The sequence below is a fragment of the Rhodococcus kronopolitis genome, from assembly GCF_042654025.1.
GTDB classification, from domain to species: domain Bacteria; phylum Actinomycetota; class Actinomycetes; order Mycobacteriales; family Mycobacteriaceae; genus Rhodococcus_G; species Rhodococcus_G kronopolitis.
The window spans coordinates 364,586-420,754 of the sequence record NZ_JBHSFO010000004.1; the positions used below are offsets into that span (position 1 = coordinate 364,586).

Genomic DNA, 56,169 nt, shown 5'->3' on the forward strand with positions numbered 1-56,169 from the left:
GCGTATTCGATTGCGCGCTTGGCATTGTCGGATCCGTCGTAGGCGATGAGAATCAGATCGGCGGGCATCGAGACCTCCTCGTTTCGGGGGCGATCTAGTCGCCACGCTACCCGTTGGCGGGTGCCCCGGGGCGTCGATCTGTCCTAGGCTCGAACCCGTGAAGTCCACCCGATTGCCCCGTGCCCTCGCCCTGTTCCTCGGTCTCGGGTTGCTCGCCGCGTGCGGCAGCCCGGCCACCGAGACGGCGGCGACCAGCGCGGTGACGTCGTCGGAGACGGCGGTGTCGACCACGCTGGCGCCGGGGCTGGACCCGGTCACCGGCGCCCGCGACCAGGTCGAGCCTGCGGTGTGCGGCACCGACTTCCTGGCCGGGCTCTCGGAGCGCCGCAAGCTCGCGCAGCTGCTCAACGTCGGCGTCGCCAGCACCGCGGACGCGGTGGACGTGGTGCGCAGCGAGCAGATCGGCGGCATCTTCGTCGGCAGCTGGACCGACCAGTCGATGCTGCGGGACCGGCAGGTGCCCAAGGTGCAGGCGGCCGCCGAGGTCCCGCTGATGGTGAGCATCGACGAGGAGGGCGGCCGGGTCTCCCGGGTCGCGGACCTGCTCGGCGCGGACCCCGCGCCGCGGACGGTGGCCGAGACCATGACCCCCGAGCAGACCTACCAGCTGGCCCTCACCAGGGGGCGCGGCCTGCACGACCTCGGCATCACCGTGGACTACGCGCCGGTGGTGGACGTGAGCAACCAGCCGGCGGACTCGGTGATCGGGGACCGTTCGTTCAGCGACGATCCGGCCGTGGTCACCCAGTACGCCGGCGAGTACGCCCGCGGCCTGCGGGACGCGGGCGTGTTCCCGGTGATCAAGCACTTCCCGGGCCACGGATCCGCGTCGGGCGACTCGCACACCGGCGCGGTCACCACGCCGCCGCTGGACCAGCTGCAGACCCACGACCTGGTGCCGTACCGGACGCTGGTGACCACCGGGGTCGGCGTGATGGTCGGGCACCTGGACGTGCCGGGGCTGACGGCGCCGGGCGTGCCGGCGAGCATCAGCCCGGCGGTGATGGAGCTGCTGCGGACCGGGACGGGGTACGGGGCGCCGCCCTTCGACGGCCCGATCTTCACCGACGACCTCAGCGGGATGAAGGCGATCACCGATCGGCTGAACGTCCCGCAGGCGGTCGGGGCGGCGTTGACGGCGGGTGCGGACGTGGCGCTGTGGCTGACCACCGCCGAGGTGCCTGCCGTGCTCGACCACCTGCAGCAGCTGATGGCGTCGGGGGAGCTGAGCGAGGACCAGGTCGACGCGTCGGTGCTGCGGGTCGCGGGGGCGAAGGGCGTGCTCAGCTGCTGATCGCCGGGGCGGCGTCCGCCCGAACGGCCGGTTCGGGGAGGATGGGACACGCTGCCGCACGGCAGACGCCCATTCTTACTCTAGAGTAAGATCGACTTCGGGTGCCACGTCCGACGGGCCCCCGACTCTGGAGGACTCATGGCTGGCGGAACCAAGCGGCTCCCCCGGGCGGTGCGTGAGCAGCAGATGCTCGACGCGGCCGTCGAGGTGTTCTCCGCCAACGGATTTCACGAGACGTCGATGGACGCGATCGCCGCGACCGCGCAGATCTCCAAGCCGATGCTGTACCTGTACTACGGCTCCAAGGACGAGTTGTTCGCCGCCTGCATCCACCGGGAGGGCCTGCGCTTCGTCGAGGCCATCACGCCGGCGGCGGACCCGCACCTGACCCCGCGCGAGCAGCTGCGCGCCGCGCTGGTGGGATTCCTCGGGTTCGTGGACGAGAACCGGTCGTCGTGGATGGTGCTCTACCGCCAGTCGATCGGCCAGCAGGCGTTCGCCAGTCAGGTGCGGGGGAGCCGGGAGCGGCTGATCGAGCTGACCGCGCGGCTGCTCGAGTCCAGCACCAAGGACCCCGACGAGGGCATGGACTTCGCCATCATGGCCGTCGCCCTGGTCGGCGCCGGTGAGGCGGTCGCGGATCGCGTCGCCGGCGGGGAGATCGCCGTCGGCGCGGCGGCGGACCTGCTGGAGAACCTGGCCTGGCGCGGCCTGGCGGGAAAGAAGCGCGACCACTAGGCACCTGCGGCGCTCGTGCCGCGAACCAGCCGCATGAACGTACCGTTCATTCGATGAGATCGAATGAACGGAAGCGTTCATTCGATCTCATCGAATGAATGTGCCGTTCACTCGTTCGTTCGCCCGCCCGGTGGCCGGGCGAGCGAACGAACGCGGGTCCGACGCCTACCGCAGGGTCGCGGTGAGGTGCGGGTAGCCCTTCTTGGGGTGACGCAGGGCCAGGTCCCATCCCGAACCCTCGGGCCCGGTGACCTCGTCGGCGTACACGTTCACCGTCGCCGGCAGCACCACCGGCTTGCCGAACTTCACCCGGTAGGTGACCGCGTCGGGAATCCGGCCCTCGACCGAGCCGAGCACCGCGGCGGCGCTCCACATGCCGTGCGCGATGGTCCGCGGGAACCCGAAGGCCTTGGCGCCCAAGGAGGAAACGTGGATCGGGTTGCGGTCGCCGGAGACTGCGGCGTAGCGGCTGATGGTCGACTGGTCCACCCGCAGCGTCCGCATCGGGCGCGGCGGCGCGGCCTCGGTGCGGGCCTCCCGCGGCTCCTTCGGCGCATCGGTGGGATGCATCTTCAGGAACGTGCTGACCTGACGCCACACCAGTTCTCGTCCCACCGAGATCTCACTGACGAAGTCCACCTGGGTGCCCTTGGCGTGCGGGCGCAGGTTCTCCGCGTGCACCTTCAGGTCCAGCGGCTCGGCCACCGAGATCGGCCGGAACTGCTCGATCACGTTGTCCGTGTGCACGGAACCGATTGCCGGGAAGGGGAACTCGTTGGCAACCATCAGTTTCATCACCAGTGGGAACACCAGGGTGAACGGGTAGGTGACCGGCAGCGTGTCACCGAATCGCAGGCCGCAGGCGCGGGTGTAGGCGGCCAGGTTGTCCGGGTCCACCCGCACGTCCTCGAGGGCGAGGGTCTGCTCGGGCAGCCGCCTGCTCCCGGACGGGCGCCGCAGCGGCAGCGCGCCCAGCGCCGCCCGGGCGTAGATGTCCAGGGTGCCGGGCCGCTCGCGCAGCCGCACCACCTTGGTGGCCATCAGGCGCCCAGCAGCGACTGGCCGCACACCCGGACGACCTGGCCGGTGACGGCGTTGGACGCGGGGCCGGCGAAGTACGCGACGGTCTCTGCGACGTCGACGGTCTGCCCACCCTGTAGCAGCGAGGACATCCGGCGGCCGGCCTCGCGGGTGGCGAACGGGATGGCCGCGGTCATCGCGGTCTCGATGAACCCGGGGGCGACGGCGTTGATGGTGATCTCGTGCTCGGCGAGCACCGGCGCGGATGCCTGCACCAGGCCGATGACGCCGGCCTTGGAGGTGCCGTAGTTGGTCTGCCCGCGGTTGCCGGCGATGCCCGCGATGGACGAGACGTCCACCACCCGTCCGCCCTTCTTCAGCGCGCCCTTGGCCACCAGGTACTCGGTGATCTTCTGCGGTGCCAGCAGGTTGACGTTCATGACCAGGTCCCAGCGGCTGGAGTCCATGTTGGCGAGCAGCTTGTCGCGGGTGATGCCGGCGTTGTGCACGATGATGTCGGCGCCGTCGTGCCGCTCGAGCAGGTGTGCCGCCAGTCGCTCGGCGGCGTCGGCCGCGGTGACGTCCAGTGCCAGGGCGGTGCCGCCGACCTTGTTCGCGGTCTCCGACAGCGCCTCGCCTGCCGCGGGGATGTCCGCGCACACCACGTGCGCGCCGTCGCGGGCGAGCACCTCGGCGATTGTGGCGCCGATGCCGCGGGCGGCGCCGGTGACCACGGCGACCTTGCCCTCGAGCGGGCGATCCCACGAGTCCGGGGCGACGGAGTCGGCGGCGCCGACCCGGATGACCTGGCCGGAGACGAACGCCGACTTCGCCGAGAGCAGGAAGCGCAGGGTGGACTCGAGCCCGGACAGCCCGGTGGCGGCATCGGGGGAGACGTAGACCAGCTGGGCGGTGCCACCGCGCTGGAGCTCCTTGCCGACGCTGCGGGTGAAGCCCTCGAGCGCGCGCTGGGCGATGTGGGCGTCGACGCTGCCGGTCTCCTCGGGGGTGGTGCCGAGGACGACGATGCGGGCGCACGCGGAGAGCTTGCGCATCTGCGGGGCGAAGAACTCGTAGAGCTGCTCGAGCTCGGTCACCTGGGTGATGCCGGTAGCGTCGAACACCAGTCCGCCGTTGCGGTCGTCGTGCGGCTGGCTGAACGTGTAGTCGGAGAGCAGCGCGCGCACCGGCTCGACGAGGCGGCCGTTGCCGCCGATCAGCAGCGGGCCGGCGAGGGCAGGCTCGCCCGCCCGGTACCGGCGCAGTTTCTCGGGCTGCGGGAGCCCGGTCTGCTTGGCGATGAACGCGCCCGGCGCGGACGAGAGGAACTGGGAGTAGAGGTCGGGAGCGCCCTTGCTGGCTGCCACGGTCCACCTTCTTCGTCGATCGGGCACCCGGGTCCGGGTGCAGTGTCGACATTGAACTTACTCTGGAGTAAGTTCAAAGTCGAGGCAGGACCCCACCGCCGAGCGGATCGCACATACATGGAGACCGACGTGACCCCGAGAGCCCGAACCAGCAAGCCGGCTGCCGCATCCAAGACGGCCAAGAGCGCGGCCCCCGCGCCCACCGGCAGGCAACTGCGCCGCGTCGCGATCGTCGGCGGCAACCGCATCCCCTTCGCCCGCTCCGACAAGGCGTACGCGCAGGCGTCCAACCAGGACATGTTCACCGCCACGCTGGACGGCCTGGTGAGCCGGTTCAACCTGCAGGGCGAGCAGCTCGGCATGGTGGTCGGCGGCGCGGTGCTCAAGCACAGCCGGGACTTCAACCTGATGCGCGAAAGCGTCCTGGGCAGCGCACTGAGCCCGTACACCCCGGCCTACGACCTGCAGCAGGCCTGCGGCACCGGCCTGCAGTCGATCGTCGCGGTCGGCGACGCCATCGCGGCCGGCCGGATCGACTCGGGCATCGGCGGCGGCGTGGACACCACCTCCGACGCGCCGATCGCCGTGAACGACGACCTGCGTGAGTTCCTGCTCTCGATCAACCGCGCCAAGTCCACCGGCGACCGGGTCAAGCTGCTCGGCAACGTCCGGCCGGCGATGGTCGGCCTGGAGATCCCGCGCAACGGCGAGCCCCGCACCGGGATGTCGATGGGCGACCACGCCGCGATCACCGCCAAGGAGTTCGGCGTCCGTCGCGAGGACCAGGACGAACTGGCCGCCGCGAGCCACAAGAACATGGCCGCCGCCTACGACCGCGGCTTCTTCGACGACCTGGTCACCCCGTTCCTGGGCCTGACCCGCGACGACAACCTCCGGCCCGGCTCGACGGTGGAGAAGCTCGCCACCCTCAAGCCGGTATTCGGCACCAAGCTCGGCGACGCCACCATGACCGCAGGCAACTCGACGCCGCTGACCGACGGCGCGTCGGCCGCGCTGCTCTCCACCGACGAGTGGGCGGCGGAGCGGAACCTGCCGGTGCTCGCGTACCTGGTGGACTCCGAGACCGCGGCGGTCGACTACGTGCACGGACCCGACGGCCTGCTGATGGCGCCGACCTACGCGATCCCGCGTCTGCTGGCCCGCAACGGCCTGACGCTGCAGGACTTCGACTACTACGAGATCCACGAGGCGTTCGCCTCGGTGGTGCTCGCGACCCTGCAGGCGTTCGAGTCCGATGAGTACTGCAAGGAGCGGCTCGGCCTGGACGGCGCGCTCGGCGCCATCGACCGCAGCAAGCTCAACGTGAACGGATCGTCGCTCGCGGCCGGGCACCCGTTCGCCGCGACCGGCGGCCGCATCGTCGCGTCGCTGGCGAAGATGCTGGCAGAGAAGGGGTCGGGCCGTGGCCTGATCTCGATCTGCGCGGCGGGTGGCCAGGGCGTCACCGCGATCATCGAGCGCTAGACCGAACAACCCGCCAGATCCACCAAGAGGGGGTCGCCGAGCCTTGCTCGGCGGTCGAGGTACGGCCCGGAATCATGTTGATTCCGGGCCGTACGTCGTTCTGGGGGAAGAACGCGAGCCATCGCCGTCCACGCAGTTGGGCCCGCCGAGTTGCGGGGCGGGACGAGGCGCCGCGTTCCCGCACGCATGGGCGGTGCGAGGCAGGGCCGACCGACAGTCGGCGGGTCCCAGACCCGACCTCACGGCAGCGCCGGGTGTGGGACGGGTGGGGCGCGTGTTCGGTCTCGGGAAGGTTACGGATGGCCCGCTGGTGGTGTTCGTGTCGTTATCAAGTGCGCATCAGCACCGGGACGGGGGATGTTAGCTGGGGCACTGATCTGCCGCCCTGGGCCGGGTCGCGGAGGTGGCCCGTGACTGGCGGTGCGACCGCTACGGAACGGCTACGAACGCCGCCTCCCGCGCCGTGTGTCGCCTTCCCCTCCCGCATCGGATCGAAACCAGTATTCCGAATAATGCTGTTGTAGTACAACAATTTTCATTCGAGTTCGATGATCCGAGCCGCTCGCCCGTCGGTGCGTTTCCGGCGGCCGTCAGATTGCGGGAGTGTTGCCGCATCGGGTACTTCTGGACGGTGTACGAACCGTTCTGAATGTCAACTCGACACGCCACAAACTCGAGTGTGACGCTCGTCTCGATTGGTTGAAATGTTGGCCACCTGCGACGTTACCTGGTTGTGACCTAATTGCTGCTCGACGGTGATCTGAGGGATGGGGAAGTCCTTCGAACACCCGCGGCATCCGTTCGCCAGGCCGACGCGCCTTTCGGCCGAATCTTGGAGTCCGACCTTGCACGTTTCACACTCGCGCCATTTCCGTGCGGCCATTGCCGCCGCCGCCTTGACCACCTCGGTCGTCGGTTTCGTCGGCCCCGGCGTCGCCGCGGCCGACACCGCTGACACCGTCGCCGCGGGCGTCGTCGCCGCGCCGGTCCGGTTCCACGAGGCTGGCGACCTGTTCAAGACCCTCAAGTTCGGCACGCTGCCCGGCGCCGACTCCGGGTCGGCCGACGAGGCTGCGCCCGCGTCCGCGGAGCCGGCACCGGAGGCCGTTCCGGCACCCCCCGCTGCGGTGACCCCCGACGAGCTGGCACGCATTGTGCCCGGCATGCCCGCGGAGAAGATCGCGGCGTACGTCGAACCCCTGAACGCGGCGATGGCCCGCGGCGGTATCGACAACCCCGTCCGCCAGGCCGCCTTCATCGCGCAGCTCGCCGTCGAGTCCGACGGGTTCCGGACGTTCGAGGAGTACGCGTCCGGGCGAGCCTACGAGGGCCGAGCGGACCTCGGCAACATCCAGGCGGGTGACGGGGAGCGTTACAAGGGCCGCGGCGCCATCCAGATCACCGGCCGCCACAACTACGAGCAGGTGAGTCAGTACACGGGCGTCGACTTCGTCGCGCAGCCCGAGCTTCTCCAGGCGCCGGAGAACGCCTTCACCACCGCCGCCTGGTACTGGACCTCGCGGAACCTCAACCAGGTCGCCGACACCGCCGGCATCGTCCGGGTGTCCGAGCTCGTCAACGGCGGCCACCACGCCCTCGAGCGGCGGGTGCAGGACTTCCAGCGCGGACTGGACGTTCTGCTCCACCCGTGACGCCCACGGCGGTCGCCGCCGTCGAGCGCTGACGCGACTCACCACACAGGGCCCTTCTGTTCGGTACCCACCGAACAGAAGGGCCCTGTTCTGTTTGCTCCGGGCCGGTGCGTCCGCACCAGTCCCGCGTGGTCACCCGCGCTGAGGCGGCGGACGGAGTCGACGGTGACGACCGTGGGCCGTTTCCGGGCCGCTCTCGGTGGCCGCCGCCGAATATGGCGCGCCCGGCCGTCACGTCGGTGTGCGCGGTCCGCCCGATAGCGACCGAGTTGCCAGCCGGACTGGGCATTGCTGCCCCGGAGTGACGCGTTGGACACGGACACGCCGTGGTGATGCGGGCATCAGGCCCCCGGTGTGCGGATCGCGCCGTAGCGTCATACCCAATCGCCGTCGGTTTGCTCGGGGGATGGTCGAGTGCGGACGGTCGCTGCGAGTGTGCGGCGCTGCCCGGCGACGGCCACGGTCCGACGGTTGCCGCAAGGAGCCTGCATGTAATGCCTGGTAGGGGCACGAATTGCGGCATCGGAAACCGGATCGGAAATCTCTTGTGATGGATGTGTAACGCCTTGTGATCCGACCCCGATACCCAAGTAGTCCCGCGTTGCAGCCAGACCCCCGACCCGGCTGCAATGCGGGACTACCTATATCTGCGGGCCGTCGTCGCCCCTCCTCCGTGCCCCCCTTCGGCCGATTCCCGGCCCACGTATCGGCAGTGCACGTTTTGTCCCGTCTACCCTTGAGTTTCGGAAATGACCTGGCTTCGGCGGGGTGAAGCAATCAGTGGGAGGGCCGTGATGATCGGCGCCAACGGCGACATCGGTGGAGATTCGGGCAAACGGGCGGAAACCGGCCCCGAATCGGAGGCGCGGGACACCGCGCCCGACGTCGACGAGGGGAAGACGGAACGGATCTCGCTCGAGCGCGATATCGCCCCCGAGACCACGGCTGACGAGGTTGCCACGTCCGCGGCCGACGCCGAGGCAGCGCACGACACGGAGGCTGTGAACGCCGCCGACGCCGTGAACGAGGTCGCCACCCCCGCGGGGTCCGCGGTCGATGTGAATCCGTCCGCGGATGCACCGTCCGCGGGTGCTGACCCCGACTTGCCCGATGACTCCGCGGCGCCGGTGGACGCATTCACGGTGCCCGCCGTTGATCAGGGGGAGGTGCAGACCGAGGTGCTGTCCGTGGTGCGGGTCGAGCCGACGGCGGCCCAGTCGTCGGAAGAGCCGCCGACCACCGTCGTCGCCCTGCCGCGGTCGATCACTCCGTCCTCGCAGCCGCAGCCGCAGCCGCAGCCGCAGCCGCAGCCGCAGCCGCAGCCGCAGCGGGCTGCGCCGCAGCCGCACCAGGCTCAGGCTCAGGCGGCCCAGCAGGCCCAGCAGGCCCAGCAGGCCCAGCAGCAGGCTGCGCCGCAGCTCCACCAGGTTCAGGCCCAGGTTCACCTGCCCCAGCACGCTCAGCCCCAGTCGCCGCCCTCGGAGCCCCGGGGACTCAACTCCGACCCCGTGCCCTCCGACCGCACGGGCGGTCCCGGTCGGGCCACCGGCGTGAAGGTCGCGATCGGTGCGGCCGCCGCGCTCGCCGTCGGAGTCCTCGCGTACGGGATCGACTACGCGACGTCCGCGGACGCTGTGCCGCGCGGTGTCTCCGTGGCGGGTGTCGACGTCGGCGGGCTGGCCCCGGAGGAGGCCGAGGAGCGCCTTCGCGCGGAGCTCGGCCCGCGGGTCTCGCAGCCTGTCGCGGTGACCGCCGGCGAGGTGACCACCGAGATCGTTCCGGAACAGGCCGGACTCGGAGTCGACTGGTCCGCCACCCTGGATCGGGCGGGGGCCCAGCCGCTGAACCCGGTGACCAGGCTGACCTCGTTCTTCTCCCATCGCGAGATCGGGACGGTCCCGACGCGGGACGACGTCCTGCTCACCGCCGCCGTCGAGGGACTGCGGCCGCAGACGGACCTCGCGCCGGTCGAGGGCGGTGTCGTGTTCGCCGGCGCAACCCCGACGGCGGTGTCGCCGCGCGTCGGCCAGAGCCTCGACGGTGCGGGCGCCGTCGAGGCCCTGGCCGCGGACTGGGCGGCCGTCGGGGGCGTCGAGCTGCCGGTCAACCTGGCGCCGGTCTCGGTAACGCAGGCCGGAGTGGACCGCGCGCTGCAGGACGTCGCGATCCCGGCCACGGTCGGGGACATCACCGTGACCGGGAAGGACGGCGAGTCGGCGGTGCTGCGACCCGACGACGTCGGCGCGGTGCTCTCGTTCGTGCCGGACGGCAACGGCGGGCTGGCCCCGAAGTTCGACACCGGAGCCGCGATCGGGCTGCTGGCCCCGCAGTTGGCGTCCACGGAGGTCAAGCCGCGGGACGCGAGCTTCACCTTCGCCGGCAGTTCGCCGACGGTGGTGCCGTCGGTCAGCGGCAACATGGTCGAGTGGCCCAAGACTCTCGCGCAGCTGCCGGAGCTACTGGCCGATCACGGAAACCGCACCGTTGCAGCGGTTTACGAGACCAAGGAGCCGGCGCTCACCACCGCTGCCGCAGAGGGTCTCGGCGTCCGTGAGGTGATCGGCGAGTACACCAGCGGCGGCTTCGAGTACGCGTCCGGCGTGAACATCGGGCTCGCCGCCGAGGAGATCAACGGCGCACTGGTGAAGCCGGGGGAGACCTTCTCGCTCAACGGTCACACCGGCCCCCGCGGCGCGGCCCAGGGCTACGTCGAGTCCGGGATCATCAACAACGGCAGGCCAGACAAGGCGGTGGGCGGCGGCATCAGCCAGCTCGCGACCACGCTGTACAACGCGTCGTACTTCGCGGGCATGAAGGACGCCGGACACACCGAGCACAGCTACTACATCTCGCGTTACCCGGCCGCCCGTGAAGCCACCGTGTTCGACGGCGCGATCGACCTCAAGTTCACCAACACCGCCCCGACGGGCGTGGTGATCGAGGCGGTGGGCACGGATTCCGATGTGACGGTGCGCTTCTGGGGAACCAAGTCGGTGGACGTGGAGTCGATCTCCGGAGATCGGTACGCCGAAACCTCGCCGAACACGGTGAACCTGCCCAGCGGTTCCGGTTGTATTCCGTCCAGCGGCGCAAAGGGGTTCACCACCAGCGACACCCGGGTGATCACCGATCGCCGGACCGGTGAGGAGATCTCGCGGCACACCCGGACGGTCAAGTACGACCCGGTGCCGATCGTCAACTGCAAGTAGGGTCAGCCGGCGACCGCCGCCACGGCCGCGGTCGCCGAACCTCCAGGGCGACAAGAGGCCAGGCGCAGACAACACTGCCGCGCACCGGAGAACCGGTGCGCGGCAGTGTTTTCGGTGTTGCCGGGTGTCTCCACCCGGCGGACTCGGAAGCTCCTAGAAGGCGGCCTCGTCGAGTTCCATGATGTCGTTGTCGACGGCCGCGACGATCGCGCGGCTCGCGGTCAGCTCCGGCAGCACGTTCTTCGCGAAGAAGGACGCGATGGCGACCTTGCCCTCGTAGAAGGGCTTGTCCTTCTCCGATGCGCCGCCGTCGAGGGCCGCGAGGGCGATCTCGGACTGGACCAGCAGACGCCAGCCGATCAGCAGGTCGCCGACGGCCATCAGGAAGCGCACGGAGCCGAGGCCGACCTTGTACAGCTCGGTCGGCTGCTCCTGCGCGCCCATCAGGAACCCGGTGAGGGTGGCGGCCATGGTCTGGACGTCCTCGAGGGCGGTGGCCAGCAGGGCGCGGTCGCCCTTGAGGCGGTCGTCGCCGGTCTCGCTGTCGATGAACTGCTTGACCTGCCCGGCCACGTGGGCCAGGGCGACGCCGCGGTCGCGGGCGATCTTGCGGAAGAAGAAGTCCTGCGCCTGGATGGCGGTGGTGCCCTCGTACAGCGAGTCGATCTTCGAGTCGCGGATGTACTGCTCGATCGGGTAGTCCTGCAGGAAGCCGGAGCCGCCGTAGGTCTGCAGGCTGTCGGTCAGGTACTGGTAGGCCCGCTCGGAGCCGACACCCTTGACGATCGGGAGCAGCAGGTCGTTGACGCGGAACGCGGTGTCCTTGTCGGCGCCGGAGACCAGCTTGGCGACCTCTTCGTCCTGGTGCGCCGCGGTGTAGAGGTACACCGCGCGCAGTCCCTCCGCGTACGCCTTCTGCATCGCGAGGCTGCGACGGACGTCCGGGTGGTGGGTGATGGTCACGCGGGGCGCGGCCTTGTCGGTCATCTGCGTCAGGTCGGCACCCTGCACGCGCGCCTTGGCGTAGTCGAGCGCGTTGAGGTAGCCGGTGGACAGGGTGGAGATGGCCTTGGTGCCGACCATCATTCGGGCGTGCTCGATGACGTCGAACATCTGGGCAATGCCGTTGTGGACCTCGCCGACCAGCCAGCCCTGGGCCGGCACGCCGTGGCCGCCGAAGGTCAGCTCACACGTGGTGGACGCCTTCAGGCCCATCTTGTGCTCGACGTTGGTGACGAAGACGCCGTTGCGCTCGCCGAGCTCGTTCTTCTCGAAGTCGAAGTGGATCTTCGGGACGAAGAACAGGCTCAGGCCCTTGGTGCCCGGTCCGGCGCCCTCGGGGCGGGCCAGCACCAGGTGGAAGATGTTCTCGAACATGTCGTCCGAGGTGGCGGACGTGATGAAGCGCTTGACGCCCTCGATGTGCCAGGAGCCGTCGTCCTGCTGGATCGCCTTGGTGCGCCCGGCGCCCACGTCGGAGCCGGCGTCCGGCTCGGTGAGGACCATGGTGGCGCCCCAGCCGCGCTCGACGCAGGTGGCGGCCCACTGCTTCTGCTCGTCGGTGCCGTTGGTGTAGAGCACGTTCGCGAAGGACGGGCCGGCCTGGTACATGAAGGCGGCGGGCTGCGCGCCCAGCATCATCTCGGCGATGGCCCACACCAGGGCGCGGGGGACCGGCACGCCGCCGATCTCCTCGTCGAGGCCCATGCGGTACCACTCGGCGTCCCACATGGCCTTGAAGGACTTCTTGAAGGGCTCGGGCAGGGTCGCCTCGTGCGTCTCGGTGTCGAACACCGGCGGGTTGCGGTCGGCGAAGGCGAACGACTCTGCCAGCGGACCCTCGGCGAGGCGCGCGACCTCGGACAGCATGTCCTTGATGGTCGCGGCGTCCAGGTCGCCCCAGGTGCCTGCGCTCAGTGCGTTCTCGAGACCCAGCACCTCGAAGAGGTTGAACTCCAGGTCACGGACGTTGCTCTTGTAATGGCCCATGTCTTCTTACTCTCCCGGTGAGGTGCGGTCTCGCTGTGTCGGTACCGCCCAAGTATAGCTACTCGTCGGTAACTTAGGCGATGTTACTCGCGATTCAGTTAGCTGCCAAGAGGTGGATTCGTCGCGATCACCACCAGGTCCTCTGTGACGCCCGATTCGGTGCCACGACCCTGTGGCGTGATCGTGACCCGGAGCCCGGTCCCTTCCAGATCCTCGGCGAGTTCATTTGGGCGGCAGAGTGTTTCGAGCTCGACGGGGAACTCCGAATGCTCGGTGGCGGCGTGTCCGAGGATCAGCAGGGTGCCGCCCAGGGTCAGCGCGCCCGCCGCTCGGCGCAACAGCGCCCGCCGCTCCGACCTGGGCAGATGCAGGTAGGACAGGAGTACGAGGTCATAGTCCGACGGCAGTTCGACCTGCGTCACATCGGCACGCACCCAGTCGACGCGATCGCGGACCGACCTGGGCGAATGCGCGGCCGCGCGGTGGCCCTTGGTCAGCGCGACGGTGGAGAAGTCCACCGCCGTCACGCGCCACCCCCGGTTGGCCAGCCACAGCGCGTTCCGGCCCTCTCCGCAGCCGAGGTCGAGCGCACGACCGGCGGTCAGGGCGGTCGCCACTGCCACCACGGTCGGATCGGCCGCCGCGCCCCAGGTGAGTTCGTCGCCCGCGTACCTGGCGTCCCAGTCGTGTGCATCCATGCGCGTGACCGTAGTGGTGGGGTCGGCCCCCTCGGTCAGCGGTTGAGCTGGGTGTGCATCAGCAGCACGTTGTAGTTCGAGTGCACGGTGGTGAGGAAGTAGAGGTCCGGTCCCGACGACCAGGGATGGATGTAGGCGCCGTAGGCGGTCGGCAGCTCGCGGGCGTCGAGCAGCACCTCGGGTGGGCTCCACGGGCCGCTGGGGCTGGGTGAGCGGCGCATGACCACCGAGTTGAAGTCGTCGGTGGTGAGCATGACGAACTGTCCGAGGAACTCGTTGTACGCGACGGAGAGCTCCCCGACGCCGCCCTGCACGATCGGCGCCGCGGCGTTGACGTCGCCCTTCTTCCACGCGGTGCCGTTCCAGTACTCGTAGGCGCCGAGGTCGCGGATCGCCTTCTCCGGCACCCGCGCGACGTAGACCAGCCCGCCGCGGCCCGGCGGGGTGCCGTACTCGTAGACGAATCCGCCGTCCTTGACGAAGGCGTTCATCTGGAAGTTCCGGTTGCCTCCGGTGCTGGGACGGTTGGTCTCGGTGGCCTGCGTCCAGTTCTCGCCGTTGTCGGTGGAGAAGGACAGGCCGGAGTAGTTCGTCTCCCACTGTCCCGGCGTGCCCCAGTTCTTGACCGACATCAGAGACATGTACTGCACCCCGTCGACGGCGACGCCGGCCGTCGGGATGCGGCTGATCTCAATGAACGGGATCTTCGGACTGGGCACCAACTCCTTCGCCTGGCCCAGGAGGTCGCGCGGCGTGCTGCCGAAGGTCATGCCGTCGGCGAGGTTGCGGTCGTCGCTCCGGTACAACGTGTTGCTGCGCCAGGACCACAGGCTGCCGGCGAGCAGATTTGGCACGCCGAGGCCTGCGGTGTCGCCGAACGCGGTGAGGACCTCGCCGCGGCCGTTGTCCCACATGATGCCGAGATCGGTGCCGAGGACGTTGGTGTCCTGGGTCCGGTTGGGGCTGAGCAGCCCGGTGGCCTGGGCCACCGCGGTGGTGCGTCCGTGCAGCGTGGGCAGGCCGTTTGTGCCGTTCAGGCCAGGAATTGGATTCACCGTGTTTGGGTCGGCGGCGGCGGGTGCGGCGAGCACCAGCAGCGTCGCCATGCCAAGAATCGAAGCTTGTACAAGTGCCCTGGTGCGCGCAGTCCTCACGAGAAATCCCTCCGGCTTCCGTGTGTGGGGTCAGCCGGTGTACGGCTCGGTGAAACGCCGCCGACACCGACGTACATGTTAGTGACGCAGCACACATTTGTCCGTGTGAGTTGCGGGGCTGGTGTGAATCGGGAGGTTTCGCCACCGCCGCCGACGGCTAAACTGAAACAGGTTCTTGTCCGAGTTCGTGTCGGGGCGAGGGCGTCGCACAGTACGGTGTCGTGAGAAGTTCGCCGGTTCGACCGGGTGCCCGATGCGGCATTTTTGAAACAAGAGGAGACATGGTTATGGGCGCAGTTATCGCGAACTCGACGGAGCTTCGGCATTCCGCGTTGCTCGGTTTGGGTGCGTACCGCCCGAAACGTGTCGTGACCAACGACGAGATCTGTGAGCACATCGACTCGACCGACGAGTGGATCCAGTCGCGGTCGGGCATCAAGACCCGGCGGTTCGCCGGCGAGGACGAGTCGGTGCTGGCGATGTCCATCGAGTCGGGACGCCGCGCGCTCGAGGCCGCGGGCGTCAGCCCCGAGCAGATCGGCGCGGTCGTCGTCGCGACCTCGACCTACCCCGTGCAGACGCCGTCCTGCTCCGCGCTGGTCGCGGACGCGCTGGGCACCGGCGGGGCGGGCGCGATCGACGTGCACGCCGGCTGCGCGGGCTTCTGCTACGCGCTGGGCCTGGCCTCCGACCTGGTGCGCGCGGGGACCGAAGAGTACGTCCTGGTGATCGGTGTGGAGCGGATGAGCGACTCGACCGAGCCCACCGACCGCTCGGTGCGCTTCATCTTCGGCGACGGCGCGGGCGCCGTGGTCGTCGGCCGCGGCGAGGAGACCGGAATCGGACCCGTCGTGTGGGGTTCGGACGGCGCGCAGGGCACCGCGATCCGCCAGGAGCCGGACTGGGTCGACTTCGCCACCAACCCGACCCAGAAGCGGCCGTGGATCAAGATGGAGGGCACCTCGGTGTTCCGCTGGGCCGCCTTCGAGATGGGCAAGATCGCCCTGCAGACCCTCGACAAGTCCGGGGTCGCCATGGAGGACCTGGACGCGTTCATCCCGCACCAGGCCAACGCCCGCATCACCGACGTGATCGCTCGCAGCATCCACCTGCCGGAGACCGTCGCGGTGTCCAACGACATCGCCGAGACGGGCAACACCTCCGCCGCGTCCATCCCGCTGGCGATGGAGGAGATGCTCCGCACCGGCAAGTCCAAGGAAGGCGACACGGCGCTGCTGGTGGCGTTCGGCGCGGGCCTGGCCTACGCCGGCCAGGTCGTGAAGATGCCGCGGCTCGCCGAGGCCTGATCCTCGCTTGTTGTCCCTGAGGGCGTTCCCCACGATCGTGTGGGGGACGCCCTCAGTCGTTTCCGTGCCGGACGCGACGGCGTGGGCGCGCTGGGTGGGGGCGGGTCCTTCCCGTGACAGAGAAAAGAGCAGCGGGCGCGTCCTGGAGACGCGCCCGCTGCCCGGGACTAACGATGGTGCGATGTGATCAGGACGATCCGAAGAGGCCGTCCGCCGAGCCGGTACCGCCGGTGCCGGGGGTCTCCACTGCGGTCACGTTGACCACCGAGGCGTCCGACGACGAGCCGAGGAAGCCGGCCGCGCCGCTGTACACGGCGGTGACGCCGTGCGCGCCGACGGCGGTGAAGCTGTGGGTCAGCGTGGCCGTCCCGCCGGTCACCTGGACCGGGGCGCCGATCGCGGTGGTGCCGTCGAAGAACTGGACGGTGCCGCCGGCCTGGCCGGGAGCCACGGTGGCGGTGAGCGTCGCCGCCTCACCCGGGGCCGCGGTGGCCGGGGCCTCGAGCGTGGTGGTGGTGCGGGACTCGTTGGGTGCCGGGACCGAGACCTCGATGTTGCGGGCCGCGGCGGCGGACGCCGTGAATCCCTTGGTGCCGTTGAACTTCGCGGTGATCGCGTGCGTGCCCGCGGTCTCGAACTCGTGCGCCAGCGTGGCGACGGAACCGGCCACGGCGACGGGGGCGCCGATCGCGGTGGTGCCGTCGAAGAACTGGACGGTGCCACCGGCCGGGGCCGGGTCGACGGTGGCGGCCAGGCTCACGGCCACGCCGGTCTTGGCGTGGCTGGGCGTGGTCAGCACGGTGGTGGTGTCGCGGACGACCGTGCTGACGGTGACCGTGCTGGCCGCGGAGGTGGACCCGGCGATCCCGGGGGCACCGAGGTAGACGGCGGTGATGACGTGCGCGCCGTCGGTGTCGAAGACCTGCGGGAGGGTCGCGGTGCCCGCGGTGAGCGGGACCGGTGCGCCCAGGTTGACGCCGCCGTCCTTGAACTGGACGGAGCCGCCGGCGGTGGCCGGGCTGACCGTGGCGGTCAGGTCAACGGACGCGCCGTTGGCCGCGGTCGCGGGGGCCGCGAGCGTGGTCGTGGTGACGGCGTCCGGGCGGGTGACGACCTTGATCGTGGCGAGCGAGCCGGCGCCTGCGTTCAGTGCCGCACCGCCGCTGTCACGCGGCGAGCAGCGGGTCGCGGACCAGTAGGACACCCCGGCGAGCGGGTCCTTCTCGCGGATCAGCGAGGTGTAGAAGTTCTCGTCCGCCTTGTAGTTGCCTGCGTTGCCCGCGGTGCGGATCTTCGGCTCGACGACGGATCCGACGGGCCCGGCCACGGCCTTCACCTCGATCGCCGGGAGCCGGAAGGTGGTGTCCCCGCTGATGTTGACGACGATGCCGCCCTCGGCGCCGTCGTTGCTGCTCGGGCCGTTGCCGACGGTCTGGTTGCCGCCGGACAGGCGCAGCACGGGGCCCTCCGCGTTCGGGGTGCCGTCCTCGGCGACCCGCTCCACTGTCGGTGCGGTGCCGCCGAGGTTGACGGCGGTGCCGGGAACCACGGTGGCGGAGACGAACTGGGCGCCTTCGGGGATCTCGTAGTCGAACTTCAGCCGCGAGACGCTGGCGCGGTTGCGCAGGTTCTCACCCTTACCCGGCAGCGTCACCGCCTTCGGCTGCAGCCGGTAGGTGAAGGTGTCGCCGGTGATCACGGTGGCGGGGGCGTCGACCGTGACGCCGGCGGCGATGGTCTTGTCGGTGGTGTCGAGCAGGCTCTTGAACTTGCCCCAGCAGGCTGCGGTGAAGTCGGTGTTGACGGGTGCGGCGGAGGCCGGGGCGGCGAACATCAGCCCGCCGGTGGCCATCCCGGCGGCCGCGAGGGCCGCCACTGCGCGGCGCATGGGCGCGTGCGACATGAGTACTCCTGAGGTGGTGGTGCGGGTGTGGTGGGTGGTCACGAGCCGAACGGCAGCGAGGCGGAGCCGGTGCCACCGGTGCCGCCGTCGCCCGGCTCGGACGCGGTCACGGCGAAGGGTGCGGAGGTGGACTTCACGTAGCCGGCCGCACCGCTGTAGACGGCGGTGACGGAATGGCCACCCGCGGTGGTGAAGGTGTGCGGCAGGATCGCCGCGCCGTTGACCACGTTCACCGGTCCGCCGATCTTGTCGGTGCCGTCCATGAACTGGACGGTGCCGCCCGCGGATGCGGGGGAGACGGTGGCGGACAGGTCGACGGACTTGCCGACGGTGGCCGTGGGCAGGGCCGTCACCTTGGTGACGGTCGCGACGTCGGACGGCGCCGGGGCGCTGACATCGACGGTGGCCGAGGCCGACTGCGAGGCCGCGAAGCCGAGCGAGCCCTGGTAGGACGCGGTGATGTTGCGGTGTCCGGCGTCGGCGAAGGTGTGCGCCAGGGTGGCGACGCCGCCGACGACCTCGACCGGCGCGCCGATCGGGGCGTTGTCCTCGGAGAACTGGACGGTGCCGCCCTCAGGAGCGGGGGAGACGGTCGCGGACAGTGCGACCGCGGACCCGGAGGTCGCGGTGGCGGGCACGGTCAACGTGGTCGCGGTCGGGGCGGCCACGACGGTGGCGGGCGTGACGTTGACGGTCTTGGCCGCGGAGGTGGAACCGGTGAATCCGTCGGCGCCGCTGAAGACCGCGGTCAGGGTGTGTGCGCCCTCGGCGGCGAAGGTGTGGCGCAGTGCGGCGGTGCCGTTCACGATCGTGGCCGGTGCGCCGATGTTGGTGTCGCCGTCCTTGAACTGGACGGTGCCGCCCGCGGGGGCGGGTGCGACGCCGGCCGAGAGGGTGATCGCGGCGCCGACCGTGGCGTCGGCGGGAGCGGTCAGCGTGGTGGCGGTGTCCACGGCGGGCGCGACGACCTGGATGGTGGTCAACGGCTTGCCGCCGGCGTTGAGCACGCCGCCGCTGCTGTCCTTGGGCACGCACTGGGTGGGCGCCCAGACGGTGCCGACGACCGGCGCGGAGGCCTTGGCCAGCGAGGTGCTGTAGTTCTCGTCGCTGTTGTAGTTCGCGGCGTTGCCGCTCACCCGCAGCTTCGGGGTGATGGTGCCGGGGGCGACGGCGGTGACGGTGACGTCGACGGCGGGCAGCTGGAAGACGCTGTTGCCGCCGGAGTTGGCGGTGCCGTCGAGGTTCTTCTTCCACTTGGGCGCCCGGATGCCGCCCTCGCTGTCGCGGCTGCCGTTCGGGCCGTTGCCGATGACCTCGTTGTTGCCGGACAGGCGCAGGATCGGGCCGTTGGCGTCCACGTTGCCTGCGGTGTTCACGCGCAGCACGCTGGGCGCGACGTTGTCGAGGTTGGCGCCGGTGCCGGGGACCACAGCGGCGCTGACCAGGGTGCTGTTGGCCGGGATCTCGAAGTCGAACTTGATCCGCGAGAGGTTGGTGGTGGTGCCGCCGGACTGCGAGTCCGGGTAGGAGCCGGGGCCGTTCTGGATCCGGTAGGTGAACGTCTCACCCGGGGCGACGGTGGCAGGCGCGGTCACGGAGGCGGAGGCGTCGGCGACCTGGTGCTGGGGGCCGACGAACTTCGAGGGAGTGGCCTGGCAGGCGGTCTTGAAGTTGACGGTGCCCGCCTGCGCGGGTGTACCGATCAGGGCGAGGCCCGCGGTGAGGGCGACGACGCCGGCGGGGGCGACAGCACGGCGAATGATGGATCGAGGCATGGGTAACCCGGTCTTCTCAAGAGATGATGAGTAGAGATCCGGGAAAGTAGAACACGTTCTATCGCTGAATGTGATTGGGTTGGGTTAAATCAATCGACAGCTTCCGGACTTTGGGATTTTCCCTGCCGTTCGCGCGATTCGTGGCGTGCGAACGCAAACACAAAGGGCGCCCCCGTGAACGGGGGCGCCCTTCGGTGCCAGATGCGCGCGCCGCCGGAGCGGCGCGGGTTACTGGACTAAGTCGCTATTTAGACGGTGCGAACGCCGGTGGCCTGCGGGCCCTTCTGGCCCTGACCGATCTCGAACTCCACGCGCTGGCCCTCGTCGAGGGTCTTGAAGCCGCTGCCCTGGATCTCGGAGTAGTGCACGAACACGTCGGGTCCGTCACCGTCCTGCTCGATGAAGCCGAAGCCCTTTTCGCCGTTGAACCACTTGACGGTGCCTTGTGCCACTTTATTACTCCTGTTACTGCGAGCCGGTCCTCAGGTCGAGGTTCCTGGTCTCGTGTACAGAGTGCCACCTCTGGGCCGCTTCGTCTACGCCAGAGCTATGCTCGGCGGTTCTTCATGCAGGCTTTACAGTGCTCCAGCGCGAATGTGGCGTTGATCACATAACGTTATGTTGTCGCTGGTGTGGGCCCGCGGAGGGCCCTCTCGGCGGCCTTTGTGGCAGGTCGGCCACGCGTGTGTCAGTCAAGTCGGCGTGTGTTGCACGCCGCTGCTCTCGTTTGACAGGGCCGGAAATCGGTCATTTGCTGATCGGATGGCAACGGGACGACTTGACGGACGGGTGGCGCTCGTCGCCGGCGCGACCCGTGGTTGCGGGCGGGCGATCGCGGTCGAGCTGGCCCGGGCGGGGGCCTATGTCTACGCAACCGGGCGCAGCAGCCGGCACCAGGGCCGCTCCGAGATCGGCCGCCCGGAAACCATCGAGGAGACCGGCGACCTGATCGTGGCCGCGGGAGTGCGTTGCGGGAGTGCGTTGCGTGTCGACCACCTGGACATCGGCCAGGTCGAGGCCCTGGTCGACCGGATCCGGGCCGAACACGGCCGACTCGACGTCCTGGTCAACGACATCTTCGGCGGCGACCGCTACGCGGAATGGAACAAGCCGATCTGGGAGCACGACCTTGCCGGTGGACTGCGGATGTTGGAGATGGGCGTGCACACCCATCTGATCACCCTGGCCCGGGCCATGCCGCTGGTGCTCGAGACCGGCGACGGCCTCGTGGTGGAGATGACCGACGGAACTCACGAGTACAACCAGAACTACCGGCAGCTGGTCGGCCCCTACTACGACCTGGTGAAGGCCAATGTCGAACGGATCATGAAGGGTGTCACCGTCGAACTCGCCGGCACCGACACCACCTGTGTCGCGGTGACCCCCGGATGGATTCGGTCGGAGGCGATGCTCGAGATCTACAAGGTCGCCGAGGACAACTGGCGCGACGCGGTGCTCGCGGAGCCCAGCTTCGCCATCACCGAGTCGCCCGCCTTCGTCGCCCGGGGGGTCGCCGCCCTCGCCGCCGACCCCGATCGCCGCCGGTTCGCCGGGCAGGTCCTCACCTCCCACGGGCTGGCGGTCACCTACGGCCACACCGACGTGGACGGCAGCCGGCCGGACTGCTGGGGACACATGGCGGCCGGCAGTCCCGAGCCCGTCGACGACTGGCGCTGAGCGTCGTTCAGATCTCGCGCAGGATCGGCCCGCGCGGTCGGAACGGGTCCGCGGCCGACGGGGCGGGTGGGCTCGCGGCCGACGGCGGGTGCGTGCGGAGTCGGTCGAGCACCCGCGCGACCGTGGGGTCGGCCGTGAGCTCGTCGCGCAGGGCCCGCGCCGCCGCATCGGCGGAGTCGCACGCCGCGCGGTGGGTGTCGGCGATCGCCGTCGCCAGGGCGTCGACCCCGCCGGCCGGGGCGGTGTCGGTGATGCGTAGGGCGGTGAGTCGGTGTGCGGCATCGACTTCGACGGTGACGTCACCACGGGTGGACACGGCACTTCCACGGATGCGTGCGACCGCCTGCTCGATCCGCCGGGCCTTCGCCGCGAGATCGTCGAACAGGGTCTCGACCGGGTCGTCCGTCATGGCGGTGCTCCTACGGGTTGGGTCCGGTGGCCGCGGAAAGCCGGCAGCCGGTGCGTGCGCGGAGGACCGCACCGGTGAGGCTGTCGAGATGGATCGTGTCGCCGCCGTCGCTCGACAGCGAGACATCGTGTCGCCCTGGTTGTTCGACGTGGACCTGTAGTCGGGTGAGGCCGGTGGCCGCGGCGAGGTCGCGGGCGGCCCGGAGCACATGCGGCCAGTCGGCGTCGGGGATCGGTGTGCGGGAGACGAGGAACCGGGTCTCGACGGTGCGGCCGTCGGTCGTGGCGTAGGCGCCGCCGCAGCCGTGTTGTTCCCGGTCGCGACCGGGCTCCCAGCGCAGGGTGGGCGAGAGCGCCACCGCAACATCGGCGATCTGCCGGATCGCGTCGGTGACGCGTGACTCGGCCTCCGCGAGGGTGGGCCGGTCCCGCAGGCGGGCGTTGGCGTCGGCGACCGCTGCGGGCGCGTGGCGGTACGGGTCGCCCGGCCGGTCCCCGCAGCCGGCGGCCAGGACCGCCGCGGTGGCCGCGGTCGTAGCGAGCAGTGGGAGGCGATTCCGGTTCATCGGCGCACCGCCAGTTCGGGCAGTCCGGCCACGATCATCGCCATGTTGTATCCCGACATGCGGAGCTCCCCGTTGTCGCCGGGTTGTGAGTACTGGCCGTGGGAGTGCGCCCCGTCGCGAGCGACGCCGTCGGGTCCGGTCCCGGCGTGCACGGCGAGCTGTTCGAAGTCCGATCTGCCCGGGTCGGGCCCGAACAGGTGGGTCCTGCCGACCGCGGTGACAAGCCGGTCCCCGTCCGCCTCCATCACATAGGCATGGCCGTCGGCCAGTCCGAGATCGGATTCGTCGCCGGCGTTGACACCGGGTGAGCCGTAGAACACGGCGTCGTCGACGGGCTGTCCTGGGCTCGGATCCTGCAGTGCCAGTCCGGTGGTCAGGGACCCGTACGAGTGACCGAGCGCGGTCAGGTGTGGGTCGGGCCGCCGGGACGCCACCGACAATCCGTCGTAGAAGCCCGCCAGTCGCACCGCGCCCGCGGCCGCCCGGTCCGGCTGTGCGACCTCCGTCAGGCCACGGACGACGTCCACCGGGCCGCCCGGTCCGGTGGTCTGCGGCGGTTCGTACCCCAGCCAGGCGATGCACGCGACCGTCTCGCCGCGGGGTGCCACCTTCGACTCCGCCGCGGACCTGAGCTCGGTGGCCTCGTCGACCATGCCGGCGAGCGAGTCGCCGACGGTGGTGTTGAGCCCGGGGGTGGTGACGGCGATGTGGTCGGCGGTGTCGGGGTTGCCGACCGCGAACGCCGCCATGCCCCGTTCACCGGACCGCAGGTCGAGCAGCAGCAGCAGGCCGTCGGGGTTGCTCGCCACGATCGCCTCGATCCCGTCGAGGTCGGCGAGCTTGCGCTCGGTGTACCAGAGCGCGGCGTCGTCGTCGGTGAAGGCTCCGCCGAAGAGGTTGCCGTCGAGGTTCGCCCGCAGTCGGCCGCGTTCGGAGACGAGCCGTGCGCGCTCGTCGGCGAACCGGCGCACGTTCGCCGCGTGTCGCGCGTAGGCGGGCAGCCCGTCGCGGTCGCCGACCCAGTCGGGGCGCTCCGAGACGAGCTTGCGTTGCTGCCCCGGAGTCAGCGAATCCCAGAACTTCCGGTTGTCGGCGGCGGTGCCGTGCGCGGGCGGCACCTGCAGGGCCGCGGGTCGGGCAGGCGTTGCCCGCCCGCCGCGCAGGTCGGCGAGCCGCGCGGTGGCGGCGTCCAGGGCCGCGCCGGCGTGGGCGTCGAGCTCGACGGCCGTCGTCAGCGCGGGGACCAGCCGGGCCTCGAAGGCCCTGGCGCGCTCGGACAGCTGCGCCTGGAAGAGCAGGTCGGCCACCGGGTGGCCGCTGACGAACGTCGGCGCCCGCACCCGGCCGTCGTCGGCCACGTGGAACCCGGCTGCGTGTGCCGCGTCGGCGATTGTCAGCGCTGCCGACCTCGCCGGTCCGAGCGCCGCCGCGGCGCCGGCGAACGCGGCGGCCTGGGCGGTCGCCGCGGCCGAGACACGTTGGGCGGATTCCAGTTCCGACGCGACGCGCGCCGCGGCTGCCGTGGCGGCTGAGCCCCGCCAGCTCCCCATGGCGGTGTCCATCCGCGATTCGACCGCGGCCACCGCGGCGGCGAAGGCGCGGCTCGACTCGGCGACCGCGCGTCCGGCGGCGGCGAGGGCGTCCGGGCGCCAGGTGCGCACGTGCGCGAGCGTGGTCACCTAGCGCTCCTCGGCCCCGAGTTGCCGCCGGAAGCGCCGTTCGGCGGCGGCGTAGTCGTCGGCGTTCTCCTTCGCGACGACCGACATCTCCCGCAGGCGATCGGCGGCGCCACGGAGGGCGGTCCACAGTGGAAGACGCGCTCGGTCCGCCGCGCCGCCGACGGCGGACCCCGTCATGGCGTCGGCCGCGGCGGCGACCGGACCGGATGCGTCGGCACACTCGATTTCGTCGGCCTCGGCGCTCAGTGCCGCCGCCAGTGCACGCAGCGCATCGGGATCGACCTCGAGCTGACCTGCCATGGCACCCACCCCATTTCCCGGATCCGGTGTCCTCCGGGATCGGAGCGCGATCGGCACTCCGGACGCGGGAGGTTCACTCGGTCAGACGCGGCCGCCGGCCGTCCGGTTCCGCAGACGGAGGGGCCCTCGCGCGTTCGGGGCCGCCGGAGTTGGGTCGAGCTCCCTGGCCGCGACCCTCGCCTCAGGGTGCTCGCTCAGCCGAAGCCCAGCCACGATCCGGGGGTGAATGCCTCGTAGTGGACCGCGGATTCGGCGATGCCGGCCTCGACGGCGAGATCTCGGGCAGTCCTCATGAACGGCACCGGTCCGCACACGTACACCTCGCCGGTGCGCTGGAAGGACTGCACGTTCAGCGCGGCCTGACTGTCGGCGGTGTAGACGGTCTTGGCGGAGCCGTTGGGCAATTGGGAGACGAGGTCCGCCATCTCGTTGCGGTGCGCGTGCGAGGACGGGGCGGAGTCGACGTGCACGACGCGCACCTGCCGGTCACTGTTCGTCTTCACGAGGTACTGGAGGATGCTCAGGTTGGGGACGATGCCGGACCCGGACGACACCAGCGTGATCGGGGCGTCACCGTCGCGCAGTGTGAGGCTTCCGGACGGCTGCGAGACGATCAGGTTGTCACCGGCGACGACGTCGGCCAGGGCGACCGAGACGATCCCGTTCGGCACCGCCTTGACGGTGATCCGCCAGGATCCGTCGGGCCTGCCGGCGGCGAGACTGTACTGGCGGATCTGGCGAGTCTGGTCCTCGAAGACGGCCGCGACGGAGATGTACTGGCCTGGCCGAAAGTCGGGCAGCGGCGCGCCGTCCATCAGGCCGAGGGTCAGTGCGACGACCCCGGGTGCGACGTTCTCGGTTTCGAGCACGCTGACCGAGGTCCAGACGTGGCCGGGCGCGACGCCCGCCTGCTCGTAGAGCGCCGCCTCCTGCGCGGCCAACGACTTCGCCATCAGCCAGTAGACCTCGTCCCACGCCGCCGCCACCTCCGGCGTGACGGCATCGCCGAGGACTTCGGCGATCGCCGCGAACAGCGGGGTGTGGACGACGTCGTAGTCGACCGGCTTCACACCCAACGACGCGTGCTTGGCGGCGATGCGCGCCATCACCTGGTCGATCGGAGGGGCGTCCTTCGTGATGAGCATCGTGGCGAACGCGGCTACCGCTCCGGCGAGCGCCTTCTGCTGATCCTTGTTCTCCTGGTTCGTCCGGTTGAACAGATCCCGCTCCAGCGCCGGAACCGCCGCGAAGAGGTTCAGGTAGAAGCGCTCCGAGATCTCACCGATGTGCGGGGCGATGACGGGCAGCGTTGCCTCGATCACCGGGACGGATTCTTCGGAAAGCATGACGAACTCCTTTGGTCTCGACAGGTTCTCGCTGGATGCTGACCACGCTGTGGGCCCGACTGTTCGATGGTGGCGCCGGCTGCACACCGTTGACGTTGTTGTCGCACAGCAGGTGTGCAGCCGGCGGGTCCTACTTCAGGTCAGACGCCGAGCCACGTGTCGGGACCGAACACCTCGTAGTGGATTCGGGAGCCGTCGACGCCCTTCGCCACGGCGATCTTCTTGGCGGCATCGAGGAACGGGATCGGGCCGCACAGGTACACGTCCGCCCCGGCCGGGATTTCGATTGCGCTGCCGCTGATCTGGCCCTCCGCGATGTGTTCGTCGGAGAAGCCTTCGAGGTCCTCGTACCAGAATCGGCCGTCGGCCGAGAGCGCCTTGATCAGCTGCTCGGTCTCCTCGCGATGTGCGTGCGCGGAGGGGGCGGTGTCGGCGTGGTACACCGTCACGCTCCTGGTGTCGCCCTTGGCTGCGAGGTCGTGGAGGAAGCTCACGAACGGGGTGTTGCCGATCCCCGCCGACACCAGCACGACGGGTCCGTCGCCCTGCGGCAGGACAACGTCGCCGAACGGGGGCGACACGACAAGGGTGTCGCCGCTGTCGATCCTCCGGTGTAGGTAGTTCGAGACCTCACCCTCCGGGTCGCCCGACTCCCGCTTCACCGTGATGCGGTAGGTGCTCGGCGTCACCTGGGTGACGCTGTACTGGCGGATCTGCCGTGCTCCGTCGGCGAGGGTGACCGCGACCGAGATGTACTGACCGGCCTTGAACGGGGGGAGGGTCTCGCCGTCGAGGGCTCCCAGCGTGAAGGACGCGACGGTGGCGGTCTCGCGCTGCTTGTCGAGCACCGTGACGGTTTTCCAGATGTTCTCGGCCTGGACGCCGGCCTCGGCGTACAGGTCCTTCTCCGCGTCGATGAGCGCGTCGGCGAGCAGCCAGTAGACCGCGTCCCATGCGCCGGCCACGTCCTCCGTGACGGCGTCGCCCAGGACCTCCACGATCGCCGCGAAGAGGTGCGTGTGGACGACCTCGTAGTGCGCGGGCAGGACGCCGAGCGAGGCGTGCTTGTTGGCGATCCGGCCGATCGTCTCTCGGGGATCGGTGTCGGTGTCGGCGATCAGCAGCGTCGCGAACTGGGCAACCGCTCCGGCGAGCGCGCGCTGCTGCTCACCCCGCGCCTGGTTGCTGCGGTTGAACACGTCCCGTTCCAGGACGGGCGCCGCGGCGAACAGCTTCCGGTAGAACCGCTCGGTGATGGGGCCGAGGTTCTCGCCGACAACCGGAAGGGTTGCACGGATGACGTCGGCATTCTTGTCGGACAGCAATGATTCGGTAATGACTTTCTCCTATGGTCTCGAACTGGCTCGGTCGGGTGTCTGCCTGCAGACAAGCAACTTTCGATGGAGATGACGGCTCGCGGAAGGTATCGCAGCGGGACGTCGGCTTCGGTGCTCAGTCAGACGCTAGCGGGTGGAGTTCCGATACGGCGCCGCTCGCGGGAAGGCCTGCATTCCACCAGTTTCCGGCGAGGCGGCGTGTCGATGTCGCGGTCATTTCCGAGTCGGGGGCACGCTCGCACGTACGCTGCGAGGGGACCGCAGTCATGCGATCGTGCCAACTGCCCGGCGAGTTGCCGCAGGCGTTGGTCGTTCATGCCACCAGAGAGAAGGGGCACCGCGAGATGACCGATGCCAGTGAGGTTCCCGATTTCGCACCGGCCGTCAACGGCGCCGTCGAGGCGGCGATACCGGTGGTGCACGGCATGGGGGTGCGTGCGGTGGAGGCCCGGCGGGGTTACGCGTCGAGCATGGTTCCGGTGGCGGGCAACGGAAACCACTTCGGCGTCATGTACGCCGGCGTGCTGTTCACCGTCGCCGAGATGCTCGGCGGCGCGATCGCCGTTGCCTCCTTCGACGGTGCGGCGTTCTACCCGCTGGTCAAGGACCTGAGGATCAAGTTCACCCGCCCCGCGACGACGGACGTGCGCGCCGAGGCGACGCTCGACGAGGACACGATCGTCCGCGTCACCAGGGAGGCTGCCGAGGTCGGGAAGTCCGACTTCGCCCTCGATGCGACGGTCACCGACGCCGACGGTGTGGTCGTGGCGGTGACGACCGGGCTCTACCAGTTGCGCGCCCACCGGAAGTAGCCGGATCGGGTCCGCGGGCTCAGTCCGGTGCGGGCTCGCCCGACGTGTGCAGGTGGGCGCGCTCGCCGTCGCGGTCGAAGATGGTGAGGATCTCCACGGGGCCGTCGTGCGCACAGATGGCGTGCGGGACCATCGTCGAGAACTCGGCGGCCTCTCCCGGTTCGATCAGCAAGGTCCGTTCGCCCAGGTGCAGTCGCACCGTGCCGGACAGCACGGTGAACCACTCGCGGCCTGGGTGCACGCCGAGGCGTCCCTCGCCGGCGGCTCGTTCGGCGGTGATGCGCATCTTCGCCACGGTCACCCCGTTCATCGCGCCTTCGCGGGAGAGCAGCCAGACCGTCTGGCCCCGCATGTGCTCCGGCTGCGGCCGGATCACCACGTCCTGGTCGTCGGCCGACTCGACCAGCTGATCGAGCGTGGTGCCGAGGGCGCGCGCGATGGGGACGAGCTGGTCGAGCGCGATCCGGCGGTGCCCGGTCTCGATGCGGCTCAGCGTGGAGGGGCTCAGGAAGCAGCGGGTGGCGAGCGCGTCGAGCGACCAGCCCCGGGCCAGGCGCAGGCCGCGGATGCGCTGGCGGATCAGGGCGTCGACATCAGGTTCTTGCGTCATAGGCAAGATGGTATGCCTGATGCGCATACAGCGCTTACGGTGGAGGCATGACACAGCACGACCAGAACGACCACCGCCGGAGCCACGGACACGGCCACGAGCACGGGCATGGTCACGGGCATCGCAACGACGCTGACCTTGCGGACCTCCTCGACCTGGATGCGGAGGTGCACGGCTCGTACCTCGGCGACCTGACCGAGTGGCTGGGACGCCACGCCCCCGTCGCGCCCAGGGCGATCGTCGACGTCGGCACCGGCACCGGCACCGGCAGCCTCGCGCTGGCGAGGCAGTTCCCCACGTCCGAGGTGATCGCGATCGACCGGTCGCCGGTGATGCTCGACCGAGTCCTGGCGGCCGCCCGCGGGCAGGGCGTGGCCGAGCGGATGCGCGTCGTGCAGGCCGACCTCGACCTCGGCTGGCCCGCCGACGTCGGCGGGGTGGACCTGGCCTGGGCGGCGTCGTCGCTGCACGAGGTCGCCGACCCTGACCGGGTGCTGCGCGAGATCCACGATGCGCTCACCCCGGGCGGGCTGCTGGTTGTCGTCGAGATGGACAGCCTCCCGCGCTTCCTGCCGGACGACCCGGGGATGGGCCGGCCCGGGCTGGAGTCGCGCTGCCACGAGCTGCTGGCCAAGGCGGACTGGAACGCGCACCCGGACTGGCGGCCCCACCTCGGCCGGGCCGGCTTCGAGGTCGTCGAGCAGCGCGGCTTCGCGGTCGACGCGGACCCGGCGCCACCGCGCACGGGCCTCTACGCGCGCGCCCACTTCACCCGCATCCGGGCGTTCCTCGACGGTCAGCTGGCCGCCGACGACCTCGCCGCGCTCGACCGCCTGCTGGACGACGAGGACCCCGCCTCGCTCCTGCGCCGCGGCGACCTGACGGTCCGGGGCAGTCGGACCGCCTGGGCGGCGCGCCGACCCTGAGTCGGACCCGCGGCGCCGTCAGGGGAGCGGTTGACCGCCGCGCTGGGCCAGCAGGACGCTCATCAGCCCGGCCTCCTGGCGCTGCGTCGCCGCCATGTCGCGGGCCGCCCGCTTCACCGGCCCGCCGGTGAGCATCGCGTCGGCGGTCTGCGCCATCGCGACGCCGCCCAAGTGGTGGCGGTACATCAATTGGAGGAACAGCACCTCGGCGTCCCGCCCGCGGGCGGCGGTGAGGGCGTCGAGCTCGGCCATCGTCGCCATGCCCGGCATGAGCCCGCCCGGTGCGTTCGGTAGGTCCGGCGCGGTAGAGGGCGCTTGATGGTGGTGTGCGCCGGCGGCATCCGCCGTCATCCAGGACATCGGCTGCCGGATGGTGGGCGGCGCGTCGGCGAGGCGCAGCCAGCCGAGCAGCATGCCGATCTCCACGGACTGGGTGTCGTGGATCTGTCGGGCCATCCTGACGATGCCCGGGTCGGCGCCCGGGTCGAGGCGTTGCGCCATCTGCATGGCCTGCTGGTGGTGGGCCGCCATGTCCTGGACGAATCCGGTCTCGGTGGCGCTGAGCACCGGCTCGACGGCTGGCGGGTCCACCGGGGCGACCAGCGGTCGCAGTGCCGCGCCGATCACCAGCAGCAGCACCGCCAGCGACCCGAACGCGACCCCGCGCACGAGGGCGGACCTGGTCATGACCCGAGGGTGGACTGCTGGTTCTCGGGCGGTGTGTAGACGTCCTCGTCGAGGTGCAGGGCCAGGAAACCGTTGTCGGAGCAGGTGACCCAGAGGTCGTTGCCGCGCCATTCCGGCGGTGACATGCACCAGTCGGTGGACAGGTCGCCACCGACGACCATGCCGGTGCGCGTGCTCTCCGCCTGGGCGGGATCGAACTCCCCGCGGTCCTTGGCTCCCTGCACGGCGAGCGCGCTGAGGGCGGGATATCCGAGCACGGACGCCAGCGCGTGCGGCGAGTTCCAGCGTTCCAGGTTGCGGCCCTTCATCGCTGGCGGATTGAAGTAGCCGATCTCCTTCGCCGCGAACGGATCCCGGACGTCGAACACCCGGATGCCGGACGAGGCCCAGCCGCAGGCGAGGGCCGTGGGATTCGCCGGTCGGTCGGCCGTGCAGTAGTGCGAGTCGTAGGCGAACGCCGATCCGCCCGCCGCCGACGCCATCTGGCTGTCGATGTTCTCCGGGAGGTTGATCTCGAGCTTGATGCCGCCCACGATCGTCGGGTTGGCGTCGTCGGCGACGTCGATCAGCTTGACTCCGCCGGATGCCGCCTCGTCGGGGGTGAAGATGTAGGGGTGGCCGTCGTAGGTCACCGGCACGCTGTGCTGGGTGGCGAATCCGTCGGTCCACGTCATCTGGGACAGCACCGGCACCTGCGGGTTCGGGTCGCGTCGCTGGACCGCGCTGGTGTCCATGACTTGGAGTCCGCCGGCGTTGTCCGCCAGGTACATCCGGTTGCCGTCGGGGCTGATGCCGAATCCGTGCGAGGACGGGCCGGACATGCCCTGCCAGATCACCCGCGGGTTCGCCGGGTCGGTCAGGTCGACCGCGCTGACGATTCCCGGGGCGGTGCCCGAGGACCAGTAGGTCCGGCCGTCGGGCGAGAACCCGCCCTCGTGGGAGGTGATGGGCAGCGGCATCTGCAGGTTGGTGCCGGTACCCGGGTTGAGCAGTCGCGGGTGCGCGCAGTCGGAGATGTCGTACACCGAGAGCAGGCCGAATCCGGTGAGTGCGGGAACCCCGGTGCCCACCAGGAGCTTCCGTCCGGAGTGGACCTTCAGGCTCTCCCAGGTGCCGGCGAGCATGGCCGGCTCGGTCAGGTTCACCGTGGGCACCGGGTTGGCGGGGTCGGAGACGTCGAGAACCTGCACGCCCGGCGCCGGCCCGAGCAGGTCGCCCGGGAAGATGGTGCCCAGGTAGGCGCAGTGGTCGAAGCTGGCCGAGACGATGCCGGCGCCGCGGCCGGCGAACCCGCCTACCCGGGAGATGTTGCAGTCGTAGCCCTCGGTGCTGCGCCCGCTGTCCCGGTCGCCCGCGGGCACGTCGCCCTGCATCCCCGTCTCCGGTCGGGAGCCCGGTCCGCAGTCCGCGGGCGCCGCCACGTTCCGGCCGACCTCGTGCGACTCGATCACCATTCCGGAGGTGTCGGGTCGGGGTGCGGAGGCGTCACTGACGACGGGCAGCAACATTGCCATGGCTGCCGCGCCGGCGATGGCGCGAACGGTGGTCAAGGACTTCACGTTTCAACCCCTTCGAACCGGACACCTCTGTCCGGATGGAGATGAAGTGTGCGTCACCGCGGGTGGCGGCGTCAACAGGTGGGCCCGAGTCCGGTGCTCGCCGCGCCGCGTCGGCCTCGGCGGTCGGCCCCTCGCCGGGCGTCACTAGGCTGGCGGGCGTGAACTCTGTGCGTCGGGTCAACCGAGGACCCAAGGCGGCCGCGGAGAATCGCGCCGCCCTCCTGGCGGCCGCACGAGAAGTGTTCGCCGAGCACGGGTTCGACGCGCCGATGAGCCTGATCGCCCGCACCGCCGGGGTCGGCCAGGGCAGCCTCTACCGGCACTTCTCGAGTAGGGACAGCGTCATCCTCGCGGTGTTCGAGGACAACATTGCGGTGGTCGAGGAACTTGCCATCCGGCCCGAGTCCACGCTCGACGATGTCCTCGATGCGCTCGTCGAGCAGGTCACTGTCTCGACCGCGTTCATCGCGATGGTGCGTCCGATCGGCACCGACGATCCCCGCATCCTGGAGGTCAGCACGCGGCTGACCGAATTGCTGGAGAGCAAACTCGACAGTGCGCGCCGCGACGGGGCGTTCCACGCGGATGTGGACGCGGGCGACGTCGTCCTCGCGCTGGCAATGTTCGCGGCCATCCTGATCGAGGTGGACGAGCCGACCCGCCGCGAGGTCGCGGCGCGGGCCTGGTGGATGCTCCGGCGTGGGCTGCGGCCGTAGGTCCGCCGCGGCCCGTTCGTCGAAGTACCCGGCCGAAGCGGTCGGCCGCCGGGCGTGTCCCGCCCGGACCGGGCTTCGGAACCGAAGAAAATCGACGGGGGTGTCGATCCACGACCTTCCCCGTTCGACCTATGGATGAGAGGGTCCGAGAGGGACCCGCACCACCGAGGGAGACAACGATGAAGTTCATGCTGATCATGCGAGCGACGGACGAGGCCTTCGCGGGCCTGGTGAACACCGACCTCGACGAGATGCTCGAGTCCGTCGGCCGGTTCAACGACGAGCTGATCCGGGCAGGCGTGCTGGTCGCCGCCGAGGGGCTCGACGACGCCGCCGGTGGCGTGGTCGTCGACTACAGCTCCGATCCGCCGGTGGTCACCGACGGCCCGTACGGCGAGACCAAGGAGCTGTTCGGCGGCTTCTACATCCTCGATGTGGCCTCGATGGAGGAGGCGATCGAGTGGGCCAAGCGGGTTCCGGCGTCGGGGCCCGGTTTCAAGACCGAGATCCGTCGGGTCCCGTCCATCGACGAGTTCCCGCAGGACAACGAGTGGATCCAGAAGGAGCGGGCGTGGCGCGAAGCCACCGGCCAGCTCTGACCGGCCCGCGACGCGATGGCCGATCCCACCGGCCGTGAGGCCGTCGCCGCGATCTGGCGGATCGAGTCCGCGCGGATCGTCGGCGCGCTCACGCGGTACACCGGCGACTTCGCGCTGGCCGAGGATCTCGCGCAGGAGGCGCTGGCCGAGGCGTTGGTGACCTGGCCGCGGGACGGCGTGCCCCGCAACCCCGCGGGGTGGCTGCTCGCCGTCGGCCGTCGCCGCGCCATCGACGCGTTTCGCCGGCGCTCCGCCCTCGACGAGCGGTACGCCGCCCTCGCCCGCGAACTGGGCGAGGGCGGCGTTGCCGCGGGCAGCGCGGTCGCCGACCCCGACCACGCCGAGGACGTGCTCTGGGATCCGGACCAGATCGACGACGACGTGCTTGCGCTGATGTTCGTCTCCTGCCACCCAGTGCTGTCGAGGGAGGCGAGGGTCGCGCTGACTCTGCGGGTGGTCGGGGGCCTGACCAGCGACGAGATCGCCCGCGGCTTCCTCGTGCCGACCGCCACCGTGCAGGCCCGGATCACCCGGGCGAAGAAGACCCTCGCGGCGGCCCGGGTGCCGTTCGCGGTGCCGGCGGCCGACGAGCGGATCGAGCGGCTGGGCTCGGTGCTCAGCGTGATCTACCTGGTCTTCACCGAGGCGTCCTCGGCCAGTTCCGGTCCGGAGTTGATCCGGTTCGACCTCGCGCGCGAGGCCCGGCGCCTGGCGCGGGTGCTGACCCGGCTGGTGCCGAACGAGCCGGAGGCCTACGGACTGCTGGCGCTGCTCGAGCTGACCGCGGCGCGCTTCCCGGCCCGCACCGGCCCCGACGGCGAGCCGGTCCTGCTCGAGCACCAGGACCGCCGGCGGTGGGACCGCGCCGCGATCCGCCGGGGGCGGGCGGCTCTGGCCCGCGCGGAACAGCTCGGTCGGGGCCTCGGCTTCTACGGCCTGCAGGCGGCGATCGCCGAGTGCCATGCCGTTGCGTCGTCGGTCGATGCCACGGACTGGGAGCGGGTCGTGCTCCTCTACGAGGCGCTCGGCCGGCTTGCGCCGTCCCCGGTGGTGGAGCTCAACCGGGCGGTGGCGGTCTCCATGGCGCGGGGTCCCGCGGCGGCGCTGCGGATCGTGGACGAGCTTGCGGCCGCCGGGCCACTGTCGACCTCGCATCTGCTCCCGACGGTCCGCGGCGAGCTGCTTGCCCGGCTGGGACGTGCCGACGAGGCCCGCAGTGAACTGGAGCGGGCGGTTGGGTGGTGCGGCAACGAACGCGAGCGTGAAGTGCTGGCACGCAAGCTCGCCGACCTCGGCTGACCCGTCGCCGCGTTCGGCCGGGTCAGCGCTCGCGGACCAGTTCGGGATGCCGGGCGCGAAGGTACAGGCCACCGAAGGTCACGCCCTCGTCGGCGAGCCACGGCCAGGCGGACCGATCGAACTCGGCCAGGTGGGCGAGGGCGTCCGCGACGGTGACCGTCCCGTTCGCATGCGCGCGCAGTACCACGGTGGGGTCGTCCCAGTCGATCGCCGCCGCTTCCGGGTCGAGGGGACTGTGAGCGGCGATGGTCGCGGCGTCGGCCGACTCCGTGTACTCGCCGAGGACGGCCGCGCGGCGCGTGTCCTCGGCGATCTCGGCGGTGGTCTCGAGTGCGGCGACGAGCCAGTGCCGCGGATCTACGGTCGAGCGGATCAGGACGGCGACGAGCGGTGTCGGGTCGGGCCGAGTCCGCTCCGTGACTGCGCCGAGCACCACGGCCACGTCGTCGTCGACAACCGCGAGCGGGTGTGCCGTCAGGCTCAGTCGCGGCGTCCCCAGCACGTGCGGATGCGAACCCCCGGAGCCGTCGGCCGCGAGAAGTTGTCCCAGCAGCGGCCCGGTTGCCCGGCGCGCAATCGACCAGCGGTTCCCGGTGGAGATTGCCTCCAGGAGTAGTTCGACGGTGTACAGGGCACCGACCCGCCGTGGATCCGTGTTCCAGTTCATCGACCAATCATGTCGACATCGCCCGCTCCTCGGTCGGCGGACACGGCGCGTCGCGGCCCACAAGCGCAGTTGGCGAGTTTCGACGGTGTACAGATGCGTCCGGGTTCGGCTGGGCAGCAACTGATTCGGATGAACGCGGCGTCGCCGGGGATACGATTGTCTCGCTTGCTTCTTGCGGACGACGGGAAGAAGGACGACGGCCACTCTAGGTGATGCGGATTCGCAAACTGGAGCAGGCGAACCCGGGTTCGAGGAAAGGAAATCCAATGTTCACCCGCAAAGCTTTTGGCAGAACGGCGGCGATGATCGCGGCGACCGGAGCGCTCTCGCTGGCGGTTCCGGCCGCGGCGTCGGCTGCCCCTGCACCCTTCTTTCCGTCGTCGATATCGAGTTGCGCGCCCGGTGAGTGGCTCACGTTCACCGCAGACCGGGTGGCGCCCGACCAGATCAGCTACAACACCACCGCACCGCAGTCGAAGTGGAACGGCGCCGTCATCCAGTGGACCAACCTGACCACCGGGTTCCAGGGCTTCGCGTTCCTCAACACCCCGCCGGCGAGCGTGGGAATGGGTCCGGTGATGAGCATGGTGGTCGGTGTGCTGCCCTGCGCGGTGTCCTCGGGTGTGGTCATGTCCTGACGATCCGCACCACGCAGCACGGGTCGCGGGCGCAATTGCGCGGGCGACGGGTACCAACCGGGTGCGGATTCAGCCGTCGAGCCCTCCGCCGACCACGGATCCGTCCGGGCGTAACCCGCAGCCGATGAACAATTGTCCAACAATTGGTGAACCAGGGATTAGGGTCTGAGCGTCTACCCTCCTACGTCCCCGAGGTGGCTCGTGTCCTCTTCATCCCGCAATGTCTCCCGTCGCGCCCTCCTGACCGGCCTGTCCGCCCTCGCCGGCGCGAGCCTGCTGCCCGCCACCGCGAACGCCACGCCGGTGCTGCGCCAGGCGCCGGACGCCGGGGCGGGGCTGATCCGCAACCCGGAGTTCGGCAACGGCGTCATGGCCGGGGTGCCGCGCACCGACGGCGCGACGCTGTGGACCCGGATCGGCGGGTCCTCCGGCACCGGCAGCACCGGGCTGGGCAGCTCGGGATCGGGCAGTGCGGGGACCGGCAGCCTCGGCACCGGCAGCGCCGGGAGCAGCGCCCGGGGCGGCGAACTGGCGTTGATCGTGTCCAAGCGGGAGGACCTGTCCAGCCCGGTGCTCGCCGAGCGGGTGCAGGTTCGTGAAGACGCCGACGGCACAGTGCACTTCGATGTGAACGGCCTGGCCCCGGGGGAGACGTACTACTACCAGTTCCGGGGCAACGGGGGCGAGTCCGAGATGGGTCGGTTCCGGACGCTGCGGCCGGCCGACTCCAACGAGCCGGTCCGCATCGGCTGGTTCACCTGCCAGGGCTTCGAGGAGGGCTACTACGCGGCGCACCGGCACCTCGCGGAGGAGGACCTCGACTTCGTCGTGTGTCTCGGCGACTACGTGTACGAGTTCACCAAGCCGGGCGTCCGGGGCCTCGAGAACAACCCGTTCCCGCAGAACATCGAGGGCATGCGGGAGAAGTACCGCAAGTACCGCACGGACGCCGACCTGCGGCTGATGCACAGCCAGCACGCCTTCATCCCGATCTGGGACGACCACGAGTTCCGCAACAACTACAGCAAGGACGGCTGGACCTTCCCGGTCGTCGCGCCGATCGACAGCGCGGTCGGGTTCCAGCAGAAGAAGCAGTGGGCATGGCAGTCGTGGTTCGAGCACATGCCGGTGCCGCGCTTCTCCGCCGACCCGCTGCGGACCTACCGCTCGCTGCGGGTGGGCAAGACGGTGGAGCTGTTCGCTCCGGACAGCCGGCAGTACCGCGACGTCCAGCCGGGCGGCGACCAGGACCACACCGTGTGCCCGGACGCCGACGCGCCGGGCCGGACCATGCTCGGCGCCGCGCAGAAGAGCTGGCTGCTCGACGGCCTGACCCAGTCGGACGCGCGGTGGAAGGTCGTGGCGAACGCCAGCATGATGATGGGCATGGTGACCGAGGACGACGGCGCCCGCGGCTACTACGACACCTGGGACGGGTACGGCGCCGAGCGGACCGAGATCCTGTCCACCGCCGCCCAGTCGGTCGAGAACCTGCTCCTGGTCACCGGTGACGACCACGACGGCTGGGCCGGCGAGTTGTGGGACACCGGGTTCGCGCCCGGCACGGTCAGCGGCGCACAGGGGAACGCAGGCGGCACCCGCCGCGCGGGCGTCGAGTTCGTCGTCCCGTCCGTCACCTCCGCCAACACCGGCGACGGCGGATTCACCGGCAGTAGCGACAACGTCGCCGGCGCGCGGGCCGAGGAGCTCAGCCGACGGGCCAAGAACCCGCACGTCAAGCACGTCGACATGGTCAGTCACGGCTACGGGGTCCTCGCGGTCGACGCAGGCGAGGCCCGATTCCAGTTCCGGGCGGTGGACAAGCTGAACCCCAACTCGGGCGTGACGACCTCCAAGTCGCTGCGCACCCCGGCCGGGCAGTCGGTGATCGAGAACGCGTGAACCCGGCGTCGGGTCCCGGACCGCGGTGTCAGCGGTCCGGGGCTCGACGCCGGGTTCACGCGGTCCCGACGACCGATGGCGCCCGCGAGACGAACCAGGCGGCGCCGACGACGAGGACACAACCGAGCAGTTGCAGCGGGGCCGGTCGTTCGCCGACGACGAGCACCGCGGCGACCATCGCCAGCACCGGCTGGAGCAGCAACAGGGTGGCGCCGACCTCCGGGGCCAGGCGCGGCAGGGATCCGCCGAGCAGTATCCAGCCGAACACCTGGGCCGAGAGGGCCAGCGCGACCAGCCACCCGAAGGCAGGCCACCCGGGGGTGAGGTCGATCGGACCCCAGGACAACCCGACGGCGGAGCCGACGAACCCGGCCGCGGCCGTGGACAACAGCACCTGGACGGCAACGTTTCTCGAGGACCCGCTCCCGCCGACGATGAAGATGTACCCCGCGTACGCGAGTCCGGACAGCAGCGCCAGGAAGGTTCCCCAGTAGAGGTCGGCGCCCGCCTCCACGCCCCCGGCGAACCCGCCCGCGAGCGCGATGCCGGCGAACAGGACCGGGACGCAGAGGACGAAGCGGGCCGGGATCCTGGTGCCGATGATCAGGAACGACAGCAGCGGGACCACGACCACCTGAACGTTGACGAGCACCGTGGATATCCCCGCACCGATGAGCAGGATCGCCTGCGACCACAGCGCGAAGTCGACACCGAGCAGCGCACCGGCAACGACGAATCGCAGGACCGTCCGCCGCGGAACTCCCTGCGTCCGCCTCCATTCCAGCGCGGCCAGCACGGCCAACGGCGGCAGGGCAAGAAGGCAGCGGTAGAAGACGGCACTGGCGGGCGTGACGTCCGCCAACCGGATGAACACCGCGGTCAGGGAGATGAACGCCGCCCCCGAGACGGCCAGCAGGCGTGCATCGACCGCCCGGCCGACGGGCGTCGGCGGAGCGGGATCACGGCCCGGGACAGCTGCGGTGTACACCCGAGCATTCTCCCCGGCGCGCCCGAACTCTTGACTCGATCCGGAAAGTAGCGCCATTGTGTAGGGGTGCCCTCGACGAGGGATTACGCGGCGCAGCTGCGCCCGGTTGAGTTATGCGCGACCCGCCCTCGGGCCGCGGCGGTCCTGGCTGAGCACGACCGCCCACCTGCCGACAGCGCGGTGCTGCTGCGGCCTCGTGCCGGCGTCCGCCGTCACTCCACCCGCCGTTTCCGCGGCGTCGGCGTCCCCGGTTTCGCGACCACGCCCTTCGCGACGGCCTCGATGACTGCCGATTCACGTACCCCAGCAAGGAAGGTTCGCCGTGTCCAACAGTGAAAGCGAATGCCCGGCAATGGGCTCCCCCTCCGGGTCGATGCGCCGGCCAAGGACCAACCGTGACTGGTGGCCCAACCAGGTGGACCTGCAGGCGCTGCGCCAGCCCAATCCACTGGCCGATCCCCTGGGCGAGGACTACAGCTACGCGGCCGCGTTCGGGACGCTCGACGTGGACGCGTTGAAGCGGGATGTCATCGGGCTGATGACGGACTCGAAGGACTGGTGGCCGGCGGACTACGGCCACTACGGGCCGCTGTTCATCCGGATGAGCTGGCACGCGGCCGGCACCTACCGCATCGCGGACGGCCGGGGCGGCGCCGGCGAGGGCGCCCAGCGGTTCGCCCCCGTCAACAGCTGGCCCGACAACGCGAGCCTGGACAAGGCCCGCCGGTTGCTCTGGCCGGTCAAGCAGAAGTACGGCCGCCAGCTCTCCTGGGCGGATCTGCTGGTCTTCGCCGGCAACTGCGCGATGGAGTCGATGGGATTCAAGACGCTCGGCTTCGGCTTCGGGCGGGAGGACATCTGGGAACCCGACGAGGTGTTCTGGGGTCCGGAGGACACCTGGCTCGGCGACGAGCGCTACAGCGGCGAGCGGGAGCTGGCCGGTCCCCTCGGCGCCGTGCAGATGGGCCTGATCTACGTGAATCCGGAGGGGCCCAACGGAAATCCGGACCCGATCGCCGCGGCCGTCGACATCCGGGAGACCTTCCGCCGAATGGCGATGAACGACGTGGAGACCGCCGCGCTGATCGCCGGCGGCCACACCTTCGGCAAGACCCACGGTGCCGGACCGGCCGACCTGGTCGGACCCGAGCCCGAAGCAGCGCCGATCGAGCAGCAGCAGCTGGGCTGGAAGAGCGCGTTCGGCACCGGTGTGGGCAAGGACGCCATCACCAGCGGACTCGAGGTGGTGTGGACGCCCACGCCGACCAAGTGGGACAACACCTTCCTGGAGATCCTGTACGGCTACGAGTGGGAGCTGACCAAGAGCCCGGCGGGCGCCTGGCAGTACACGGCGAAGGACGGCGCAGGCGCGGGCACGATTCCGGACCCGTTCGACGCGTCGGCGGGGCGCGCCCCGACGATGCTGGTCACCGACCTGTCGCTGCGCCTCGACCCGGTCTACGGTCCGATCACCCGGCACTGGCTGGAGTTCCCGGAGGAGCTGGCCGACGAGTTCGCCAAGGCCTGGTACAAGCTGCTGCACCGTGACATGGGGCCGGTGACGCGCTATCTCGGCCCGTGGGTGCCGGAGCCGCAGCTGTGGCAGGACCCCGTCCCCGCGGTCGACCACCGGCTGGTCGGGCCGGACGAGGTCGCCGCGCTGCGGGCCGCGATCCTCGCCTCGGGGCTGTCCGTCCCCCGGATGGTCGGGGTCGCGTGGACGTCGGCCGCCACCTTCCGCGGCACCGACAACCGCGGCGGCGCCAACGGGGCGCGGATCCGCCTTGCGCCGCAGAAGGACTGGGAGTCCAACGAGCCGGCCGTGCTGGCGGAGACGTTGACGGCCCTCGAGCTGATCCGGGACGACTTCAACGGCGGGCGGTCCGACGACATCAGGGTCTCGCTGGCCGACCTGATCGTGCTGGCCGGATGCGTGGCCGTCGAGGAGGCCGCGCGCGGTGCCGGGCACGAGGTGACGGTCCCGTTCACGCCGGGCCGCACCGACGCCACCTGGGAACAGACCGACGTGGAGGCGTTCGAGGTGCTCGAGCCCCGGGCGGACGGGTTCCGCAACTACCTGCGCGCAGGGGAGAAGACCGCCGCCGAGCGGCTGCTGGTGGACAGGGCGAACCTGCTGACGTTGACGGCTCCGGAGATGACGGTGCTCGTCGGCGGGATGCGCGCGCTGAACGCCAACTACGGCCTGTCCTCGCACGGCGTCCTCACCGACCGGCCGGAGGTGCTGACCAACGACTTCTTCGTCAACCTGCTGGACATGGCCACGGAGTGGAACGGGGCCGCCAGTGCGGAGAACGTGTACGAGGGGCGCGACCGCGCCACGGGTGAGCTCCGCTGGACGGCCACCGCCGCCGACCTCGTCTTCGGGTCGAATTCGCAGCTGCGGGCGCTGGCCGAGGTGTACGCGAGCGACGACGCGCAGCCGAAGTTCGTGGCGGACTTCGTCGCCGCGTGGACCAAGGTGATGAATCTGGACCGGTTCGACCTCCGCTGATCGAATGGGCGAGGCGTGCCCGGGGGCGGCGGTACCCCCCGGACACGCCGAGCCCGGAAGGTCAGCGCGCGAGGAACCCCTTGTCCACCGGGATCTGTGCGCCGGTGATCACCGCGGAGGCGTCACCGGCGAGCCACACGACGGCCTCCGAGATCTCCGACGGCTCCACCAGGGCGTCGGTCTCGAGCAGGTTCGGCGGGTAGCTGTAGACGTACGTGGGGTACTTCTCGAAGAGCTTGTACATCGAGGTGTCGTTGCCGAGTGCGGTGTTGGTGCCGTACGGCAGCACGCAATTCGCGCGGATGCCGAACTCTCCCAGTTCCACCGCCAGTGCCTTCGTCAGGCCGAGGACACCGAACTTGGCCGAGGCGTAGTGGCCGCAGCCGGGCGGCGCCTTCACGCTGGCAGACGAGCCGACCGTGATGATCGACCCGCCGTTGCCGGCCTCGATCATCGTCGGCACCGTCGCCTTGATCGTGTTCCACACGCCGGTCAGGTTGACGTCCACGGTCTCCTGGAACTGCTCGGCGGAGATCTCCCAGATGCGCCCCCAGTTGCACACGCCTGCGTTGGCGACCACGACGTCGAGGCGGCCGAAGGTCTCGACGGTCTCGGCCACCACCGCCTGCAGGCCCGGCAGGTCCCGCACGTCGACCTGCCGGGCCAGGACCTTGCGGCCCTCGGACTCGACCAGCCGCGCGGTTTCCGCGAGATCCTCGGGTTCGGCCATCGGGTAGCCGCTGAACTCGGCGACCTGCGCGCAGACGTCGACGGCGACGATGTCCGCGCCCTCCTGCGCCATCCGGACCGCGTGTGAACGTCCCTGTCCGCGTGCCGCTCCGGTGACCAAGGCAACTTTCCCGGCGAGTGAGCTCATGTCGAAACCTCCGTGAATGAGTAGTGGTCGAACGACGAGAATCGGCTGAACCAGAAGGCACCGCTGATGGTCTGCGGCCGGTAGTAGAGGGCCTCGCCCTGCGAGTTGACGAAGTAGGTGCGCAGGCCCGGGTTGGAGTCCACGGTGTACGCGCTGATGGCCTTCCCGTGACGGTGCATCTTGCGGACCCATCGAGAGAACGCCTCGGTACGGACCTGCGCCACCGCGGCGCCTCTCCTCTCGGTCTCGGCGATCACCCGCACGGCGTGACGCGCGGTCAGGTCCACGAACGTGTGCCACGCGATGCCGACGTAGCCCTGCGGCGCAACCAGCGACCAGCGGTTCGGCAGGCCCGGGTGCGCACTGCCGCCGTAGCTGCGCATCCCGTTGCGGCGGTAGTCGTCGGCCAGGTCGAACCCGTTGGGGCCGACCACGGCGCCGGTCCGGTACGTCTCCGGGTCGGTGAACAGCTCGTATCCGGTGGCCGCGACGATCAGTTCGTACGGGCGTTCGGTGCCGTCCGCCGTGCGGATGCCGTCGGCGGTCACCCGCTCGATGGGGTCGACCACCAGCGACACGGACGGATCCGCGAGGGCGGGAAAGAAGGTGCTCGACAGCACCGGCCGCTTGGCGAGAATGCCGTAGTCCGGAACGAGCGCGCCGCGGATGTCCGCGTCGTCGACGTTGCGCCGCAACAGGCGTCGGTAGATCGACTGCCAGATCTTGTCGTACTGCGGCATCACCGTGGCGAGGAACTTGCGCGGCAGCAGCGGCAGCACGTTGCACAGGAACTGCATCGGCAGTTCCATCGCGGCCAGGGCGGACCCGTTGACCAGGGCACCGACGCCGGGCAGCGCAAGGAGTCGGTGGACCCGGCCGGACAGCTCGACGTCGGGCTTGGGCAGGATCCAGGCCGGCGTCCGCTGGTAGATCTCGACGCTGCGGGCCTGCCGGTAGATCGCCGGGACGATCTGCACCGAACTCGAACCGGTGCCGATCACCGCGACCCGCTTGCCGGAGCAGTCGTAGTGGGGGTCCCAGGCGTTCGGGCGCAGCACGGTTCCGCCGAAGTCGTCGATGCCCTCGATGCCGCTCGCCGGTTTGGCGTTGACGTAGCCGCCGACGGCGTTGATGACGAACCGGGCGCGGACCGGGGCGTCGCCGTCGATGTGCAGCACCCACAGCTGTTCCGCGTCGTCCCACACCTCGCGTCGGACCGTGCAGTTGCCGCGAAAGTACTTGTGCAGGTTGAGCTGGTCGGCGACCCTCCAGTTGTACTCCTGGATCTCCGGGCCGGTCGGGAAGAGGCGCGACCAGTCGGGTTTGCGGGCGAACGGGAACTGGTAGAACAGCGTCGGCACGTCCACCGACAGGCCGGGGTAGACGTTGTCCCGCCAGCTGCCCCCGAAGTCGTCACCGCGTTCGAGGATGACGAAGTTCTCGATGCCGGCCCGCCGCAGGTGGTGTGCGGCGGTGATGCCGCCCGGTCCGGCGCCGATGACGGCAACGTCGACGTACTCGTGTGTCATTTCGACTCACTTTCTGGTGGTCGTCACCGGCGCGGTGTCAGGCCGTCGACCAGGAGGTCGCCGACGCGGGTCCGGGCGTCGTCCGCGTTGCGGAATCCGGCCACCGAGAGCGGCAGGATCTCCAGGCTCAGGAGGACGCGCACGATCCAGTCGCCCGCGTGCATCGGGTCCAGGCCCGGGTCCACCTCGCCCCGGTGCTGGGCCTCGGTGACCAGCACCGACCAGAAGGTGGCCCAGGTGCGGCAGAGTTGGTCGCCGTAGTGCTCGAGCAGCGTCGCGATGATGCTGTCGGTGCGCAGCGTCGGTGCCAGGTCCCGCGGGGTGCTGGCGTGGTCGTAGATGAGGGCCGCCGCCTCGCCGATCTGGCCTCGCAGGGTCTCCCGGGGCCGGACGGCCGCGGCCAACCCGTCGATGAAGCCGGTGCACAGGTGGTCGAGTCCGGCGTCGATGGCGGTCTGCTTGTTGCCGAATGTGTTGTACACCGTCCCGCGGGACACCCCGGCCGTCGCGGCGACCTCACTCAGTCGAAATCCGCGAACACCGTTGCGCCGTAGGCATGCTGCGGCCGACTGGACCAGGCTGTGCGGGGTCGCGACGGTTCCGGCGCCCCCGTTGGCGATGGGCATGTTGAACAAATTACGTCAGAGTGTTCAGGCAAGGCGGGAATCGACGAAATTCGCCCGTCGAGCGCTCAGGCGGCCGATCCGGCCGACCCGAGGGATCCGTTCCCGCCGGGCGCCGGGCTGTCGGTGACCTCGCGCATGTACGAGTGGATCTGCGACGGCGCGGTGGACGTGCCGCCGAAGTAGAAGCCGGAATACCACCTGCCCGCGTCGGCGGGGTGGGTCGGGCAGGACCGGGGGAGGGTGGCCGACTCGTGCACGGCCCGGTCGCGGATCGTGCCGTCGATGGCGAAACGGTAGACGGGTCCGTCGATCTCGATCGTGTAGCGCAGCGACTCGAGGGCCGCGAGATCGTCGTGGGAGAGGGTGGCGAGCGCGTTCTGCGGGTACTGGTGCACGCCGTCGGCATTGGCGTACGGCACGAGCTCGAGTACCCGGGGCGTCGTGTCGGTGCGCCATCGCCAGCCGAACATGGCGCCGTTGCGGGCGAGGTCGATGTCGCCGCAGTCCGAGAAGCCGGGCAGCTTGTTCCAGTCGAACTGGTCCTCGGGTTGGGTGGGGGCGGTGAGGACGTACTCGGCCGTGGGGGTCAGTACGAGGTCGTAGGTCCGCGACGCACCCGACGGGCTGATCCAGCCCGCCAGGGGTCCGGTCGCGCCCGTCGGGCTGTCGACCGATGCGCTGTGGGCGCCCCGCGCGATGGTGTAGCTCGACCATCCCGGCGGAGTGCCGGGGGCCAGGCAGGCGCTCAGCCCGGTGGCCATGACCAACGCGAATGCGGCGAAACCGCCCTTGCGAATGTTTCTGTGGCTCACGGGTTTCCCTTCGGATTCGTGCCGAGATCCTCTCACGGTCGCGGGTCGCCCGCCCCGGTTCCGTGATGTGCGGTCCGCGGGCGCTCCCGTTTCCCGTGGGACGCGGAGCGGCTGCTGTGGTAGATATACCAAGCAAGTGCTTGCTTGATACGGAGGGGGACGGCAGATGCAGACGAGGTTCACGGAGTTGGTCGGGGTCCGGCACCCGATCGTGCAGACCGGCATGGGGTGGGTGTCCGGCGCTCGGCTGGTCACCGCGACCGCGCGGGCGGGCGGGCTGGGCATCATCGCGTCGGCGACGATGACGTACCCGGAACTGGAAACGGCGATCCGGGAGGTCAAGGAGCGCACCGACGCCCCGTTCGGGGTGAACCTGCGGGCCGACGCCGAGGACGCGCAGGACCGGGTCAGGCTGCTGATCCGCGAGGGCGTGCGCGTCGCGTCCTTCGCGCTCGCGCCGCGGCAGGAGATGATCGCCCAGCTCAAGGACGCCGGCATCGTGGTGATCCCGACGGTCGGGGCGGCCCGTCACGCCGAGAAGGTCGCGGGGTGGGGCGCGGACGCGGTGATCGTGCAGGGCGGCGAGGGCGGCGGCCACACCGGTGGCGTCGCGACCACCCTGCTGCTGCCGTCGGTCGTCAGGGCGGTCGACATCCCGGTGGTCGCCTCGGGTGGGTTCTTCGACGGCAGCGGCCTGGCCGCGGCGCTCGCCTACGGCGCCACCGGAATCGCCATGGGCACCCGGTTCCTGCTCACCAGCGACAGCACCGTCCCCGAGTCGGTGAAGAGGGCGTACCTGGCCCGCGGCCTGGGCGACACCGTGGTCACGACCAAGGTCGACGGCATCCCGCACCGGGTGCTGCGCACCGAGCTGGTCCAGTCGCTGGAACGAAGCCACGGCCTGCGAACGCTCGGGCATGCGGCCGTCAACACGATCCGGTTCCGCAAGCTGACCGGGATCAGCTGGCGCGCGTTGATCGCCGAGGGCGCCGTCCTGGTGCGCAGCGGCGACCGCACTCTGTCGCAGCTGATGATGTCGGCCAACAGTCCGATGCTGCTGCGCGCCGGACTCGTCGAGGGCAACACCGAGGCCGGGGTCCTGGCCTCCGGTCAGGTGGTCGGCATGATCGACGACCTGCCCACCGTGGCCGAGCTCGTCGAACGGATCGTGCGCGACGCCGAGCAGCGGCTCGCGGAGTTGGGGGACCTGAACGCCCGGCGGTAGTTCGGGGCCTTCCGGGGATTTCTGGTCACGGTGATTGCAATGCTTCCGCGCGGCCTTCCGAGGGAACAGGATCATGAACGACCCGAGCGCCCAAGGACTTCGCCTCAGCGGAGCCGTCTCGCGGGTGCCCATCGATGTCCCCCTCGGAATTCGAAAAGGAACTCACCGAACATGAAGTTGACCAAGTTGGTGGCCGTCGCGGCCATCACGACCGCGTCCCTCGGCGTCGCGGCCGGCACCTCCTACGCGGCTCCCGCGCCCGCCGCGGCTCCCGCACCCGTCGACGCACCCAGCGTCGGCTGGAAGATCACCAACACGGGTGACAAGGTCATCGTCGACACCGCGGCAGGCTCGCTGAGCAAGGAGAACAACCAGCTCGTCGTCCGTGACGACAAGGGTGCCGTCGTCGAGTCGGTGCCGCTCTCGCTTGCCTTCGCCGGCGTCGCCCACCCGATCGACGCGAAGATCGAGGGCCGGACCGCGACCCTGACCACCGACCTCAGTCCCGCCGCGGCCACCCCGGTCAAGGACATCGGGCTGCCGGCAAAGGACATCGGGCTGGCCGTCAAGGACATTGACCTGCCCGCCGCGGTGACCGGGGTCAGGGACAACATCACCCTCACCGCGGCCATCGGCGGGTACCTCGGCGGAGCGACCGGTCTGGTCGGCGGCTGCCTCCTCGGCGCGGCCGTCGCGGGCGTGGTCTCCGCTCCGGCCGCGCTGCTGTTCGGTGCGGGCCCGGTCGCCGGCTGCATCGGTGGCGCGCTGCTGCTCGGTGCGGGCGCCTCGCTCGCAGGCACCGCCATCGGTGGCCTCGGCTCCGGCGCCGCCAACGCGCAGCAGTTCATCACGCTGCTCAACGCCCCGCCCGCCGCCAAGAAGTAGCGGCAGACCGCACCACCCGAGTTGCCGAGTGCGGCCCGTCCCTTTCGGGGGCGGGCCGCTTTCATCTCGATCGTCCTCCGCCCTCCGGGCGGCCGACGGGCTTGCGGATCCGCGACCCGTTTTGCACGCTTGCTCGGGTGTCCCCGGTCGCGCCTGCGTGGCCCCGGGCGTCGGGCGATGAACGCAGAGGAGCGGCAGCCATGATCCTCCCGAAGGTGCGGGACCCCCGTTTCGTGACGATCCGCCGCGGCGGGACCCTCACCGACTCGGATCACCACCTGCTCGCCCTGTGGGCGGCATCCTGTGCGGAGCACGTCCTCGACCTCTTCGAGTCGGCGCGGCCGCAGGACCCGAGGCCGCGCCAGGCGATCGAGCACGCCCGGGCCTGGGTGCGGGGCGAGGTCAAGATGATGGAGGCCCGTGCGGCGGGCGGCCACGCGATGGGCGCGGCCCGAGACCTGAGTGGGGCGCCGCGGCACGCCGCCTACGCCGCAGGCCAGGCCGGGGCGGTCGCGCACGTCGCCGCCCACGAACTCGGCGCGGCCGCGTACGCGATCAAGGCCGCACGCGCCGCCGCGCCCAAGGGCGAGGGGGAGGTCGCTGGGCGACGCGAGTGCCGGTGGCAGCGCGAGCAGCTGCCGGACGCGATACGCGAACTCGTCCTCGACGACCAGCGGCTGCGGAACGACATCTGCTGGTCGGTGTTCGACTGCTGACCGTTCAGCGCTGTCGACGTGCGGGGAGCGGCAGCCACACCGGCTCCGCCGGGATCCGTTCCAGCACACCGTCGGCGAAGACGTCGTACAGCGGGAGCTGCTCGGCATGCACGTAGCCGATGTGGCAGTCGCACACGTCCAGCGGGCAGGGCCGCGGCCGCAACGCCTGCTCGAAGGATCCGTCGTACAGGTTGCCCAGTTCCTCCGGGACGAAGTGGCAGCGCCGGACGGTGCCGGCGCCGTCCACGGACACCACCGAGTCCCCGGTCCGGCACGCGCGGCCCCGCGTCCGGTGTGGATGCCGGCTGAACCCGAAGAGCGGGTCGATCCCGACCCAGTCGTCGGCCTCGGCGTCGGTGTACTCGTGGCCCTCGGCGGCGTTGACCCACAGGTACACCGGATCGGGCAGCTCGGCCCGCAGCCGACGGGCGGCCCCGAGGTGCTCGGGCAGCCCGACGACACCCACGCTGAAGCGCACTCCGAGCGCGGTCAGCTCGGCGGTCTTGGTCAGGAACCGGTCGTGCGGCGTCTGGCCCGGGTGGTACGTGCACCACAGCGCGACCGCGTCGCGGTCGGCGTCCGCGAGCCAGCCGGTGCGGCAGCTGAGGTTGGTCTGGATCGCCACCCGGCGAACCTGTGGCAGCCGCGACAGCGCCACCAGGGCTCGGCGGTACCAGGACCGAACCAGCCCCTCGCCCCACGGGGTGAACAGGATCGACAGCTCCCGGTCCTGGTCCGCCGCCCACGCGCAGAACCGGTCCAGGGCGGCCCGGTCGGCGCGCAGCTGCTCGGGGGTGTCCCGGCGTTTGGCGAAGGGGCAGTACGGGCAGTCGTAGTCGCAGGAGGCCAGCGGTCCCCGGTACAGGATGGTCAGCACTGTCAGCGGCCTTCGTACTCGGCCATCGCCGCCCGCACCCGCGCGGAGAACAGCTCCGGTCCGAGTGCGTCGGAGTACGCCAGGCCCAGTGCGGTCAGCCGTACCCGGTCACCGTCGGAGCGAAGCCATCCGCGCTGCGTCCACCGGTCCAGCTCGACGCCGAAATGCTCGTGCGGGTCGGCGCCGAACTGGGAACGGTAGTCCGCCAACGGCATTCCGGTGGCCTGCAGCACGGACTGCAGCAGGTGCCGGCGTCGGGACTCGTCCTCCGTCATCGCGTGGCCCACCACGGCGCGGCGGAAGTCCGCCACGGTGCTCGCCGCGAAGTCGTCGATGATGGCGCGTACCTCGCTCGCGCCGACCGCGTAGTCGAACGAGTAGTGCAGTCCGCGGGTGTACGACCGTGCGCCACAACCGAGTCCGATCATGCCGTCCGTCTGGCAGGCGTAGTCGTTCGGACCGAGATCGGGTGCGTCGGCGCGGCGGAACATGCGCATCGACTCCTGGACGTAGCCCGACGCGATCAGGTGGTCACGTCCGCGGCGGTAGAGGTCGAGGCGGTGCGCGTCCCAGGCCGGATCGGGTCCGGTGCCGCGGCGGGCCAGGCCCGTCAGCGGCCGCACGTACAGCGGGTACAGGTACAACTCCTCGGGATGCCAGGACAGTGCGGCGTCGAGGGAGGCGATCCAGGATTCCGGTGTCTGGCCGTCGATCCCGTAGATCAGATCGATGTTCAGGACCTCGATCGCCGCGTCCCGGATCCGTTGCAGGGCGGCCTCGACGTCCGCGCGCCGCTGCGGTCGGACCGCCGCCCGGGCCTCGGTGTCGTCGAAGCTCTGCACCCCGAGACTGAGCCGGGTGACGCCGCGCTCGGCCAGCACCGTGAGCCGGTCGGCGGTGGCCGTGGCCGGGGACGCCTCCACCGACATGGGGACGGCCCGCAGGTCGGCGCCCATGCCCTCGGCGATGTCGCACAGCCGGTTCAGTTCCGCCGCGGTCAGGTAGGTGGGGGTACCGCCGCCGAATGCCGCCGTCGCGAACCGGGCCGACGGTGTCAGGGCCTCGCGCACCGCCTCGGCCTGCCGCTCGAGGGCGTCGAGGTATCGGGTGGTCAGCTCGCCCGGCGCGCCGACCCGGGTGAAGAGGTTGCAGAAGCCGCAGCGCACCTCGCAGAACGGCACGTGCAGGTACAGCGACAGTGCGTCCTGCGGTTCGTCCGCCCACAGGTCGGTCAGGGTGGGACGGGGGTGCAGCGGCCGGTACGCCGTCTTGTGCGGATACGCGTACACGTAGTTCTGGTACGGCGGAACGTATCCCGTCGGCGCCACGCCCGGAGGCGTCGGCAGGGGCAGGTCGATCGCGGTCATCGTGGTCCCTCGAGGAAGAAGTGGGCGTAGGGCACCGTCCACACCACGGGATGGCCGAGTCGGTGCCCGGTGTACCCGTCCTCGCCGTAGGTGGTGCCGTGGTCGGAGCAGACGATCGCGAGACACCGACGTCGGCTCGACATCGCAGCGAACAGCCGCCCGATGTGCCGATCCACGTACTCCAGTGCCGCCGCGTGCGTCGCCCGGGTGTCCCCGTCATCGGCGGTGGCCCCCTCGGCGAAGAACCAGTTCGGTTGGTGCAGCGCGGAAACGTTGACGAACAGGAAGAGGCGGCGCTCGGCGGGAAGCCGGGCCACCGCCGCTGCGGCCAGGTCCACCTGTGCCTCGAACGAGGTCGGTGAGGTCACGCCGAGTTCGGGGGACCAGTGCGCCTCGTCGAACAGGTCGGGCAGCACCGAGCCCAGCGCACCGACGCGGTTGAAGAAGCCGACACCGCCGATGCACACCGTGCGGTAGCCGGCGGCGGCGAGGCCAGCGACCAGATTCGACTCCGCAAACACGAAGGTGCGGTCCGCGGTGGACTCGCTCCCGCCGAACTCGGCCGCGAACAGTCGCGGGTGTGGCCCCTGCCGGGCCGGGGTGGGGAGGAAGCCGGCGAACATCGCCTGGTGCGAGGCATAGGTGAAGCTGCCGGGGGAGTGGCGTTCCTCCCATCGGCCGCCGGGCAGGTGCCGCGCCAGGTTCGGGATCCGCCCGGCGGCCGCGAGCTCGCAGGCCACGTCGTAGCGCAGGGTGTCGAGCGTGACCAGCAGGATGTCGTCGGAGCCGACGACGGTGTTCATGTCCGGCTGTGCCGCAGTCGATTCCGGTGGTGCGGCGGACGTTTCGTCAGGCCGCGACATGATCGGCCCATCCTTGCGCCGCGGCCAGTTGCGCCGCGTAGGTGTCGAGACCGTCGGCGCGGCCCGGGAGCCCGCCCAGGCCCGGGAGCAGGTCGCCGAAGGCGTTCACCTCACCCACCGCTGCGCCGCGCCAGTTCGCCGCGGGCAGCAGGTCCACCCCGACGCACAGGGTGCGTGGGAACCGGGCGGCGGCCCGCTCCGCGACGGCGAGTGCGTTCTCCCAGCCGAATCCCGCGGCGTCGAAACCCGTTCGCGCGGTGTCCAGGTCGCCGCGACGCCCGCCCAGGTGCAGGTTGGTCATGGGGTGGGCGCTGGTGCGCAGCACCGCGTGGGTCGCCTGCCCGGCGACCACCACGACGCGCAGGTCCGCGGCGACGCCCCGCCACGACGGCTTCGGCAGCCACGCCTCGATGTGCAGGACTTCGCCGGCGAGGGCGTCGACGAGGGCGCCGACCTCGGTTTCCCTGGTGAGATGGCGGACGCGCAGCGAGTTGTAGACGCCGTCCGCCGCGACCTCCGTGCTGCTGCGGGCCTGCACCCGGCCACCGGATGCGGTCTCCACCGCGACCACTCCGGCCGCGGAGGATCCGTGCGCGGGTTTGACGAAGAACCGCCGCAGCCCGGCGGCGGCGGCCAACGCGCGCACCTCCGGCCAGTCCCGCGGCACCGGCGCGTCGCGGCCCGAGGTGGGGGAGGCCGGCACCGGGACGGCCCCGTCCGCGAGGGCCGCGTGGCACCGGCGCTTGTCGAACAGCACTGCCAGGTCGTCCGGATCGGTGAGCCGTCGCCCGCCGCGCAGTGTCCCGACGGCGGCGAGCAGCGACGCGTACCACCGCGGGCCGCCTGCGATGCGGGTCGGATCTCCGGGTCCGCGCAGCAGCGCATCCACCTCGGGGTTCTCGCCGGGCGAGTCGAGGCGCACCACCTCGTCGGGGTCGAACCGTGCGCCGCGCTCGGTGAGTACCTCGCGCCAGGACACCACCCGCGGGGTGGGCAGGCCGGAGCGGGCCGCGGCGTCCAGCAGCATCGTTACGCGGCGGTTCTCCGGATTGCCCACGACCGCCAGGCGGGATCGCGTCATTCGCCGACCGCGACCGACCGGTAGATCGTGCCGTCGTACTCGTCCTCGTCGGCATCCTCGGCGTCGAGGTTCAGTCGCACACCGGACGGCTCGAGCGCCGCCCGAAGACGTTCCCGCAAGCCATCGCTGAGGTAGTTGTGGTGCAGGTCAAGCGATTCGAGGTGGATGAGCGACTGCCCGGCGAGCAGCGCTTCGCCGCCCGCGTCCAGCAGCACGCCCTTCGACAGGTCCAGCGCCCGCAGCCGCGGGAGGATCGGCGCCGCCGCGACGGCGGCCGCGACCGCGTCCTGCTGGTCGCTGTTGGAGAGCGCGAGGCGGGTCAACCGTGGGAGCTTCTCGCCGGAGAGGATCGGGGCGAGGTCCTCGACGGAGGAATCGGCGCCGTATTCCTCTGTGCCCAACCACAATTCCAGATCGGTCAGGGCCGGCAGATCCGAGGCGGCCACGGCGCGGACCACGTCGGCGGGCAGGCCGCCCGTCTCGATCACCAGGCTGCGCAGGTTCTCGTGCTGGACCGGGGTCATCGTCAGCTGGCTGCCGCCGCGTATCCCCAGGTGCTCCAACCGAGGAAACGCCGTCAGCAGGGCGGTGACGTCGGACTGCACGATCCACGAGATCTCGCAGTCCTCGGAGGTCATGTCCCCGAGGAACAGGGACCGCAACGCAGGCAGTTCGCCGGCGGCCGCGACGAGGGCGGCCACCACGGGTGCGGAGCCCTCGTCGTACGGATCGGACCAGCCGCCGACGACGATCGCCTGCACGCTCGCCGGGTCGACCGCGGCACGGAACCTCGCGAACGCCTCCGGCCAGTCGAACGGCGGCTCGTAGGTCGGCACGGAGATTCGCCAGGCGACCGGGCCCTGGTCGGGCACGGTGGGGGCGGTGTCGATGGGGAACTCGACGACGGGAAGGCCGTGGAATTCGTTCTGCAGCTCTGTGATCACCGGGGCGCTCCTGGTTCTCGGACGGATTCGCCGGGGATTATGCCGGACTTGCGAAGGTCGAGGTGAACCCGCTGGGTCGATGCAGGGGTGGCTGCCTCCACCCCTCGGGGCACTATTCGCACGCCGGGTGTTCGACGGACGCTGGGATCTCGGACATCGACCACTCGTGTGGGAGATCCCTCGACCGAAAGGAACCCGCTGTCATGGCCCGCATCCTCGGCACCGCCGCCCCCGACGCACACGAGTCCGGTCCGCCGGGCGCAGCCGTGCCCGCCGTCGAATCCGTCCGGACGGCGGTTCGCCACCACTGGACCCTCGCGCGGATCGGCATGTACCTGCTGCTCGCCGCCCTGCCGCTGCTCGCGATCTCGGCGCACGTGTTCGGCCTCGTGCCGATGAATGCCACCGGTCCGCTGCTGATCATCCCGCTCGCGGCCGTCCTCGCCGTGCTGTGCGTGTTCGCGCCGCACCCGATCGACCGCATCGTCGGCTACGGCCTCGGCTGGGGCATGTTCGCGTGCCTGGCCTATGACGTCTTCCGTCTCGACACCGTGTACCTGCTCGGACTCTGGGGCGACTTCATTCCGCACATGGGTACCTGGCTCCACCCGGGAACCGACGCCAGGACCGGCGCGATCGTCGGCTACCTGTGGCGCTACCTCGGCGACGGCGGCGGGATCGGAATCGCCTTCTTCCTCATCGCCCTCGCTCTCGGTCTCCAACATCGGTCACGCCGCACCGTCCTCCTCGCGTTCGTCACCTTCGCGGTGTTCCCCGTATGGACCGGACTCATCGGGACGGTTGCCCTGTCGCCGCACGGCCAGCAGGACATGTTTCCGCTCACGCCGACGACGATCACGTTGTCGCTGATCGGGCACCTGATCTTCGGGTTGGTGCTCGGCCTCGGCTTCCTGCGTGCGCGGGGCCGCCTCGGCCAGCACTGGCCGTGGCGGCCGCTGCTTCCGGTGCGGTCGCCGGCCGGTGCGGGACAGCCGCCCGTCGAGGCGTTGGCTCCCGAGTGTGGTGAATGCGGCGCGCCCGCCCACTGACAGCGGGTTCACCGGCTCGCCCCGTCGGTGGAACGTCGGTGCCCGCTGGTTCAATGTCGCCAGAAACGGACACGGGAGGATGCGAACATCATGGGGACCTGGGACAGCGGCAACTTCGACGACGACACCGCCGCCGATCATCTTTCGGACCTGACCGGTCGGCTCGTCGACGAGGTTGCCGAGGCGATGTCCGGCGACCCGGTCGAACTCGAGCCGGACGAGTACTGGGGCGTTGCGGTGCCGTGCAATCTGGAGCTGCTTCACCTGCTTGCCCGGCAGCACTACGTCGGGGTCAGGCTGCCCGACCCGGAGACCATCGCAGGCTGGAAGGACCGGTTCCTGGCCGTATGGGACGAGGCGATCGACGGGCTGGAGCCCGAGCCGGATTTCAAGCGGCAGCGACGTGAGGTCCTCGTGCGGACGTTCGACCAACTGGCCGAGGTGGCGAGACGCGAGGGATGACATTCGGGGTCGCGCCCGGGGGAAGATGGTTCATGCCCTTCACGCTGCCCGCGGCCATCGACATCGTGGCCGAGACCGAGGTCAAACGCTCCCGGTTCATCGCGGCGCTGCGGCGCGTCGACGGCCCGGTCGAGGCGAACGACTTCCTCGACGAGCAGCGGCGACTGTATCCCGATGCGCGGCATCACTGTTGGGCCTACATCACCGGAAACGAGCCCTCGGAGCGGGCCGAACGTGCGGGCGACGACGGGGAGCCGGGTGGAACCGCCGGGGTGCCGATGCTGCAGGTGTTGCGCACCCGGGACCTGGTGGACGTCGCGGTGGTCGTGACGCGGTACTTCGGCGGGATCAAGCTCGGCGCAGGCGGGCTCGTGCGCGCGTACTCGGGGGCGGTGGCCGCGGTGGTCGACGCGGCGCCGATGGTCGGGCGCGAACGCCTCGACCTGCTGGCGCTCGAGGTCGGTCACGACACCGCCGGCCGGGTAGAGGCCGAACTGCGCGGTCGTGGGGTCGCCGTCGTCGACACCGCCTACGGTGCGGCCGTCACCCTCACCCTTGCCACCCGGGACCTCGCGCGCTTGGCCGAGGCGGTCGCCGAAATCACTGCTGGTGCAGCCAATCTCGTCCCGGCAGGTACGCGGTGGGTGGACGTGTGAGCGGACCGCGAGCCGGCGCCCCGGCCCAGGCAGAGCGTCACGCCGCGTCGAGTTCGCTGATCGGGTCGGTCCACGACTTCGCGTAGGCGTCGACGTACTCCTGACCCGTCCTCGCGGCAATGGCACGCATCAACGCGTCGGTTGCCTCCCGGACGCCCCTCGGGCCGGCCGCCCGGTAGGGATCGAGGTCGAAGGGCGGAAGGATCTCGACCACCACGCGGTGCCGACGCCACCACGGGACGGACCGGTCGGGTCGGGTGCCGGTGATCGCGACCGGGACGATCGGCGCGCTCGTGGCCATCGCGACCCGCACCGCGCCGGTCCGGCCTCGGTACATCCGGCCGTCCGGCGAGCGTGTTCCCTCGGGGTGGATGCCCCAGACGCGGCTCTCGTCGACGATGCGGATCGCCGCGTCGAGTGCCGGCGATGCCGATGATCCGCCCTGACGGTCGACCGGAATCTGCCCCACCGAGGTGAAGAACCACCGGCTGATGAGTCCGGAGATCCCGGTGCCCTCGAAGTACTCCTGCTTGGCCAGGAAGCTGGTCTGTCGCCGGACTGCCAGGGTCAGGTAGAAGGAGTCGAGCACGGCGAGGTGATTGGCCGCCACGATCAGCGGCCCACCGCGCGGAAGGTGCCGACGTCCGACGAACCGCGGTCGGCCCAGCAAATACAGGGCCGGTCCGACCAGGACGTGTCGGCACAGGCGATAGCAGCAGGCTCGCAACAACGACATAGACAGTGTCTACCGCGCGATGGAAGACAATGTCTACATGAGTACCGAGGCGACGCGAGACGCGCTGGTCAGCGCCGGCATCGAACTGCTCGAGGAGACGGGCTCGGCCGACCTCGGCCTGCGAGCCATCGCCCGTCGAGCCGGCGTTTCGCACGGGGCTCCGCGGCGGTGGTTCCCCACCCACCGACTGCTCCTCGCGGCGATCGCCGAGGCCGGTCTGCGCGACCTCTCCGCGACCCTCGCGGCCGCGGAAGGCGAGTCCGGTGCCACGATCGGGCAGCTCGCCGCGGCCTATGTCGAGTTCGCCGCCCGTCGGCCGGCGATGTTCACGCTGATCTTCCGGCACGACCTGCTCGAAGGGTCCGGCACCAACCTCCGCGCGGTCTCGCGTCCGCTCTTCGAGCGCATCGTCACACTGGTCGAGCACGCCACGGGCGCACGTGATCCCGAGGTCGCTGCGGCGGCGCTGTGGGCGGGTATCCACGGCATCGCGGTGCTGTCGACCACCGGATCCCTCGGCGCGGCGGCCCCGCGGGTGGACGTGGCCGAGCTGATCGAACGAGTGGTGACGAACGCCGTCCGGTG

Annotated in this window: 53 protein-coding genes (2 of these 53 only partly in view); 22 read left to right on the forward strand and 31 right to left on the reverse strand. The window is 70.5% G+C overall.

Features of this window, described 5'->3' with window-relative positions; genetic code table 11:
• Positions 1–68, reverse strand: the 5' end (the start) of a protein-coding gene (locus ACFO6S_RS10590; protein WP_378416680.1) for a universal stress protein. Its footprint begins 400 nt before the window's first position; the window shows 68 of its 468 coding nt (coding positions 1–68); it begins with the start codon at positions 66–68; its stop codon lies off the left edge, out of view.
• 89 nt (positions 69–157) lie between these two features.
• Here ACFO6S_RS10590 and ACFO6S_RS10595 point away from each other — a divergent pair, with 89 nt between their 5' ends.
• Positions 158–1,354, forward strand: a complete 1,197-nt coding sequence (locus ACFO6S_RS10595) for a glycoside hydrolase family 3 N-terminal domain-containing protein (protein WP_378416681.1) — start codon at positions 158–160, stop codon at positions 1,352–1,354.
• Between the two features lie 138 nt (positions 1,355–1,492).
• Entirely contained in the window at positions 1,493–2,092 is a 600-nt protein-coding gene (locus ACFO6S_RS10600) for a TetR/AcrR family transcriptional regulator (RefSeq protein ID WP_378416683.1), read from the forward strand.
• 165 nt (positions 2,093–2,257) lie between these two features.
• Here ACFO6S_RS10600 and ACFO6S_RS10605 read toward each other — a convergent pair whose 3' ends face one another.
• Entirely contained in the window at positions 2,258–3,133 is an 876-nt protein-coding gene (locus ACFO6S_RS10605; RefSeq protein WP_378416685.1) for a MaoC/PaaZ C-terminal domain-containing protein, read from the reverse strand.
• Positions 3,133–4,479, reverse strand: coding sequence for a 3-oxoacyl-ACP reductase (locus tag ACFO6S_RS10610; RefSeq protein ID WP_378416687.1), 1,347 nt, complete (start codon positions 4,477–4,479; stop codon positions 3,133–3,135). Before ACFO6S_RS10610 ends, ACFO6S_RS10605 begins: the two co-directional genes overlap by 1 nt.
• 129 nt (positions 4,480–4,608) lie before the next feature.
• Between ACFO6S_RS10610 and ACFO6S_RS10615 the strand changes: the two genes are divergently transcribed.
• The 3 genes from ACFO6S_RS10615 (at position 4,609) to ACFO6S_RS10625 (ending at position 10,825) form a co-directional block, all read left to right on the forward strand.
• Complete coding sequence (locus ACFO6S_RS10615) at positions 4,609–5,964, forward strand: acetyl-CoA C-acetyltransferase (protein ID WP_378416689.1); 1,356 nt, start codon at positions 4,609–4,611, stop codon at positions 5,962–5,964.
• Positions 5,965–6,860: 896 nt separating this feature from the next.
• Positions 6,861–7,616, forward strand: coding sequence for a glycoside hydrolase family 19 protein (locus tag ACFO6S_RS10620; protein ID WP_378416691.1), 756 nt, complete (start codon positions 6,861–6,863; stop codon positions 7,614–7,616).
• A gap of 794 nt (positions 7,617–8,410) precedes the next feature.
• Entirely contained in the window at positions 8,411–10,825 is a 2,415-nt protein-coding gene (locus ACFO6S_RS10625; RefSeq protein ID WP_378416692.1) for a VanW family protein, read from the forward strand.
• A gap of 153 nt (positions 10,826–10,978) precedes the next feature.
• Here the strand turns inward: ACFO6S_RS10625 and ACFO6S_RS10630 are convergent, their stop codons facing one another.
• The 3 genes from ACFO6S_RS10630 to ACFO6S_RS10640 all read right to left on the reverse strand — a co-directional run bounded on the left by ACFO6S_RS10630 (position 10,979) and on the right by ACFO6S_RS10640 (position 14,618).
• Entirely contained in the window at positions 10,979–12,814 is a 1,836-nt protein-coding gene (locus tag ACFO6S_RS10630) for an acyl-CoA dehydrogenase (RefSeq protein ID WP_378416694.1), read from the reverse strand.
• A gap of 98 nt (positions 12,815–12,912) precedes the next feature.
• Complete coding sequence (locus ACFO6S_RS10635) at positions 12,913–13,512, reverse strand: class I SAM-dependent methyltransferase (RefSeq protein ID WP_378416696.1); 600 nt, start codon at positions 13,510–13,512, stop codon at positions 12,913–12,915.
• Between the two features lie 35 nt (positions 13,513–13,547).
• Entirely contained in the window at positions 13,548–14,618 is a 1,071-nt protein-coding gene (locus ACFO6S_RS10640) for a DUF4185 domain-containing protein (RefSeq protein ID WP_378416697.1), read from the reverse strand.
• Positions 14,619–14,953: 335 nt separating this feature from the next.
• Between ACFO6S_RS10640 and ACFO6S_RS10645 the strand changes: the two genes are divergently transcribed.
• Positions 14,954–15,973 (forward strand): beta-ketoacyl-ACP synthase III, encoded by a 1,020-nt coding sequence (locus tag ACFO6S_RS10645; RefSeq protein ID WP_378416699.1) that lies wholly within the window; start codon positions 14,954–14,956, stop codon positions 15,971–15,973.
• Positions 15,974–16,160: 187 nt separating this feature from the next.
• On the opposite strand, the gene ACFO6S_RS10650 is transcribed toward ACFO6S_RS10645, so the two are convergent.
• The 3 genes from ACFO6S_RS10650 to ACFO6S_RS10660 all read right to left on the reverse strand — a co-directional run bounded on the left by ACFO6S_RS10650 (position 16,161) and on the right by ACFO6S_RS10660 (position 20,103).
• Positions 16,161–17,876 carry an Ig-like domain-containing protein gene (locus ACFO6S_RS10650; RefSeq protein ID WP_378416701.1) on the reverse strand — a complete coding sequence of 572 codons (1,716 nt, stop codon included), beginning with the start codon at positions 17,874–17,876 and terminating at the stop codon, positions 16,161–16,163.
• A 38-nt stretch (positions 17,877–17,914) separates the two neighbouring features.
• Positions 17,915–19,651 carry an Ig-like domain-containing protein gene (locus ACFO6S_RS10655; protein ID WP_378416703.1) on the reverse strand — a complete coding sequence of 579 codons (1,737 nt, stop codon included), beginning with the start codon at positions 19,649–19,651 and terminating at the stop codon, positions 17,915–17,917.
• Between the two features lie 248 nt (positions 19,652–19,899).
• Entirely contained in the window at positions 19,900–20,103 is a 204-nt protein-coding gene (locus ACFO6S_RS10660; RefSeq protein WP_072843309.1) for a cold-shock protein, read from the reverse strand.
• A 310-nt stretch (positions 20,104–20,413) separates the two neighbouring features.
• Here ACFO6S_RS10660 and ACFO6S_RS10665 point away from each other — a divergent pair, with 310 nt between their 5' ends.
• Positions 20,414–21,328 carry an SDR family oxidoreductase gene (locus tag ACFO6S_RS10665; RefSeq protein WP_378416704.1) on the forward strand — a complete coding sequence of 305 codons (915 nt, stop codon included), beginning with the start codon at positions 20,414–20,416 and terminating at the stop codon, positions 21,326–21,328.
• A gap of 7 nt (positions 21,329–21,335) precedes the next feature.
• Here ACFO6S_RS10665 and ACFO6S_RS10670 read toward each other — a convergent pair whose 3' ends face one another.
• From ACFO6S_RS10670 to ACFO6S_RS10695, 6 genes are all read right to left on the reverse strand, one after another.
• Positions 21,336–21,737 (reverse strand): YbaB/EbfC family nucleoid-associated protein, encoded by a 402-nt coding sequence (locus ACFO6S_RS10670; RefSeq protein ID WP_378416705.1) that lies wholly within the window; start codon positions 21,735–21,737, stop codon positions 21,336–21,338.
• A 10-nt stretch (positions 21,738–21,747) separates the two neighbouring features.
• Positions 21,748–22,302, reverse strand: coding sequence for an LppA family lipoprotein (locus ACFO6S_RS10675; protein ID WP_378416707.1), 555 nt, complete (start codon positions 22,300–22,302; stop codon positions 21,748–21,750).
• Positions 22,299–23,981, reverse strand: coding sequence for an alpha/beta hydrolase (locus ACFO6S_RS10680; RefSeq protein WP_378416709.1), 1,683 nt, complete (start codon positions 23,979–23,981; stop codon positions 22,299–22,301). Before ACFO6S_RS10680 ends, ACFO6S_RS10675 begins: the two co-directional genes overlap by 4 nt.
• Positions 23,982–24,281 carry a UDP-glucose 4-epimerase gene (locus tag ACFO6S_RS10685; protein ID WP_378416711.1) on the reverse strand — a complete coding sequence of 100 codons (300 nt, stop codon included), beginning with the start codon at positions 24,279–24,281 and terminating at the stop codon, positions 23,982–23,984.
• 194 nt (positions 24,282–24,475) lie between these two features.
• On the reverse strand, positions 24,476–25,627 hold the full coding sequence (locus ACFO6S_RS10690; protein ID WP_378416713.1) for a globin domain-containing protein: 1,152 nt from the start codon (positions 25,625–25,627) through the stop codon (positions 24,476–24,478).
• A gap of 140 nt (positions 25,628–25,767) precedes the next feature.
• Positions 25,768–26,952, reverse strand: coding sequence for a globin domain-containing protein (locus ACFO6S_RS10695; protein ID WP_378416715.1), 1,185 nt, complete (start codon positions 26,950–26,952; stop codon positions 25,768–25,770).
• 356 nt (positions 26,953–27,308) lie between these two features.
• Here ACFO6S_RS10695 and ACFO6S_RS10700 point away from each other — a divergent pair, with 356 nt between their 5' ends.
• Positions 27,309–27,776, forward strand: coding sequence for a PaaI family thioesterase (locus ACFO6S_RS10700; RefSeq protein ID WP_378416717.1), 468 nt, complete (start codon positions 27,309–27,311; stop codon positions 27,774–27,776).
• A 19-nt stretch (positions 27,777–27,795) separates the two neighbouring features.
• On the opposite strand, the gene ACFO6S_RS10705 is transcribed toward ACFO6S_RS10700, so the two are convergent.
• Positions 27,796–28,386: a helix-turn-helix domain-containing protein gene (locus tag ACFO6S_RS10705; protein ID WP_378416719.1), complete on the reverse strand. Its 591-nt coding sequence runs from the start codon at positions 28,384–28,386 to the stop codon at positions 27,796–27,798.
• A gap of 47 nt (positions 28,387–28,433) precedes the next feature.
• Here ACFO6S_RS10705 and ACFO6S_RS10710 point away from each other — a divergent pair, with 47 nt between their 5' ends.
• On the forward strand, positions 28,434–29,312 hold the full coding sequence (locus ACFO6S_RS10710; RefSeq protein ID WP_378416721.1) for a class I SAM-dependent methyltransferase: 879 nt from the start codon (positions 28,434–28,436) through the stop codon (positions 29,310–29,312).
• Positions 29,313–29,330: 18 nt separating this feature from the next.
• On the opposite strand, the gene ACFO6S_RS10715 is transcribed toward ACFO6S_RS10710, so the two are convergent.
• The gene (locus ACFO6S_RS10715) at positions 29,331–29,999 is read right to left on the reverse strand and encodes a DUF305 domain-containing protein (protein ID WP_378416722.1); all 669 of its coding nucleotides are present in this window, start codon (positions 29,997–29,999) and stop codon (positions 29,331–29,333) included.
• The gene (locus ACFO6S_RS10720; RefSeq protein ID WP_378416941.1) at positions 29,996–31,513 is read right to left on the reverse strand and encodes an LVIVD repeat-containing protein; all 1,518 of its coding nucleotides are present in this window, start codon (positions 31,511–31,513) and stop codon (positions 29,996–29,998) included. The genes ACFO6S_RS10715 and ACFO6S_RS10720 overlap by 4 nt, the downstream gene beginning before the upstream one ends.
• A 203-nt stretch (positions 31,514–31,716) precedes the next feature.
• Between ACFO6S_RS10720 and ACFO6S_RS10725 the strand changes: the two genes are divergently transcribed.
• From ACFO6S_RS10725 to ACFO6S_RS10735, 3 genes are all read left to right on the forward strand, one after another.
• Positions 31,717–32,274: a TetR/AcrR family transcriptional regulator gene (locus ACFO6S_RS10725; protein ID WP_378416724.1), complete on the forward strand. Its 558-nt coding sequence runs from the start codon at positions 31,717–31,719 to the stop codon at positions 32,272–32,274.
• Positions 32,275–32,453: 179 nt separating this feature from the next.
• A complete protein-coding gene (locus ACFO6S_RS10730) occupies positions 32,454–32,873 on the forward strand; it encodes a YciI family protein (RefSeq protein WP_378416726.1) in 420 nt (139 codons plus the stop codon).
• A 15-nt stretch (positions 32,874–32,888) separates the two neighbouring features.
• Entirely contained in the window at positions 32,889–34,172 is a 1,284-nt protein-coding gene (locus tag ACFO6S_RS10735) for an RNA polymerase sigma factor (protein WP_378416728.1), read from the forward strand.
• Between the two features lie 22 nt (positions 34,173–34,194).
• Here ACFO6S_RS10735 and ACFO6S_RS10740 read toward each other — a convergent pair whose 3' ends face one another.
• Entirely contained in the window at positions 34,195–34,839 is a 645-nt protein-coding gene (locus tag ACFO6S_RS10740) for a hypothetical protein (RefSeq protein WP_378416730.1), read from the reverse strand.
• 205 nt (positions 34,840–35,044) lie between these two features.
• A complete protein-coding gene (locus ACFO6S_RS10745; RefSeq protein WP_378416732.1) occupies positions 35,045–35,254 on the reverse strand; it encodes a hypothetical protein in 210 nt (69 codons plus the stop codon).
• Positions 35,255–35,270: 16 nt separating this feature from the next.
• Between ACFO6S_RS10745 and ACFO6S_RS10750 the strand changes: the two genes are divergently transcribed.
• Both ACFO6S_RS10750 and ACFO6S_RS10755 read left to right on the forward strand, forming a co-directional pair.
• A complete protein-coding gene (locus ACFO6S_RS10750; RefSeq protein ID WP_378416734.1) occupies positions 35,271–35,477 on the forward strand; it encodes a hypothetical protein in 207 nt (68 codons plus the stop codon).
• Positions 35,478–35,678: 201 nt separating this feature from the next.
• On the forward strand, positions 35,679–37,379 hold the full coding sequence (locus tag ACFO6S_RS10755) for an alkaline phosphatase D family protein (protein WP_378416736.1): 1,701 nt from the start codon (positions 35,679–35,681) through the stop codon (positions 37,377–37,379).
• Positions 37,380–37,434: 55 nt separating this feature from the next.
• On the opposite strand, the gene ACFO6S_RS10760 is transcribed toward ACFO6S_RS10755, so the two are convergent.
• Positions 37,435–38,367, reverse strand: a complete 933-nt coding sequence (locus tag ACFO6S_RS10760) for a DMT family transporter (RefSeq protein WP_378416737.1) — start codon at positions 38,365–38,367, stop codon at positions 37,435–37,437.
• Between the two features lie 352 nt (positions 38,368–38,719).
• Between ACFO6S_RS10760 and katG the strand changes: the two genes are divergently transcribed.
• Positions 38,720–40,879, forward strand: a complete 2,160-nt coding sequence (gene katG / locus ACFO6S_RS10765) for a catalase/peroxidase HPI (protein WP_378416943.1) — start codon at positions 38,720–38,722, stop codon at positions 40,877–40,879.
• A gap of 61 nt (positions 40,880–40,940) precedes the next feature.
• Here katG and ACFO6S_RS10770 read toward each other — a convergent pair whose 3' ends face one another.
• The 4 genes from ACFO6S_RS10770 to ACFO6S_RS10785 all read right to left on the reverse strand — a co-directional run bounded on the left by ACFO6S_RS10770 (position 40,941) and on the right by ACFO6S_RS10785 (position 44,723).
• A complete protein-coding gene (locus ACFO6S_RS10770; protein WP_378416739.1) occupies positions 40,941–41,756 on the reverse strand; it encodes a mycofactocin-coupled SDR family oxidoreductase in 816 nt (271 codons plus the stop codon).
• Entirely contained in the window at positions 41,753–43,285 is a 1,533-nt protein-coding gene (locus ACFO6S_RS10775; RefSeq protein WP_378416741.1) for a flavin-containing monooxygenase, read from the reverse strand. The genes ACFO6S_RS10770 and ACFO6S_RS10775 overlap by 4 nt, the downstream gene beginning before the upstream one ends.
• Positions 43,286–43,308: 23 nt before the next feature.
• On the reverse strand, positions 43,309–43,911 hold the full coding sequence (locus ACFO6S_RS10780) for a TetR/AcrR family transcriptional regulator (RefSeq protein WP_378416743.1): 603 nt from the start codon (positions 43,909–43,911) through the stop codon (positions 43,309–43,311).
• A 65-nt stretch (positions 43,912–43,976) separates the two neighbouring features.
• Positions 43,977–44,723, reverse strand: a complete 747-nt coding sequence (locus ACFO6S_RS10785) for a hypothetical protein (protein ID WP_378416744.1) — start codon at positions 44,721–44,723, stop codon at positions 43,977–43,979.
• A gap of 166 nt (positions 44,724–44,889) precedes the next feature.
• On the opposite strand from ACFO6S_RS10785, the gene ACFO6S_RS10790 reads away from it, so the two are divergent.
• From ACFO6S_RS10790 to ACFO6S_RS10800, 3 genes are all read left to right on the forward strand, one after another.
• Positions 44,890–45,948, forward strand: a complete 1,059-nt coding sequence (locus tag ACFO6S_RS10790) for an NAD(P)H-dependent flavin oxidoreductase (RefSeq protein ID WP_378416746.1) — start codon at positions 44,890–44,892, stop codon at positions 45,946–45,948.
• A 171-nt stretch (positions 45,949–46,119) separates the two neighbouring features.
• Positions 46,120–46,833: a DUF8020 domain-containing protein gene (locus tag ACFO6S_RS10795; RefSeq protein WP_378416747.1), complete on the forward strand. Its 714-nt coding sequence runs from the start codon at positions 46,120–46,122 to the stop codon at positions 46,831–46,833.
• A gap of 200 nt (positions 46,834–47,033) precedes the next feature.
• Positions 47,034–47,549, forward strand: a complete 516-nt coding sequence (locus ACFO6S_RS10800) for a putative immunity protein (RefSeq protein WP_378416749.1) — start codon at positions 47,034–47,036, stop codon at positions 47,547–47,549.
• 4 nt (positions 47,550–47,553) lie between these two features.
• Here ACFO6S_RS10800 and ACFO6S_RS10805 read toward each other — a convergent pair whose 3' ends face one another.
• The 5 genes from ACFO6S_RS10805 to ACFO6S_RS10825 are packed head-to-tail and all read right to left on the reverse strand — an operon-like array spanning position 47,554 to position 52,681.
• Entirely contained in the window at positions 47,554–48,426 is an 873-nt protein-coding gene (locus tag ACFO6S_RS10805) for an STM4011 family radical SAM protein (RefSeq protein ID WP_378416751.1), read from the reverse strand.
• A gap of 2 nt (positions 48,427–48,428) precedes the next feature.
• Positions 48,429–49,793, reverse strand: coding sequence for an STM4012 family radical SAM protein (locus ACFO6S_RS10810; RefSeq protein ID WP_378416753.1), 1,365 nt, complete (start codon positions 49,791–49,793; stop codon positions 48,429–48,431).
• The gene (locus ACFO6S_RS10815) at positions 49,790–50,596 is read right to left on the reverse strand and encodes an STM4013/SEN3800 family hydrolase (RefSeq protein WP_378416755.1); all 807 of its coding nucleotides are present in this window, start codon (positions 50,594–50,596) and stop codon (positions 49,790–49,792) included. Before ACFO6S_RS10815 ends, ACFO6S_RS10810 begins: the two co-directional genes overlap by 4 nt.
• A 46-nt stretch (positions 50,597–50,642) precedes the next feature.
• Positions 50,643–51,737, reverse strand: a complete 1,095-nt coding sequence (locus ACFO6S_RS10820; protein WP_378416757.1) for an STM4014 family protein — start codon at positions 51,735–51,737, stop codon at positions 50,643–50,645.
• Positions 51,734–52,681 carry an STM4015 family protein gene (locus ACFO6S_RS10825; RefSeq protein ID WP_378416758.1) on the reverse strand — a complete coding sequence of 316 codons (948 nt, stop codon included), beginning with the start codon at positions 52,679–52,681 and terminating at the stop codon, positions 51,734–51,736. The genes ACFO6S_RS10820 and ACFO6S_RS10825 overlap by 4 nt, the downstream gene beginning before the upstream one ends.
• A 203-nt stretch (positions 52,682–52,884) precedes the next feature.
• Between ACFO6S_RS10825 and ACFO6S_RS10830 the strand changes: the two genes are divergently transcribed.
• The 3 genes from ACFO6S_RS10830 to ACFO6S_RS10840 all read left to right on the forward strand — a co-directional run bounded on the left by ACFO6S_RS10830 (position 52,885) and on the right by ACFO6S_RS10840 (position 54,848).
• On the forward strand, positions 52,885–53,730 hold the full coding sequence (locus tag ACFO6S_RS10830; RefSeq protein WP_378416760.1) for a hypothetical protein: 846 nt from the start codon (positions 52,885–52,887) through the stop codon (positions 53,728–53,730).
• A gap of 90 nt (positions 53,731–53,820) precedes the next feature.
• On the forward strand, positions 53,821–54,192 hold the full coding sequence (locus ACFO6S_RS10835; RefSeq protein ID WP_378416761.1) for a DUF4259 domain-containing protein: 372 nt from the start codon (positions 53,821–53,823) through the stop codon (positions 54,190–54,192).
• A gap of 32 nt (positions 54,193–54,224) precedes the next feature.
• Positions 54,225–54,848 (forward strand): IMPACT family protein, encoded by a 624-nt coding sequence (locus ACFO6S_RS10840; RefSeq protein ID WP_378416763.1) that lies wholly within the window; start codon positions 54,225–54,227, stop codon positions 54,846–54,848.
• Positions 54,849–54,885: 37 nt separating this feature from the next.
• Here ACFO6S_RS10840 and ACFO6S_RS10845 read toward each other — a convergent pair whose 3' ends face one another.
• A complete protein-coding gene (locus tag ACFO6S_RS10845; protein ID WP_378416765.1) occupies positions 54,886–55,584 on the reverse strand; it encodes a lysophospholipid acyltransferase family protein in 699 nt (232 codons plus the stop codon).
• Between the two features lie 37 nt (positions 55,585–55,621).
• Here ACFO6S_RS10845 and ACFO6S_RS10850 point away from each other — a divergent pair, with 37 nt between their 5' ends.
• Positions 55,622–56,169 carry the 5' portion of a TetR/AcrR family transcriptional regulator gene (locus tag ACFO6S_RS10850; protein WP_378416767.1) on the forward strand. 1 nt of this gene lie beyond the right edge of the window, so the window shows 548 of its 549 coding nt (coding positions 1–548); the start codon lies at positions 55,622–55,624; its stop codon straddles the right edge of the window (only 2 of its three bases are visible, at positions 56,168–56,169).

Coding starts and splice junctions, on each gene's coding strand:
- ACFO6S_RS10600 (WP_378416683.1), top strand. CDS start 1,493: ATGGCTGGCGGAACCAAGCGGCTCCCCCGGGCGGTGCGTGAGCAGCAG.
- ACFO6S_RS10605 (WP_378416685.1), bottom strand. CDS start 3,133: ATGGCCACCAAGGTGGTGCGGCTGCGCGAGCGGCCCGGCACCCTGGAC.
- ACFO6S_RS10625 (WP_378416692.1), top strand. CDS start 8,411: ATGATCGGCGCCAACGGCGACATCGGTGGAGATTCGGGCAAACGGGCG.
- ACFO6S_RS10630 (WP_378416694.1), bottom strand. CDS start 12,814: ATGGGCCATTACAAGAGCAACGTCCGTGACCTGGAGTTCAACCTCTTC.
- ACFO6S_RS10635 (WP_378416696.1), bottom strand. CDS start 13,512: ATGGATGCACACGACTGGGACGCCAGGTACGCGGGCGACGAACTCACC.
- ACFO6S_RS10640 (WP_378416697.1), bottom strand. CDS start 14,618: ATGGCGACGCTGCTGGTGCTCGCCGCACCCGCCGCCGCCGACCCAAAC.
- ACFO6S_RS10645 (WP_378416699.1), top strand. CDS start 14,954: ATGGGCGCAGTTATCGCGAACTCGACGGAGCTTCGGCATTCCGCGTTG.
- ACFO6S_RS10650 (WP_378416701.1), bottom strand. CDS start 17,876: ATGTCGCACGCGCCCATGCGCCGCGCAGTGGCGGCCCTCGCGGCCGCC.
- ACFO6S_RS10655 (WP_378416703.1), bottom strand. CDS start 19,651: ATGCCTCGATCCATCATTCGCCGTGCTGTCGCCCCCGCCGGCGTCGTC.
- ACFO6S_RS10665 (WP_378416704.1), top strand. CDS start 20,414: ATGGCAACGGGACGACTTGACGGACGGGTGGCGCTCGTCGCCGGCGCG.
- ACFO6S_RS10670 (WP_378416705.1), bottom strand. CDS start 21,737: ATGACGGACGACCCGGTCGAGACCCTGTTCGACGATCTCGCGGCGAAG.
- ACFO6S_RS10675 (WP_378416707.1), bottom strand. CDS start 22,302: ATGAACCGGAATCGCCTCCCACTGCTCGCTACGACCGCGGCCACCGCG.
- ACFO6S_RS10685 (WP_378416711.1), bottom strand. CDS start 24,281: ATGGCAGGTCAGCTCGAGGTCGATCCCGATGCGCTGCGTGCACTGGCG.
- ACFO6S_RS10690 (WP_378416713.1), bottom strand. CDS start 25,627: ATGCTTTCCGAAGAATCCGTCCCGGTGATCGAGGCAACGCTGCCCGTC.
- ACFO6S_RS10700 (WP_378416717.1), top strand. CDS start 27,309: ATGACCGATGCCAGTGAGGTTCCCGATTTCGCACCGGCCGTCAACGGC.
- ACFO6S_RS10705 (WP_378416719.1), bottom strand. CDS start 28,386: ATGACGCAAGAACCTGATGTCGACGCCCTGATCCGCCAGCGCATCCGC.
- ACFO6S_RS10710 (WP_378416721.1), top strand. CDS start 28,434: ATGACACAGCACGACCAGAACGACCACCGCCGGAGCCACGGACACGGC.
- ACFO6S_RS10715 (WP_378416722.1), bottom strand. CDS start 29,999: ATGACCAGGTCCGCCCTCGTGCGCGGGGTCGCGTTCGGGTCGCTGGCG.
- ACFO6S_RS10720 (WP_378416941.1), bottom strand. CDS start 31,513: ATGGCAATGTTGCTGCCCGTCGTCAGTGACGCCTCCGCACCCCGACCC.
- ACFO6S_RS10730 (WP_378416726.1), top strand. CDS start 32,454: ATGAAGTTCATGCTGATCATGCGAGCGACGGACGAGGCCTTCGCGGGC.
- ACFO6S_RS10735 (WP_378416728.1), top strand. CDS start 32,889: ATGGCCGATCCCACCGGCCGTGAGGCCGTCGCCGCGATCTGGCGGATC.
- ACFO6S_RS10740 (WP_378416730.1), bottom strand. CDS start 34,839: ATGAACTGGAACACGGATCCACGGCGGGTCGGTGCCCTGTACACCGTC.
- katG (WP_378416943.1), top strand. CDS start 38,720: ATGGGCTCCCCCTCCGGGTCGATGCGCCGGCCAAGGACCAACCGTGAC.
- ACFO6S_RS10770 (WP_378416739.1), bottom strand. CDS start 41,756: ATGAGCTCACTCGCCGGGAAAGTTGCCTTGGTCACCGGAGCGGCACGC.
- ACFO6S_RS10775 (WP_378416741.1), bottom strand. CDS start 43,285: ATGACACACGAGTACGTCGACGTTGCCGTCATCGGCGCCGGACCGGGC.
- ACFO6S_RS10780 (WP_378416743.1), bottom strand. CDS start 43,911: ATGCCCATCGCCAACGGGGGCGCCGGAACCGTCGCGACCCCGCACAGC.
- ACFO6S_RS10790 (WP_378416746.1), top strand. CDS start 44,890: ATGCAGACGAGGTTCACGGAGTTGGTCGGGGTCCGGCACCCGATCGTG.
- ACFO6S_RS10795 (WP_378416747.1), top strand. CDS start 46,120: ATGAAGTTGACCAAGTTGGTGGCCGTCGCGGCCATCACGACCGCGTCC.
- ACFO6S_RS10800 (WP_378416749.1), top strand. CDS start 47,034: ATGATCCTCCCGAAGGTGCGGGACCCCCGTTTCGTGACGATCCGCCGC.
- ACFO6S_RS10810 (WP_378416753.1), bottom strand. CDS start 49,793: ATGACCGCGATCGACCTGCCCCTGCCGACGCCTCCGGGCGTGGCGCCG.
- ACFO6S_RS10815 (WP_378416755.1), bottom strand. CDS start 50,596: ATGAACACCGTCGTCGGCTCCGACGACATCCTGCTGGTCACGCTCGAC.
- ACFO6S_RS10820 (WP_378416757.1), bottom strand. CDS start 51,737: ATGACGCGATCCCGCCTGGCGGTCGTGGGCAATCCGGAGAACCGCCGC.
- ACFO6S_RS10830 (WP_378416760.1), top strand. CDS start 52,885: ATGGCCCGCATCCTCGGCACCGCCGCCCCCGACGCACACGAGTCCGGT.
- ACFO6S_RS10835 (WP_378416761.1), top strand. CDS start 53,821: ATGGGGACCTGGGACAGCGGCAACTTCGACGACGACACCGCCGCCGAT.
- ACFO6S_RS10840 (WP_378416763.1), top strand. CDS start 54,225: ATGCCCTTCACGCTGCCCGCGGCCATCGACATCGTGGCCGAGACCGAG.
- ACFO6S_RS10845 (WP_378416765.1), bottom strand. CDS start 55,584: ATGTCGTTGTTGCGAGCCTGCTGCTATCGCCTGTGCCGACACGTCCTG.